The following is a 44,872-nucleotide window of genomic DNA, read 5'->3' on the forward strand; positions in this document are numbered from 1 at the left end:
TGTCCAGCACCTCCTGCGGGACGGGCCGGCCCTTGGGCAGCTGCTCCAGCAGCCAGGCGTACTCGTCCTGCATCTCGTGGACTTTCTCCATGCGCGTGGTGTCGCGCTGGACGTTGGTCGGCATCTGCTGGAGCCTGCGGTCCTCCGCGACCAGGTAGCGCATCAGGTCGGGCAGCCTGCGCAGACCGGTCGCGGTGACGAAGCCGGGCGGCATCAGGCGCGCCAGGTGGTCCCGTACGTCCGTGACGTTGTTGATCAGGACCAGGCTGTTGGTGGTCTTCAGCCGGCGTTCGCACGCCTGCCAGGCCGCCAGGATCTGCTGCACCTGGCCGATCGTGCGCACGGTCAGGTCCACCAGGTCCGCGCGCACCTTGTCGTACAGCCTCCGGAACGACGCCTCGTCCCAGGCCGGGCCGCCGTGCGCCGCGATCAGCCGGTCGGCGGCCGCCGTCGCGCAGTCGTCGAACAGGGCCTGGATCGAGCCGTGCGGATTGCGGGACAGGGCCAGCTTCTGCTGGTTCGTCAGCTTGTCCGACGCGAACTTCGCCGGGTTCACCGGGATGTTCAGCAGGATCAGCTTCCGGGTGCCGCGCCACATCGCCTGCTGCTGCTCGGCCTCCGTGTCGAAGAGGCGTACGGCGACGGTCTCTCCCTGGTCCACCAGCGCCGGGTACGCCTTGACCGGCTGGCCGGCCCTCCGCGTCTCGAAGACCTTGTCCAGCGTGCCGATCGTCCAGTCCTTCAGGCCCGAGCGTTCGATGGACTCGCCGGAGGGCCCCGCGGTGGCCGCCGCGGCCTTGGAGAGGGCCTGACGGGCCTTCGGGCGCAGCCGGAGCTTCAGCGCCTCCAGATCCTTGTCCTCGGCGACCCTGCGGCGCCGCTCGTCCACGATCCGGAAAGTGATCTTGAGGTGGTCCGGGACCCGGCTCAGGTCGAAGTCGTCGGCGGTGACGGGCACCCCGACCATCCGCTGGAGCTCACGGGCGAGCGTGGCCGGCAGCGGCTCCTGGAGGGGCACGGCCCGGTCCAGGAACTTGTCGGCGTAGTTCGGCGCGGGCACGTAGTGCCGGCGGATGGGCTTGGGCAGCGAGCGGATCAGTTCGGTGACGACCTCCTCGCGCAGGCCCGGGATCTGCCAGTCGAAGCCCTCGGACGTCACCTGGTTCAGCACCTGAAGCGGAATGTGGACGGTCACCCCGTCCGCGTCCGCGCCCGGCTCGAACTGGTAGGTCACCCGGAACTTCAGCTTCCCCTGCCGCCAGGAGTCCGGGTAGTCGTCCTTGGTGACGGCCCCGGCCTTCTCGTTGATGAGCATCGAGCGCTCGAAGTCGAGCGCGTCCGGCTCGTCGCGCCGCTTGTGCTTCCACCACGAGTCGAAGTGGGCGCCGGAGACGATGTGTTCGGGGATGCGCTGGTCGTAGAAGTCGAACAGCGTCTCGTCGTCCACGAGGATGTCGCGGCGCCGGGCGCGGTGCTCCAGCTCCTCGACCTCGCCCAGCAGTTTGCGGTTGTCGTGGAAGAACTGGTGGTGCGTGCGCCAGTCGCCCTCGACCAGGGCGTTGCGGATGAAGAGGTCCCGCGAGGTCTCCTGGTCGATCCGGCCGAAATTGATCTTGCGCTGGGCGACGATCGGCACGCCGTACAGCGTGACCCGCTCGTACGCCATCACGGCGGCCTGGTCCTTCTCCCAGTGCGGCTCGCTGTAGGTGCGCTTCAGCAGATGCTGGGCCAGCGGCTCGATCCACTCCGGTTCGACCCGGGCGTTGACCCGTGCCCAGAGCCGGGACGTCTCGACCAGCTCCGCCGACATCACGAACCGCGGCTGCTTCTTGAACAGCGCGGAGCCGGGGAAGATCGCGAACTTGGCGCTGCGGGCGCCCAGGTACTCGTTCTTCTCGGTGTCCTTCAGCCCGATGTGCGACAGCAGGCCGGCCAGCAGGGAGGTGTGCACCGACTGTTCCGGCGCGTCCTCCGTGTTCAGCTCGATGCCCATCTGTTTGGCGACCGAGCGCAGCTGTGCGTAGATGTCCTGCCACTCGCGGATGCGGAGGAAGTTCAGATACTCCTGTTTGCACATCCGGCGAAAGCTGGAGGAGCCGCGCTCCTTCTGCTGCTCGCGGATGTAGCGCCACAGGTTGAGGAAGGCCAGGAAGTCGGAGGTCTCGTCCTTGAAGCGGGCGTGCTGCTGGTCGGCCTGCGTCTGCTTGTCGGAGGGGCGCTCGCGCGGGTCCTGGATGGACAGCGCGGCGGCGATCACCATGACCTCGCGGACGCAGCCGTTGCGGTCGGCCTCGACGACCATACGGGCCAGCCGGGGGTCCACCGGGAGCTGCGAGAGCTTGCGGCCGAGCGGGGTGAGCCGCTTCTTGGGGTCCTTCTCCGCGGGGTCGAGCGCCCCCAGCTCCTGGAGGAGCTGGACACCGTCGCGGATGTTGCGGTGGTCCGGCGGGTCGATGAAGGGGAACTTCTCGATGTCGCCGAGGCCGGCGGCGGTCATCTGGAGGATGACGGACGCCAGGTTGGTCCGCAGGATCTCCGCGTCGGTGAACTCCGGACGGGTCAGGAAGTCGTCCTCGGAGTACAGCCGGATACAGATGCCGTCCGAGGTACGGCCGCAGCGGCCCTTGCGCTGGTTGGCGCTGGCCTGCGAGATCCGCTCGATCGGCAGCCGCTGCACCTTGGTGCGGTGGCTGTAGCGGGAGATGCGGGCGGTGCCCGGGTCGATCACGTACTTGATGCCGGGGACCGTCAGCGAGGTCTCGGCGACGTTGGTCGCGAGAACGATCCGGCGCCCCGTGTGGCGCTGGAACACCCGGTGCTGCTCGGCGTGCGACAGGCGTGCGTAGAGGGGGAGCACCTCGGTGTTGCGCAGGTTGCGTTTGCCGAGTGCGTCGGCGGTGTCGCGGATCTCCCGCTCGCCGGAGAGGAAGACCAGCACGTCACCGGGGCCTTCGCCCTGGAGCTCGTCCACGGCGTCGCAGATCGCGGTGATCTGGTCGCGGTCGGCGTCGTCGCCGTCCTCTTCGAGCAGCGGCCGGTACCGCACCTCGACCGGGTACGTACGCCCGCTGACCTCGATGATCGGTGCGTCGCCGAAGTGCCGCGAGAAGCGTTCCGGGTCGATGGTCGCGGAGGTGACGACGACCTTCAGGTCGGGGCGCCTGGGCAGCAGCCGGGCCAGGTAGCCCAGCAGGAAGTCGATGTTCAGCGACCGCTCGTGGGCCTCGTCGATGATGATCGTGTCGTACGCGAGCAGCTCGCGGTCCGTCTGGATCTCGGCGAGCAGGATGCCGTCCGTCATCAGCTTGACGAAGGTCGCGTCCGGGTTCACCTGGTCGGTGAAGCGGACCTTCCAGCCGACGGTCTCGCCGAGCGGCGTCTTCAGCTCGTCGGCGATCCGCTCGGCCACCGTGCGCGCGGCGATCCGGCGCGGCTGGGTGTGCCCGATCATGCCCCGGAGGCCCCGGCCCAGCTCCATGCAGATCTTGGGGATCTGGGTGGTCTTGCCGGACCCGGTCTCACCGGCGACGATCACGACCTGGTGGTCGCGTATCGCCTCCAGGATCTCGTCCTTCTTCTGGCTGACCGGAAGCTGTTCGGGGTAGGTGACAGCGGGCATCCGGCCGGCCCGCTGCTCAAGCCGCCCGGCTGCCTTGTCCGCCTGGGTGGCGATCTCGTCCAGCACGGCCCGCTGGGCCTCGGGCTTGCGGATGCGGCGGGCGCCTTCGAGGCGGCGGCCGAGCCGGTTCGCGTCGCGGAGCGAGAGCTGCGCGAGCCGGGACTGGAGATCGGCGAAGGAAGTAGACATACGGATCCCAGGATCTCACCCGGGCCGGACGAAGGGCGAACCCATTTCGGGTGCCCTTCCGGAACGACGAAGGCCCCGTCCATCGGACGGGGCCTTCGGGAAGTGGCTGGGGCCGGGATCGAACCGGCGACCTATCGCTTTTCAGGCGATCGCTCGTACCAACTGAGCTACCCAGCCACAAGGTTTCACGTGAAACCTCAGCGGTCCTGACGGGATTTGAACCCGCGGCCTCCACCTTGACAGGGTGGCGAGCACTCCTAACTGCTCCACAGGACCAAGCAATGTGCGAGACAAGTCTCGCACACGTTCAAGCGTGCCCCCAACGGGATTCGAACCCGTGCTACCGCCTTGAAAGGGCGGCGTCCTGGGCCACTAGACGATGAGGGCTAAGGGCCCGCCTGCGCGCCTTGCAGCGCGTCGGGGACGTGAGAAGCATATGGGATGCCGGCGGCGTTCGCCAAAACGGTTTACGGGGACGGGGCCGGGCCGGTCGGAGACGGGCTCGTGAGGGTCGGTTTCTGGGCCGGCAGATGGCGGCTGACCTCGGCCGTCGTCAGTCCCAGGCCGCCCAGGGTGATCTCGTCCCAGGCTTGCAGGCGGCGGGTGGAGCGGTCCAGATAGAGCACCGACGCGAGCACCTGTTCCGGCTTCTTGTTCTGGACGGCCCGCAGCCCGCCGCCGCCCGTGGAGCCCTCGATCATCAGCCGGGTGCCGCCCTTCAGGACCTCGTTCTTCCGGTGGTGCACATGGCCCGCCAGTGCCAGCGGCACCTCGCCGTCCGTCTCCTTCGCCGCCTCGGGCTCATGGGCGACGGCGATGTCGACGGGGGTCCCCGACCGCTGCTCCTCGCGCAGGGCGGCGGCGAGTGTGCGGCCGGCCACGCGCTCCACGTCCTCGGCCTGCTCGGGGCCCGTCCGGTCCGGGGTGAACTGCGGATCGCCGACCCCGGCGACCCGCAGCCCCCCGACGGTCACGGCCCGGCCCTGGTCCAGGACGTGCACGTTCGGGAAGCGCTTCTTGTCGGCGAGGTACTTCTGCGTCACCGCCGAGTCGTGGTTCCCGCGCACCCAGACATAGGGGGCGCCGAGGTCGGCGACGGGGTCCAGGAAGCTGTTCTCGACGGCGGTGCCGTGGTCCATCGTGTCGCCGGAGTCGATGATCACGTCGATGTCGTACTGCTCCACGAGGGAGCCGATGATGTGCCACGCGGCCGGGTTCAGATGGATGTCCGAGACGTGCAGGACGCGCAGCGTCGCCGGGTCCGGGCTGTAGACAGGGAGCGTCGAGGTGGCGTCGTACAGCTTGGTGACGTTGGTGACCAGGCGGGCCAGCTCCTGCTGGTAGACGTCGAAGTCGCTGACGATCGAGCGGGCGTCGCCGACGACCGAAGGGGCGCTGGAGAGCAGCCCGGAGAACCTGGGCTCCAGGACCGACTTCGGGTTCCAGGTGGCGTACGCGCCGACGCCGGACGCGGCCAGCAGCGCGAGGGCCAGCCCTCCGGCCGCCAGGGCCCGGCGTGGCCGGCGGTAGACCGCGAGGCCCAGCGCCGTCGCCCCGGTCACCACCGCCACGCAGGAGCGCAGGGCCAGCTCGCGGGTGCCCGCCGCGACGTCCGACGTGACCTCGTCCTCCAGCCCGGCGAGCCGTTCGGGGTGCCGGACCAGGGCCTGCGAGCGGACCGGGTCCAGCCGGTCCACGTCCACGTCGAGGCGGACCGGGGCGTGGTGCGAGTCCAGTTCCAGGGCGCCGAGCGGGGAGACGTTGATCTTGGTGCCGCCGCTGAGCGAGGGCCGCAGGGTCATCGTCGTGTCCATCGGCCCCACGGTCGTCCGGACGCTGCCGACCGCGAGCAGCCCGAGCCAGGCGCCGAACAGCACCACGACGACCAGTCCGAGGGCCCGGACGAACGGCCGGGGTGCCGCGAGGGGCCCGTGGGCGGCGCGGTGGGCTGTCGGGCGGCGGAGGGGGAGTCGGGCGCGGGCCATTGGGTGCCCCTGCCCCAGTCGCGGTGCGGGTATGCCCGGGCGCGGGGACGGGCGCCGCAAGGGCGCGGGGGCCTGGGCGGCCCGGGTGGCCGTACGGGACAATGGCCGGGTGCTGGAGATGACGCGGGAAGCGTTCGAGGAACTGGTCGCCGAGGCACTGGACCGGATTCCGCCGGAGCTGACCCGGCTGATGGACAACGTCGCGGTCTTCGTCGAGGACGAGCCGGAGTCCGACGACCCGGAACTGCTCGGGCTGTACGAGGGCACGCCGCTGACCGAGCGCGGTGAGTGGTACGCGGGCGTGCTGCCGGACCGGATCACGATCTACCGGGGTCCGACGCTGCGGATGTGCGAGACGCGCGAGGACGTGGTGGCCGAGACGGAGATCACCGTCGTCCACGAGATCGCCCATCATTTCGGCATCGACGACGAGAGGCTGCACGCGCTCGGCTACGGGTGATCCGGGCGCGGGGTCGGCCCGTGGTGAAGGAGCCGGCCCGGCGGGCGTGTCCCGGGTGGGGTCGCGGGAGTTGGGCACAGCGCACCCGGCTCGTTCATGTCAGGCCCCGTCCTTCCCCGTGTCCCCGGAGGTGCCCCCGTGCGCCAGTTCTCCGTTCCCGTCCGCTGGGCAGCGGTCACCGCTGTCACGCTCGCCACGTCCACCGGCTGTATGAGCGTCGGCTCCGACGGGGCCGAACCGGCGCCCTCGCGGTCCGCCGAGCCGAAGGGTGCCGCCGTCGAGCCCAACGGCTCCACGGTGACGGGGACCGGCAGGTCCCGGCTCGGAGGCGCCGGTGCGCAGTCGGAGCGCCGGGGCGTCGGGCCGAGCGCTTCCGCGTCGCCCTCCGCAAGCGCCCCGGCCGCCGACGGCCCCGGGGAAGGGCCGGACGAGGGCGGGGACCGGGCGGTCCGTCCCTCCGTACCGGCGGGCCCGGCCGCCTCCGCGCCGCCGGAGCCTTCGGTGCCGGCCGACCCCGACCCCGGCCCCGCACCCGGTCCGGAGGGTCCGGCGGAGACGCCCGCGCCGCCGGAACCGCAGGAGCCCGAGCCGGAGCCCTCGGAGCCCGCGCAGCCGGCGCCCTCGGCGTCTCCGGCCGCTCAGTCCCGTACCGATGCCCTGGGGTGGCCGGACAGGGTGGCGGAGCTGCGCACGCCGAAGGCATCACCGCAGGTGGGGCCGGCCTGAGAGGCGAGGCGAGGGGAGGCGGTTTGCGCGATGTGGGTGAGAGTGCGTATGGTGGTAGATCGTTTGATCCCATTGCCCGGCGCCGACACAGAAGAGCGCCGTGTGGCGCGTACTCTCCCCTGCCGTGGCTGGACCGCATTGAGGCGGTCGACATTGCGAAATCACGGAGTTATGGGCGCGTGCCGAGACTCCGGAAGGTTTCGCATTTCGCATGTCAATTTCCAGTTCTGACCACACCGTCATGCCCGAGAACGTCGAGAACGACGAGCTCACCGCTGTCGCCGAGGCCGCCGTCGCCGAGACCGTCGAGGCCGCCGAGCCGACCGTCACCTTCGCCGACCTGGGCCTGCCCGAGGGCATCGTCCGCAAGCTCGCGCAGAACGGTGTGACCACGCCCTTCCCGATCCAGGCGGCGACCATCCCGGACGCCCTGGCCGGCAAGGACATCCTGGGCCGCGGCCGTACCGGCTCCGGCAAGACCCTCTCCTTCGGTCTGCCGACCCTGTCGGCGCTGGCGGACGGGTACACCGAGAAGAAGAAGCCCCGCGCGATCATCCTCACCCCGACCCGTGAGCTCGCCATGCAGGTCGCGGACGCGCTCCAGCCGTACGGCGACGTGCTCGGCCTCAAGATGAAGGTCGTCTGCGGCGGTACGTCGATGGGCAACCAGATCTACGCCCTGGAGCGCGGTGTCGACATCCTCGTCGCCACTCCGGGCCGGCTGCGCGACATCATCAACCGCGGCGCCTGCTCGCTGGAGAACGTCCAGGTCGCCGTGCTCGACGAGGCCGACCAGATGTCCGACCTGGGCTTCCTGCCCGAGGTCACCGAGCTGCTGGACCAGATCCCCGAGGGCGGCCAGCGCATGCTCTTCTCCGCCACCATGGAGAACGAGATCGGCACGCTGGTCAAGCGCTACCTGAGCAACCCGGTCACCCACGAGGTCGACTCCGCCCAGGGCAACGTCTCGACCATGTCGCACCACGTCCTCGTCGTGAAGCCGAAGGACAAGGCGCCGGTCACCTCCGCGATCGCCGCCCGCAAGGGCCGCACGATCATCTTCGTCCGCACCCAGCTGGGCGCCGACCGCATCGCCGAGCAGCTCGTCGACGCGGGCGTCAAGGCGGACGCGCTGCACGGCGGCATGACGCAGGGCGCGCGCACCCGGGTCCTGGAGGACTTCAAGAAGGGGTACGTCAACGCGCTCGTCGCGACCGACGTCGCCGCGCGCGGTATCCACGTCGACGGCATCGACCTGGTCCTGAACGTGGACCCGGCCGGTGACCACAAGGACTACCTGCACCGCTCGGGCCGCACCGCCCGGGCCGGCAAGTCCGGTGTGGTCGTCTCGCTGGCCCTGCCGCACCAGCGCCGTCAGATCTTCCGCCTGATGGAGGACGCGGGCGTCGACGCCTCGCGCCACATCGTGCAGGGCGCGGGCGTCTTCGAGCCGGAGGTCGCCGAGATCACCGGCGCCCGTTCGCTCACCGAGGTCCAGGCCGACTCCGCGAACAACGCCGCGAAGCAGGCCGAGCGCGAGGCCGCCGAGCTGACCAAGCAGCTGGAGCGCGCCCAGCGCCGCGCCGTCGAGCTCCGCGAGGAGGCCGACCGCCTGGTGGCGCGTGCCGCCCGTGAGCGCGGCGACGACCCCGAGGCCGCCGTGGCCGAGGTCACCGCCGAGGCCGAGGCCGCCCTCGCGGCTGCCGCCGCCTCCGTGCCGGAGCAGCCGGCCGTGCGCGAGGACCGCCGCGACGACCGGGGCAACTACGAGCGCCGCGACAACCGCGGTGGCTACCGGGGCAACGACCGCCGCGACGACCGGGGCGACCGTCCGTTCCGCCGGGACGACCGCCCGTCGGGTGGCTACCGGGGCAACGACCGCCGGGACGAGCGCCCGTCGTTCAACCGCGACCGTCGTGACGACCGTCCCTCGGGCGGCTTCCGCTCCGGCGGCGGTGACCGTCCGTTCAACCGCGACCGTCGTGACGACCGCCCCTCCGGCGGCTTCCGCTCCGGCGGCGACCGTCCGAACGGCCGCCGCGACGACCACCGTTCGACCGGCACCAGCACCGGCTCCTTCGGCCGCCGCGACGACAAGCCGCGCTGGAAGCGCAACGGCTGATCGTCCGTAGGTCTCCGACCTGATGAAGCGGGCCCGTCCTTCGAGGACGGGCCCGCTTTCGTTTGTTCGCGGCATCGTTCTTTGAACGAGTTCGAATCTGGCTACCGGTGCATACGCGGCTGCTGTTAATGGCACCTGCATCGCATGGGGGGTAGGGGCCGGGGGGCTTTCACTTCGCACAGACCGCGGCACATGCTGCCGCGTCCTCCTCATGCTCCTGAAGCACCCAGGAGGGGCTCGCCTTGAGACGCCGTACGGCCGTGAGAAGTGCTGTCGCGATGATCGCGGCGCTGGGGATCGGGGCGGCATCCGTGCCTCCCTCCGCCGGCGCGGAGGCTCCGCCGCCCGCCGGGCTCGTCATCCCCGCGGAGCAGAACCAGAACCCCAACGCGGCCCGCCTGGTGGGCGCCGGGGCGACCGGGTATCTGTGGGGGCGGGCAGGAGAGGGCTACAACTGGACCTCGTACGCCGACGGGTCCACGCGAGCCGTCCCGGTGCCGGACAAGCAGCGGGTCGCCACAGTGGCAGGCACGGACGTCGTGACCTTCACCGGTTTGAAGTCGCCCGTCCAGCGGGACATGCGGACCGGGCAGGAGTGGTCCCTGCCGATCCCCTCGGGGTGGCGCTACGCCGGCACCTACGGCGGCACGGTCGTCACGACCGCCACCCCCGAGGGCGAGCCGGGACTGCGTCAGCTGTCCTGGCAGAACGGCCAGGTGGTGGAGACCCCGGTGGCCGGACTGCCGGACGGGGCCAGGTCGCTGTACGTCCAGGAGCACGGCAGCGCGGACGGCGTGTTCGTCGAGGCGACTGTGAACGGCCGACGGGTCGTGTACCGGCTGGACGGGTCGGGACTGCACCCGACGGCCCTCCTCGACAGCTGGGTGAAGCCCGGAGGACAGCGGGTGGTCCAGCGGTTCGGCGACACGGGCACCTACCGCGTGTGGGACCTGACGGACCTCTCGAAGCCCGCCTACGAGATCACCCTCACAGATGTGGGTGACGAGAAACTGCTCGGCGTGGTCGGCGACGAGGTCCTGTACACCCGGCAGTCCGCGACCGGCGGGGACACAGCGACCGACCACACCGTCCTCGCGGTCCCGGTGACCGGCGGCCCGGAGCGCGTGGTCCTCGACCGTGCCGCGGCGATCCCGGTGGTCGAGCCCGACGGAACGATGCTGCTGGGCAGGGCGAGCGGGAGTCAGGACGCGACCAGTTCCGTGTACGCGCTGCGGGCGGGCGCGGAAGGCAGGGTCACCACGGCGAAGGTGGCCGACGTCGCCGCGATCGCCACCGTCGTCGAAGGCATGAGCATGGCTCAGGGGCGCCTGCACACCGTCGACAGGATCCCGTTCGGCCAGGCGCGACTGCGCCGGATCGACGTCTCGACGAGCGGCAGTCCGACGGCCGGTCCGCGCGTGGACCGGGGGCTGTTCAACCAGTACGCGGGCTGTGACTGGGACTGGTGCGAGGAGGTCCAGTCCACCGGTGACGGCCGGCTGGCGTACCAGGGCATCAACGGCACGGGGCTGAGCGTGCTCGACGAGTCGGCGTCCCTGCCGGCCCGGAAGGTCAACGACGAGCCCACGTACCAGCAGCCGCACGACACGATGCAGGCTTCCGGCCGCTACACCGTGGCAAGGATTCCCGGACCGTCTTCGGAGGACTACAGCCCGCGCCTGCAGGTCATCGACCTGGACACCGGGAAGCCGGTCTATACGGGCCCCGCCCAGAACGCGTACATGCCGGCGTTCGCGATCGACGGATCCACGCTGTGGGTGGAGGGTGCCTCACCGGGCGTCGTCCAAGCGCTCGACGTACGCACCGGAGAGAACGTCCGCAGCGTCGACGTCGGCGACTGCGACCTCACGGATCTGCGCGCCAACGGCACCGACCTCTACTGGGAGTGCGCGACCGGCACTTCCGGCGTCTACGGCACCGTCACGAAGAAGTCGGTCCGCCTCCCCGCCCACGAGGACGCGATGCTCGGTGACGGCTACGTCGGATGGGTGAAGGACGGGGTCCTCTCCGTCACCGATGTGCGGGGCACGACGGGCACCCACGTCGTCGGCCGGCCAATCCCGCGCAGGGCGAGGGGTGGACCGTCGACCGGTTCGGCGGCCCGCTCGCCTTCGCCGACGCGGACGGCAGGGTGCACGTGGTCCCGTCCGGTGTGACGGCCTCCGCACTGTCCGTCCGCGACTCCGCCGCCGCGGCATCGGTGAACGTCGCGAGCGCTCCCTGGTCACCCCGCTGGTGGCTGTCGAAGCCCGCGTCGTCCTGGCAGCTGACGCTGCGGAACGCCGCGACGGGGGCCACGGTCCGCACGCTGGCCGGTGGTGAGGCGCGGGGCCTGGTGAAGACCGCATGGGACGGCAAGGACGCGGGTGGCCGGTTCGCGGCCAATGGCGCGTACAACTGGACGCTGACCGCGAAGCCCGCCGACGGCCGGGGTGCCGCCCTGACCGCTTCCGGGACGGTGAAGGTCTCCGGAGCGGCAGCCGTGGCACGGGACTTCGTGGGAAACGACGGGTTCGGGGACCTGCTCGCGTTCACCTCGGCAGGGAAGGCCGACTGGCGCGCCGGTACCGGGACCGGGGCCGGGCGGGTCGAGGACAAGGTGTCGGCCACCGGCTGGACGGGCGACGACACCGTGACCGCCGCCGTGCCGTTCGAGGACATCAGCGGCGACCGGTGCAACGACGTGCTGGTCCGTACGAAGGCGGGCGAGCTGCGCGCGTACAAGCCGGGCTGCGGGGCCGCGCTCAAGCCCAGTACGCCGTACCGGAAGATCGGCACCGGCTGGAACATGTTCGACGCCCTGACCTCGCCCGGCGACATGTCGGGCGACGGGCGGGCCGATCTGCTCGGCCGGACGCCCGCGGGGGACCTGTACTTCTACCGGGGGAAGGGCAACGGCCTCTTCGAGCCCCGGGTGAAGATCGGCTACGGCTGGCAGGGATACCTGCTGGCGGGCATGGGCGACATGAACGGTGACGGCAAGGGCGACCTGGTGGCCCGCGACCGCTCGGGCAACGTGTGGCGCTACCCGGCTACCGGCGAGGGCACACTCGGCACCCGCGCCAAGATCGGTTACGGCTGGACCATGTACGACACGATGGTCGGTTCCGGCGACCTGAACGGCGACGGCCGCGCGGACCTGCTGGCCCGCGACACGTCGGGCGTGCTGTGGAGCTACCGCGGCGACGGCAAGGGCGCGCTGGCGGCGCGTACCAAGGTCGGCGGCAGCTGGCAGATGTACAAGAATCTCTTCTGATCATTCACTCGACATCCGGGCTTCCCGGAAAGGAAACTCCTTTGACCGTGTTCATACGCGGGCGCGCCGCGCTCGTGGGCGCCGTGGCCGGGGCGACCGTCCTCGCCACGGCCGCCGTTCCGGCGAGCGCAGCCGATCCCGTCCCGGCCACCGTGGCGACGACCGGGGTCTACGGCCTCGACTTCGCGGGCGGGCGGCTGGTGACGGCGGAGCAGAGCGCTTCCGGCGACCGCATGGTGTACGACCGCCGGGTGTCCGCCGACGCCACGACCGTGGGGGCGCGCGAGAGCCTTGCCTTCGCCGGGACGTACGCCAATGGCGCGCACCTCAGGACGGTGCCGTGCGACAACGTCGGCTGCGTCGAGCTGGTCGCTTCGGGCCACGGTGACGTCGGCTCGGTGTCCGTCGACGGCGACGACGCCGGCACCGAGACGGTGAAGTTCTGGGCCCCCGGGAACTCGTACCACGGTGGTGACGTCAAGTACCCCGTGGGTACGGCCGAGGTCGTGGACCTGACCGGTCGGGCCTACGTGGTCAACGGAGGCTCCCCCGCAAAACAGCGGGCGGGAATGTACCCGAGCTACACCTCGACCGCGGCCCCCATCGTCCGCACCCCGAGCGCCGCATCCGTCTGGGGCACCACGCTCTGGGCGGCGACCACCACCGGGGCGCTCTCCGGGACCGACCTGAAGACGAAGAAGGTCGTCCTGACGGTGGCCACCGGCGCACCCTGCGTGATCAAGGAAGTGCGCACGGTCGGCCGCTGGGTCTACTGGAACTGCGGGACGACCGGTGCGGCCGGCGTGTACGACCGTACGGCGAAGAAGTCGTTCACCGTGCCGTCCGGGCCCGCCCTCGTCGGCGACGGCTACCTCGTCCGGCACGACCGGACGGCGGGCAAGCTGCTGCTCACCGACTTCCACACGGGCAAGGCGGCCGCTCCGCGCGCGATTGCGGACCTCCCGGCCGGGAAGACCGCCGACCAGCGGCGGCTGACCTGGGCGGTGGACAAGTTCGGTGGCGACATCGTGTATCTCGACGCCGCGCAGACCCTGCACATCGTGCCCAGCGGGGTGCCCGCGCAGCCTCTCGCGAGGATCGCGTCCGACCTGGGGTCCGACTACCTGGACATCAAGGGCGTCGACGGTCTGGAGAGCTGGAACAGCACCATGCAGTTCAACAAGCCCGTCTCCTGGACGTACACCGTCAAAGACTGGACGGGCCGTACGGTGCGGACCCTCAAGGGTGCTGGCGGGACCGAGGCGGACGTCACCTGGGACGGCATGACGGACGCGGGCGCGTACGCGGGCAACGGCAAGCACACCTGGACGCTGAAGGCGACGGCTGAGGACGGTGCGGGGACGTACTCCACCAGCGGGAGTCTGTCCGTGTCCGGCGGCCGGCAGGGCTTCCACGACCAGGGCCGGGACAGCAGCGGCGACCTCGTCACCCTCAACTCCTACGGCGACGTGACCATCCAGTTTGGCCAGACCTCCGGCGTCTTCAGCGGCAAGAGGTCCGGGACCGGCTGGCCGGCCGGCACCGTGGCCGTGCCCTTCGCGGACACCACCGGCGACCGCTGCTCCGAACTGCTGGTCCGGATGCCCGGCGGGGAGCTGCGCCGGTACGACGGCAGCTGCGGCACCTCCGGCTACCGGCCGACCGGCAAGCACACGGTGATCGGCGGCGGCTGGCAGCAGTACGACGTGCTGACGGCGGCCGGTGACCTGAACGGCGACGGCCGGGCCGACCTCGTGGCCCGTCAGAAGTCCACCGGCGACATCTACTTCTACGCGGGCACGGCCGCCGGGAAGTTCCTCCCGAAGACCCGGATCAACACCGACTGGCGCACGTACGCCCAGATCACCGGTGTCGGCGACATCACCGGCGACGGCATCCCCGACCTGCTCGGCCACGACCGCAACGGTGGCCTCTGGCGCTACAACGGCCTGGGCAACGGCCGCTTCGCCGCGCGCGTGAAGGTGTTCACCGACTGGGGCCGCTCGTACAACACGATGGTGGGTGTCGGCGACCTGAACGGCGACGGCCGGAACGACATCGTCGTCCGTGACTCGGCGGGCAAGCTGTTCCGGAACAACGGCAACGGCAAGGGCTCATTCGGGGCCCGTACGCAGATCGCCACCGGCTGGCAGGCGTACAAGGGCATCTTCTGAGCCCCTGAGCCTCTGAGCCCCCGGACCGGTGACGGGGCCGCGCGGCCGATACCCGATCGGCTGCGCGGCCGGGGCGGGCTATGCTCGGGGGTGATCTGCCGAGGGCCGTTAGCTCAATTGGTCAGAGCAGCGGACTTTTAATCCGTTGGTTGTGGGTTCGAGTCCCACACGGCCTACCTCATCGCCCCGGGTCCGCGCGTGCGCGGCCCGGGGCTCTGTCATGTCCGGGGGCGGGCGGTGCTGTGTGCCGTCGCCCGGGCCAGGGCTGTGCGCAGGGCGGGGAGTGCGGCGGTGCGGGAGGGCGGGAGGGCCTTCTCGGTGGCCCGTTGGGCGTCCTCGATGCGGGCCGCGAGGTGGGTGGCGGTCTGGCAGGCGGCGTCCTGGGCGGCGATCCGCAGTTCCTCGCGGCCGGTGGCGCGCAGGGCGGCCGGGTCGGTGCCGGCTTCGGCGAGTTTCCGGGAGAGCGCGCGGAGAGGGGCCCGGCGGTCTTCGTAGCGGAAGCCCTTGTCGCGCATGCAGGCGGCCCACTCGTGTTCCGCCGCCTTCACCGAGGGGCGGGCGAGAGTGTTCTTCACGATCGTGTTGCGCAGGTGCTGGACGGTGAAGAGGTCCCGGTCCCAAGTGGGTCCGTACAGCGTACGGTTCGCGAGGGTGACGCAGGAGTCCGTGGGGACCGACAGCGTGGGTCCGCCGGCGAGGGCGATCTTCTCGTGGGGGCCGTCCGGGGTGCCCTTGAGGGCCTTCTGCCAGGCGCGGCGGTCGTCGGCGGTGAGGGCCGCCAGGCGCGGGGCGTTCGGGTCGGGCGGTGGTTGCCGCAGGCGTTCCACGGTGAGGCCGTAGCCGTTCCGGGCGGCCCGGCCCGGGGTCAGCAGCCCGTACGGACTGGGGGTGGGCGTGCGCCGGGCCTCGCTGACGGGGATCTCGGCGTACCCGAATCCGCGGCCGGCCATGCAGGTCCGTACCTCGCGTTCCTCGGCGCGGTGCAGCGCGGCGGACTCGGCGGCGGTGTGGTCGAGTACGCCGCCCAGGGGGCGGGGGTCGGGTGGGTCCTCCGTCGCGGCCCCGCCGCCGGGTGCCGTGGAGCACCCGGCGGCGAGGAGCGCTGCGGCGGAGAGCCACAGCAGTCGGCGCATGGCGTCAGCAGACCCAGCGGTTGGACGCGACGTCGTCGGCGTAGTCCCCGCCGTACCAGGTGTCCAGGTTGGAGACGACCTTGCCGCGGTGCAGGATGAAGGAGTCGCCCGTGTAGTTGCGCTCGTCGTAGATGATGACGTCGCAGCTGTTGCCGTTGTTGTAGAGCGATTCGGCGTTGTTGAACTTGTTGTACTGCTCCAGGTTGGTGTTGTTCCCGGACACCTCGCCCGGGTCGCCCACGCCGTTGTCCGACAGGTAGGCGCACAGGTTCCCGGAACCGCAGTCGCTCCAGGCCGCGCTGGCCGGTGTGGCGGTGGCGGCGATGCCGAGTCCGGCGAGCGCCGCGGTGCCGAGTACGGCTGCGAGCTTCTTACGAATCATGTGAAGGTCCTCCCGTTGTCCGTGACTGGTCGAGCGGACAACACTCTGGCCGCGGGGGCGCGTCCCGGGTACCTCGAAGGTTGCAGGTTCCCCCGGGGCCCGGTCTCCCGCACGATGGGCGTACGGGGGACCGGGCCGGCCGGGCTCACGCATGCGGGGCCTTGCGCAGCGCGCGCCAGGTCGCGGGGCCGACCGAGCCGTCGGCGGTCAGGCCGGCCCGCTCCTGGAAGGTCAGGACGGCGCCGTGGGTCATCGGACCGAAGTCGCCGTCCACCTCGCCGACCTCCGTGATGCCGTGCAGATACCGGAGCAGGCACTGCAGCTCGCGCACCTGGCTGCCGCCGTCGCCGCGTTTGACGGTGAACTCCCATGTGCCGCTGTGGCCCGCCGTGTAGCCGCTGCCGTGCGAGGCGTCCTCGTAGATCACCGGCCGTTCGCAGGTCGGGGGCGTGGCGGCGGCCGGCTCCGGGTCCCAGGGCGCGGTACGGAGCAGGACCGCCGCGCCGACGACGGCCGTCGCCATGGCCGCGACGGCGGCCGGACGGACCCACCGCCTGGGGCGCAGCCTCGGCAGCCGGGCCGAGCGCGCGGTCCCGGCCGCCGTCTCCACCCGGCGCAGCAGATCGCCGGCGCGGGCCGCCCGCGTTCGGTGGTCCGGGGCGAGGCAGTCCTGCACGATCTCGCGCCAGCCGGGGGCGAGATCGGGGGACAGCCGCAGCCCGGCGTGCTCGCGCGCATAGCGCATGGCCGCGTCGGAGCGGGCCTCGCCGGTGCTGCCCGGCAGGGGGAACTCGCCGGTCAGGACCACATGGGCGAGGACGCCGAAGGCCCAGACGTCGGCGGAGGGGCGGATGCGTGTGCCGCGTTCGTCGACGGTGGGCCAGAGCAGTTCGGGCGGGGTGTAGTCGGGCGTGGCGAAGGCCGGGGTGTAGGCGTGGGTGCCGTGCATCTCCGCGGCCATGTTGAAGTCGGCGAGCCTCGCCGAACCGTCGGCCATCAGCAGCACGTTCGCCGGCTTCAGGTCGCCGTGCACCCAGCCCGCGTGGTGCAGCTGGTGCAGGCCCTCGCAGACCTGGGCCAGCAGTGCGGGTCCTGCCTCGGGGGCCGGGGCACGGGCCAGCAGGGCGTCCAGGGAGCCCGCGGCCCGTTCCAGTACGAGGACGGTCGCCCCGTCGAGTTCCGGGTGGTCCGGGTCGTCCACCGTCAGCGTGTCGTACATCCGGATGAGCCGGGGCGAGCGGAGCCGGCGCAGCAGCCGTACCTCGCGCTCCGCCAGGTCGCGCAGGTGCTCCAGCTGGCGGGGGGTGCGGGTGCCGGTGGGCAGGAACTTCAGCGCCGCCCGGTCGGGCAGTCCGTCGCTCCCGGCCCGGACGAGCGCGGCGTCGTAGACCGTGGCGAAGGCCCCCGACGCGAGGGGTTCGCGCACCTCCCACGCCCCGATCCGGTACCCCTTCGGCACCGGCACCGCGTTCGGCCGCCCGGTCACCGCGCGGCCTCGGCGCGAGCGGGGCCGAGCACCACGAGGTCGTCCTCGCGGACCAGGTCGAAGCGGAGGGCGAGGGCGGCCAGGGACTCCTTCTTCCCGTTGGTACGGCGCCCGGGTTCCGCCGCGTCCGCCCCGGGTCTGAGCCGCAGTTTCAGGGCGAGGTAGTCGATGTTCCAGTAGACCGCCGAGCGGCTGGCCCTGGGCCAGCCGGGGCGCAGCCGCTCGACGATCTCCTCCACGGCGGGCAGCGGGGCGCTGGGCTCGCCGCGCAGCCGCCGTTCGCACAGGGCGACCAGGACGGCGAAGTACCGCTTGGTGCGGTCCAGGGCGAACGCCGGTACGGTGCCCGTGCCTTGCAGGTCCTGCCGGCGCACGCTGCGGAAGGCGTGCCGCGGTGCCCAGACGTCGAAGGTGAGCAGGTCGCCCGAGGCGGGCAGGGTGACCCGTGACAGCTCGAACGGAATGGGCGCGTCCAGGCGGCCGGGCGCCACCTTGACGTGTTCCCCGGCGCCCTCCGGGTTCTCGACCACGTAGGTCTGGTCCTCGCTCAGGTTGCTCAGCAGCCAGAACGTCCGGTGTGCGGCGATCTCCCCCGCGACGCGCGGTACGCCCGCGTGGCCGATGAGGAGCCCGCCGGGCTCGGCCGGTGCCCTGCCGAATGCGAGGCGTTCCCCCGTGCCGATCCTCAGCTGTTCGGTGACGCCGCCGTACGAGGGCGGCACGATGATGACGCTGTACATGGAGTCGTCCCCCTTCCCCGGTCGCCCGGGGTCGTTCTCTCCAGTCAACTTCCCGGCAGGGTAAGGGAGTCGGTCGCGGGCGGACGAGGCATTCGAGTGACGCGGCGGGTCTCACGCCCGGCGCGCGCCGGGCGTGAGACACCGGGGGCCACGGGCGCCGGACGCGCGCCGGCGCCGGTGCCGCCCGTCGGGGGCCGGCACCGGCGCCGTGGACGTGTCAGACCAGGAGCTTCGACTTCGCCCGCTGGTACTCCTCCTCGGTGATCGCGCCCCTGTCCTTGAGGTCGGCGAGCTTCGACAGGTCCTCGACGTGGCCGCCCTTGTGGCTGCCGCCGTCCGTACCCGCCGCGTCCCTGATGTACGCCTTGAAGGCGGCGTCGCGCTCCTTCGCCTCCTGGACGTCGCGCTTGCCCATGGATTTGCCGCGGGCGATCACGTAGACCAGTACGCCCACATAGGGCAGTACCAGCGCCAGGATCAGCCAGCCGGCCTTGGCCCAGCCGCTCAGGTCGTGGCTGCGAAAGATGTCCATGATGACCCGGAAGAGGAGGAAGAGCCACATGATCCAGAGGAAGAACCAGAGCATCGTCCAGAACAGGTTGAGCAGGGGATAGTCGTCCATCGTCCACTCCCGGTCAGCGTCGTACTGGCTGAATCTGAAAACAGTCATATCACCACATTCACTCCGTTGCCCGTCGGTGCGGGCGGGGGGAGGAGAGGTGCGCGGGCCGGGGCGCGCGGTCCGTGGTCATGAGGGCCCCGGACATGACGTAGAGTTGGGTTCACCGACGCGGGGTGGAGCAGCTCGGTAGCTCGCTGGGCTCATAACCCAGAGGTCGCAGGTTCAAATCCTGTCCCCGCTACTGAAGGATCAGGCCCGGCACGCAAGCAGCGTGCCGGGCCTGATGCGTTGTCGGCGCCCCGTCCCTCGTCCCTTCGGCTGCCGAGGAGTCGCCCGTCGGGCGGGCAGCGGCGAGGCTGAGGGAGGTGCGCGGTACGGGCCGCGGCCGCACCGGGCAGGAGACCGCAGGTGGGGAAGTGGGTACGACGGTGGCGCGGGCCGGACGGCGCGGCGAGCCGCCGGTTCGTCCGGGTGCTGCCGGTGGCGATGATCGTCATCGGAGTGCTGTTCGACCTGTTCACGCCGCCCTCCTACACGGCCGTCCCGATGTTCGCGGCCGCCCCGCTGATCGCCGCGCCCTTCTTCGGTATGGGCACCACGATCCGGATCGGGATCGCCTCGGTGCTCGCCGTCGCCGGAATCCGGCTCTTCACCGGCGATCTGGTCGAGGTGGTCTCGTTCATCGAGATGCTCACCGTGCTCACCGTCGCCGTGCAGGCGTGCGTGATCAACCGGGTCGTGCGGCGCGGCAGCGACCGGCTGGCGTCCGCCCGGATCATCGCCGAGACGGCCATGCGGGCCGTACTGCCCGCACCGCCCGAGCGGATCGGCGGACTCCAGGTGGCCGCGCGGTACGAGGCGGCGCAGGCGGACGAGTTCGTCGGGGGCGACCTCTTCGCGGCCGCTGACACTCCGTACGGCGTACGGCTGGTGCTGGGGGACGTGCGTGGCAAGGGGCTGCAGGCGGTCGGCGCGGTGGCGGTGGTGATCGGCGCGTTCCGGGAGGCGGCGGAGCAGGAGAAATCGCTGGAGGGCGTGGCGCAGCGGCTGGAGCGCGCGCTGGCGCGTGAGTCGGTGCGGCGGAGCAATCTGGACGCGTTCGAGGGGTTCGTGACCGCGGTGCTCGCGGAGATCCCGCCGGGTGCGCAGGGCGTACGGATGGTGAACCGCGGCCACCCGGACCCGCTGCTGCTGCACGGGGACGGGGCGGTGGAGGCGCTGACGCCCTCGGAGCCCGCGCTTCCGCTGGGCATGGACCTGGGGGTGCGGCCGGACCGCTCGGACCACTGGGAGCTGCCGGCCGGCGGGACGCTGCTGTTCTACACGGACGGCCTGTCGGAGGCGCGGGACGCCGACGGTGTCTTCTACGACCCGGCGGAGCGGCTGCGCGGGCGCCTCTTCCCCGGCCCCGAGGAGCTGTTGTCCGCGCTGACCGACGACGTGCGGCTGCATACGGGAGGCGAGTCGACCGACGACATGGCGCTGCTCGCGGTGGCCCGGCCGGCGAAGGGGCAGCCGGACCGGCGCAGGACGGTCAAGATCGTCAAGAGGGATGCCACGCTGCGTGACTGAGAAGCGCCGCTCCGCATAACATTTGACACAACGTCAGAAAACGTGCGGTGGCCGAACGGTGATCAGCTCGCCCGATTCCACCCGGTTGTGTCCCGTAAAGTCTGGGCCGAGCACGTGAACGATCAGTGGGAACGGCTTGGAATCGGACCCGTCTGTCTATTAACGTTCGATAACGCAGCGCGGTTGTCCCAGCCGTCGTCAGGGACGGCGCCGCGCGCGTGCGCCGAATCCCGCAAGGGAACCGGGGAACCACCTACATGGGGTGAATCGGGCATCTTCGTCTTCACGAGAGGCGGAAAGGCCCGTAGGAGACCTTCCTGCTCCGAACCCGTCAGCTAACCCGGTAGGCGAGAAGGAAGGAAAGGAGTGCGCCCGCGTGGCGTCCAACAAGCCTGCCCCCGAATCACCTTCCCGGTTCGTGCCCGAGTACGGCCCCGACTTCGCGTCCGGCCCCGGCACCGCGTACATCCCGGAACAGGGAAGCGACCACATGACCGATCGGGGCAACGGCTTCGGCACCGGCGCCGGTTTCGGCAGCGGCTTCCGCGCCGACGACGCCGACTCCGAGCGGACCTGGGAGGAATGGAACCCCACCGAGGAGTCCGTCCGTCCCGTCCGCGGCAAGCACCGTGTCGCCAAGCAGCGCAATGGTCTGGCCCGTAGCTCCACCGTCCTCGGCGTCGGTGTCATCGCGGCCGTCGGCGCGGGCGGCATGGCCACCGCACAGAGCAAACCGCCGGTCTCCATCTCCCTTCCCGATTCCATCGCGGACAATCTTCCCGACGCCAAGTCCCTCCCCGGCGTCGGCGCGTTGTTCGCCGGCGAGAGCGAGGCCGAAGCCCCCGCCACGGCCACCGCCGCCGCCCCCCTGACCACCGCCGGCATCACCACCGCCGAGGCCGAGCAGGGCACCACGGACGCCGGCGAGGCGCTGCGCGCCCGCATCCTCCAGCAGGCCGAGCAGCAGCAGGGCGCCGCCGACGCCGAGGCGAAGGCGGCCGAGGAGAAGGCCGCCGCCGAGAAGGCCGCCGCCGAGGCGAAGAAGCAGCAGGACGAGGCCGAGGCCAAGGCCGCCGCCGAGAAGAAGAAGGCGGAGGAGGAGGCGAAGAAGAAGGCCGAGGCCCTGCGCCTGGCCAAGCTCGCCGCCAGCTACGCCATCCCCACCTCCTCGTACACGATCACCTCGACGTTCGGCGAGGCCGGTTCGATGTGGTCCTCCGGCTACCACACGGGCCTCGACTTCGCGGCCCCGACCGGTACGCCGATCAAGGCCGTCCACACCGGCACCATCAAGTCGGCCGGCTGGTCCGGCGCCTACGGCTACCGCACGGTGCTGGAGCTGGAGGACGGCACCGAGCTGTGGTTCTGCCACCAGTCCTCGATCGGCGTCACGGTCGGCCAGAAGGTCACCACCGGCGACACCATCGGCCGCGTCGGCGCGACCGGGAACGTGACCGGCCCGCACCTCCACCTGGAGGTCCACACCCCGGACGGCACCGGCATCGACCCGATGGCCTGGCTGCGCGCCCGCGGTCTGACCGTCTGAGGTCCGTCCTCCCCCAAGCCGTGGCCCTTCCCGGTACGCGGCCGTCCGAACCCCGGCAGCCCTGACGCACACCCCCCGACGTCAGGGCTGCCGGTCCGCGTGGCCGCGGCCTGCCGGATGTATGCGGCACGGAATAGCCGGGTGGCCGGAATCCGTTGTTCCCTCCATGACTTCACTGCGCGATCTCGGCCCGTCCGGCCTCCAGGTCTTCCCGCTCTGCCTCGGTGGAAACGTCTTCGGCTGGACCGCGGACGAGGAACGGTCCTTCGCCGTCCTCGACGCGTACGCGGCGGCCGGCGGCAACTTCGTGGACACCGCCGACGCCTACTCGCACTGGGTCCCCGGCAACGAGGGCGGCGAGTCGGAGACGGTCATCGGCCAGTGGCTCGCGTCGCGCGGCAACCGGTCCGACGTCGTGGTGGCCACCAAGGTCGGTGCCCTCCCCGGTTACCAGGGCCTCTCGGCGCCCACGATCAAGTCGGCCGCCGAGGAGTCGCTGCGCCGGCTCGGCACGGACCACATCGACCTGTACTACACGCACTTCGACGACGAGACCGTCCCCGTCGAGGAGATCATCACCGCCCTCGACGAGCTGGTGAAGGAGGGCAAGGTCCGTGAGATCGCCGCCTCCAACATCAGCCCCGCCCGGCTGCGCGCCTCGCTCGCCTTCTCCGAACGCGAGGGCCTGGCCCGCTATGTGGCGCTGCAGCCGCACTACAACCTCGTCTCGCGGGACACCTACGAGGGCGAACTCCAGGACACCGCCGCCGACGCCGGGCTCGCCGCCGTCCCGTACTTCGCGCTGGCCGCCGGCTTCCTCACCGGCAAGTACCGCCCGGGGACGACCGTGGACAGCGCCCGCGCCGGGAGCGCGGCCGGCCATCTGGAGTCGGAGCGCGGCCGGCGGGTGCTCGCCGCACTCGACACGGTGGCGCGGGACCGGGACGCCGAGATCGCGACGGTGGCCCTGGCCTGGCTCGCATCCCGCCCGACGGTCGCCGCGCCGATCGCCTCGGCCCGTACGGTCGACCAGCTGCCCGCCCTGCTGGCGGTCGCCGGTCTCCGGCTGACGGACGAGGAACTGTCGACGCTGACGGCGGCCTCGGCCTAGGGCGCGTCCCGCCCCACGGGAGACCGTCGGCCCGGCCTGCGTCCGGATCAGGTCGGCGGCTTCCCGGGGTAGGGCGGTGCGGTGTAGGGCTGCCGGCCATGGGGCTGCGCAGGGTACGGGGCCGGGCCGAGGTACGGGTTCGGGGAGCCGTGGTACGGGGAGGGGCTGCCGGTGTACGGGGGCGGGGCGCCGTACGCGTACGGCGTGGGGGCGCCCGCGCGGGGCGGCCAGGCGGCCGTGTAGCCGGGCGGCCGGCGGTGGGTGGCCCGGGCCGCGTACGCGAGGGCGGGGCCCGCGATCTCACGGCGCTGCCACAGGTGGTGCAGCAGCTCCAGCTCGCGCGCGGCGAAGTCCGGGTCCGCCCGGCCCCGGCCGGCCTGCCGGCGCAGGGAGGCGAGGGACGTCGCGAACGCCTCGTACTCGGCGACCGCACGAGCCGCCGCCCTGCCGCGCTCCTTCGCCTCCTTGGCGCGGACCGTCGCGTACGCCGGGTGGTACGGATGGCCGGAGACGCTCGCCGCGTACCGCCTGCGCGCCGCGTTCCTGGCGAGGGCGCGGGCCCGCATGGAGGCGAGGGCCCGGGGCTCGTCCGGGGTGAGCCAGCCGGCTTCGGCGTACGCGGGGAGCTCGACGGCCAGGGAGCGCAGCTCCTTGCGGCGGGCCCGGACCACCTGCCAGGTCACCAGGCCGAAGACCGGGACCATGAACGCCCCGTACACGATGTAGAAGCCGTACCGGCCGAAGGTCGCCGAGCCGTTCCACAGGGCGTGCATGCCCATCGCGAGGACCAGGCCGAGCAGCGGAACGGCGATGCGCCGCGTCCGCCGGCCGGGTGCGCCGCTCGCGGCGATGCCGAGACCGATGCCGGTCAGGACGGTGAAGAGCGGGTGGGCGAAGGGGGTCATCACGGCCCGGACCAGGAACGTCACCACGGTCATCGACGCGAAGCCGGAGTCCGCCTGCTGGTCCTCACCGAAGGCGTTGCCCAGGTAGAGGATGTTCTCGGTGAAGGCGAACCCGGTCGCCGTGAAACCGGCGGCGACGACACCGTCCACGACCCCGGTGAACTCCCGCCTGCGGAACAGGAAGAGCAGCAGGACGGCCGCCGCCTTGGCGCTCTCCTCGACCACCGGTGCGATGACCGTGGCGCCGAGGGTGTCCGCGTTCCCCGGATCGCTGTCGGCTATCCACCGGGTCGCGAACGAGTTGGCGAGGATGGCGATCAGGGCCGCCGCGCACGCGCCCCACGCAAAGGCGAACAGCAGGTTCCGCCACGGCGTCGGCTCGACCCGGTCCAGCCAGCGGAAGGCGGTCATCAGCACCGGGACCGGCAGGACGGCCAGGCACAGGCCGACGAGGAACCCCTCGGTGCCGGTCTGGTCGCGGACCAGGGCGAGGATCACCACCCCGCAGAGCGCGAGCAGTGTGAAGACGGCGACCACTCGGAACGTCCGGTGCCGCCGGAGCAGGCCGACGCGGCGCGGGCGGTAGCGCCACTGGCCCCGCGCCGGCACGGCGGCCAGGATCTCGCCGACCCGCTGCTCCTGGAGCACCGGGACGGCCGGCTGATCCTGCCGTTGTCGCTGAACAGACCCGTCGGACACCCCTCGACCCTAACGAGCGGGTCCGACAACGGCCATGGTGTCCGTCCGGCTCAGACGCGCGCGAAGAGCAGGTCGTGCACCACGTGGCCCTTCCCCAGGCCCTGGCCCTCGAACCGGGTCCGCGGGCGGAACGCGGGACGCGGGGCGTAACCGCCGTCGGCCACCGTGTTCTCGAAGAGGGGGTGGGCGGTCAGGACGTCGAGCATCTGCTCGGCGTACGGCTCCCAGTCGGTCGCGCAGTGCACGATCGCGCCGGGCTTCAGCGGGCCCGCCACCAGGTCCAGGAACTCCGGCTGGATCAGGCGCCGCTTGTGGTGGCGGGACTTGGGCCACGGGTCGGGGAAGTAGACCCGCAGCCCGTCCAGCGAGTCCGGCTCCAGCATCTCGCGCAGCAGGATGATCGCGTCGCCGTTGGCGACCCGGATGTTGGTCGAGCCGTTCCGGTCGGCGAGACCGAGCAGGTTGCCCTGGCCGGGCGTGTGCACGTCGACGGCGAGGATGCCGGTGCCCGGGTCGTCGGCCGCCATCCGCGCGGTGGCCTCGCCCATGCCGAAGCCGATCTCCAGCACCACCGGGAGCCCGTCGAACAGGGCGGGCAGGTCGAGGACGCTCAGCCCGTCGATGTCCAGGCCCCACTTGGGCCAGAGCCGTTCCAGGGCGTTCTGCTGGCCGGGCGTGACCCGGCTGCGGCGCGGCTGGAAGCTGCGGATGCGGCGTTCGTGGTGCGAGCCGGCCGGGTCCGCCGCGGGGCCGCCGGGGAAGCGGGGCTGCTGACGCATCCGGCGCGCGCGCTCCAGGGACGCGGCCCGTACGTCGTCCGGGATTCCGGCGGTGGTGGGCACGGTGCCGTCGGGCGCTGCGGACGCGGCGCCGTCCGCCTCGGCGGGGTCGCCGGGCGTCGGCCGGGAGGGGTTCATGGGCTCAGACACAATGCCCTGATTCTACGGGGCCGGGCGTCCGGGGGCGTCCGGCGCCGACGGGCGCGCGGTCACCCCGCCGTCGCGCGCTCCGGCGGCTTCCAGCCGGCCGCCCGGGCTCGCAGCAGGGCGCGGCGGGCCACCTCGCGGCCGATGGGCAGTGAGGCGGTGGCGGCGGGCGACGGGGCGTTCAGCACGTGCACCGTGTGCGGGGCCTCGCGGATCAGGAAGTCGTCCACCAGTGTGCCGTCGCGGAGCACGGCCTGGGCGCGGACCCCGGCCGGCGAGGGGCGCAGGTCCTCCTCCGTGACCTCGGGCAGGAGACGGCGGACCGCCTCCGTGAACGCGCGCTTCGAGAGGGAGCGGTGCACCTCGCCCGCCCCGTACCGCCAGTGTCTGCGGGCGATGCGCCACGACCCCGGCCAGCTGAGCGTGTCCACCAGCTCGCGGGGGCGGACGACGGGCCAGCCGTAGCCCTCGCGGGCGGCGGCGGGCACCGCGTTGGGGCCCACGTGGACGGAGCCGTCGAAGCCCCGGGTCAGGTGGACGCCGAGGAACGGGAACGCCGGGTCGGGCACCGGATAGACGAGCCCGCGCACCAGCTCGGGCCGCGCCAGCTCGAAGTACTCCCCCCGGAACGGCACGATCCGCATGCCCGGGTCGTCGCCGGCCAGCCGGGCGATCCGGTCGCAGTGCAGCCCCGCGCAGTTGACCAGCACCCTGGCCCGGACCACGAGACCGTCGGCCGTGCGCACGGCCACGCCCCAGGGGCGGCGGTCGATCGCCGTGACCTCGGCGCCGAAGCGGATCACGCCGCCCGCGCCGCGTACCTCGTCGGCGAGGCGCCCGGCGACCGCCCGGAAGTCGCACACGCCCGTCGTGCCGACCCGGATCGCGGCGAGGCCCCGCACCTTCGGCTCGTACTCGGCGATCTGCGCGGGCCCCAGCTCGCGCACCGGCAGTCCGTGCTCACGGCCGCGCTGGACCAGGGCGTGCAGCCGGGGCAGCTCGGCGCGGTCCGTGGCGACGATCAGCTTGCCGGTCACCGCGTGGGTGATGGAGTGCTCCCGGCAGAAGTCGGTCATCTCGGCGCTGCCGCGCAGCGCGTACCGCGCCTTGAGCGAGCCCGGCGGGTAGTAGATCCCGCTGTGGATCACTCCGCTGTTGCGCCCCGTCTGGTGGCGCGCCGGGCCCCGCTCCTTCTCCAGCACGGTCACGCGGGTGCCCGGCGCGGTGCGCGTGAGCGCGTACGCCGCCGACAGGCCGACGATCCCGCCGCCGATCACCAGCACATCGCAGTCGTACGCCGCGTGCGTCATCATCACGCCACCTCCCACCCCGATAGTGCACCGACCCACTGACAACGCACTCGAACCCCGGCGGCCAGCGTGGCGCTTCCCGGGACCGGGACCTCTATGCCGGGGCGACCAGAAGAGGGCGGGCGCGCTCGCGCAGCTCCACGACGCGCGGCTCGTCCCCGTACGGTTCCAGGCGGTGCAACAGGTCGCGTACGTACTCCGTGGTCCGCGCCGACGAGATGCGGCCCGCCACCTCCACGGCCCGGGTGCCCGCCGCGCAGGCGGCGTCCAGATTCCCCGACTCCAGCTCGGCGACGGCCGACACGACGAGCCGCAGCCCGTGCGAGCGGACGAACTCCTCGGTGGGCCGGGACAGCGCCTGCTCGGTGAAGCGCCGGACCTGGCGGGGTGCCTTCAGATCGAGGTGGCACTCGGCGGCGTCGGCCGCGAATCTGTCGTACGAGTAGAAGCCGAGCCACGCCGGGTCGGCGTCGCCCTCCCGGGAGCGTTCGAGCCAGCTCTCGGACGCCTTGAGCGCGGCCCCCGCGGCCGGCGCGTCGTTCGCCTTCGCGTGCGCGCGGGCCTCGACCAGGCGGAAGAAGCTCATCGTGCGGGCGGTGGCGAGGCCCCGGTTGCGCTCGACGGCGGCCTGCGCGAGGTCGACGCCCTCGTCGGCGAAGCCCCGGTAGGTCGCCTGGAGGGACATCGACGCCAGGACATAGCCGCCGAGCGGCACGTCGGCCGCCGCCCGCGCGAGGCGCAGCGCCTGGATGTAGTACCGCTGGGCCGCCTCCTGCTGGCCGGTGTCGAAGGCCATCCAGCCGGCCAGCCGGGTCAGCTCGGCCGCCGCGCCGAACAGCGCACGGCCGACCTCGTCGCTGTACGAGCCGAGCAGGAGCGGGGCGGCGTCCACGCGTAAACACTCCGGGACCATCGAGGAGCGCCAGTCACCGCCGCCGTACTTGGAGTCCCAGCGCCGCGCGTCCTGGGCGGCCTCCCGCAGTTTGGAGACGTCGCTGTGGCCGACGCGCAGTGCGGAGGCGTCGGCTCCGGATTCGGGGCCGGGCTGCGCCGGGATCAGCAGGCTGTGGCCGGTGGCCGTGCCGGTCGCCTGGGCGGGCGATGCGGGGGTGCCCGGCTGTGCGGGTGCCCCGGCGGGACTGTGCGCCCCCGGTGCGCCGTGCGCGCCGGGCGGCTGCCCCCCGACCGTGGCCGGTGTCCGTGCGACCGACGGGTCGGCGGGGGATATCAGCCAGCGGGACGCGGGAGTGGCGTACGCGCTCACCGAGAACGAGCCCGCGAGCGACTGCCAGATCCCGCCGCTGCCGGCGCGCCGCCCGGCCAGATCCAGCCGGTAGAGCTCCGTCGCCGACCGGACGGCCGCGTCCACGTCACGCGGGAAGGCCAGGCCGACCTCCGGCGCCGGATCGGCGTCGGCGAGACCGATCTCGTGCAGCGGCACGGGCCGGCCCAGCTTGGCGCCGATCGCCGCGGCGATGAGATGGGGCGCGGCGCCCTGGGGCACCATGCCCTTGGAGACCCACCGGGCGACGGACGTCTTGTCGTAGCGGAGGGTCAGTCCGCGCTGCGCCCCGAGGTCGTTGACCCGCCGCGCGAGCCCGGCGTTACTGATTCCCGCGAGGGCGAGAACGGTGCCGAGCTTCTCGTTCGGTCCTCGTTGCTCCCTGGACATGGCCACCCCTCGACACACAGACGGCAGCCGCGTCACCGTCTCGGCGCGCGGCATTCGTACCGTGTTCTCCCCAGGGACGAACCCTGTCACTCCGCCCGCACACGCATTTGGCCGTGCCCCGGGGAATATGCCGCCCTGCAGAGAACATCAGTACACCCAGCGTAGTTCGTCGCATCCCTACCGTTAAGGGCCGGACGTCCGTATGGCGGGATTGTTGTCCGTCCCGGCCACGCGCGGCGTGCGGTGGGGCGGGAAGTGACGTGAGGGTCCTCTGGGGCAGGGGAGGCGAACACGTGGCGGAGGAAGGGAAAAGGAAGAGCGGGGGAACGGCGGGGGCGTGGGGGAGGAGGAGTGGAGATCGTCGGGACGGGGTGCGGGCCGGCCGGTGCGGGTGTGTGATTCCGCTTCGCCGCGGCGGTGCACGGGCTTCTCCCGGTCGCCGCCGGCGCCCGCCGACCAGCGCGGACCGGCGCGCGGGGCATACGTGTCCGCCGTCGTCCCGCGCGTCCCCGGTCGGGTCGGCCGGGGTCCGTCGAGGGCCCGGTGCGTGCACCCCGGTGTGTGGCCGTGCGCCCGCACGTGCGCTCTGGCCCGGCCCCGGACGCGGCGCTTGCATGGGTGCTGCGTGGATCGGCCCGCTGCGTCGGAAGCAGGGGGCTGGGGGATATCGCCGCCTCATTCCCCGCAGGCGGTGGACCGGTCCGGGGGGCGAGGCCCGCCCCCCGGACCGTGTGTTCCGGGGGCGGGCCGGCGGCGCGGCGGGGGCGTGGCCGAGCGGATGCGTCGACCGGTGCGGCGCCTGCCGAATGCGGGTGAACGCATACCAATCGGTCAATGATTCGTGCGGCCAACGGTTCCCTTCCGCGCCGAAATTGGCCGGATGTCGACGGTCGGACGAGGCCGGAGCGGGGGAGGCGCGGGTCCTTCCGCCACCGCGTGACCCGCGCGCACGGCCTGGCCGGAAGCGGGCCGTTCACGCGGGGCCGGACCGGGGAACGCGACGCCCGGAACCCGTGATTCCGTTGCCCTTCGGGGCGACGCGCGCGGGCCCTGCGCGGAACGCGCGTCCCGGTGTCCGCCGCGCGGCCTTTGCCAGGGGCGCATGCGCTCACGACGTGCGCCGTCCGTAGCCACTCCTGCGCGCCGTTGTCGTGGCAGCATGTCCGCAACGGCGCCGATCGTCACCGGAGTTCTCCGGGTGCTTGCCTGCCGCGCCGTTTTGTCCACAGCCTGTGGAGGCGGCGATGCGTTGGTTGGTGGGTTGGAGCAGTATCGCCGCGAGCTTCGGCACGGCCGGGGCGGTCGGCGGCGGCGACGACGGGCGCACGATGCATCCCGTGGGCTCCCAACTCCTGTGGGGCGACCCCGATCCGCTGTGGGCGGTCGGCGACTGGCGGCCCGACGAGATCCGCACCGTCCGGGTGGATGCCGCCGAGGGCGCGCCCATGGTCCGGCTCGCCGTTCTCGGCTGCTGCGGGGCCACCGACGAACAGCTGCGCGTCGGCCTGCTCGCCGCCCGGGGAGGCGCCCTGCGCCACCTCACCGCATGGACCGGCAGCTACACGGTCGTCGTCCAGATCGGCCGCCGGATCACCGTCGTCGGCGACCTCGCCGGAGCCCGCCCCGTCTTCTACACGCCCTGGGCCGGCGGCACGGCGTACGCCACCGCCGCGCTGCCGCTCGCCGACCTCATCGAGGCCCAGCTCGACATCGGCCACCTGGCCGCCCTGCTGGCCTGCCCCGAGACCCCGGAGGCGCTGCGGGACGGCACCCCCTACGCGGGCGTGAAGCGCATCCCGCCCGGCCACGCCCTGATCCTCCGGGAGGGCTCGCGGGAGATCACCGGATACGAGGCGGTGGCCTCCCTCGCCGTGGCCGCCCCCGAGCTCGACCCGGTGAGCGCCGTCGACGGGGTGCGCGACGCCCTCGTCGAAGCGGTACGCGCCCGGCTGCTGGCGCCGCGCCACGCGCCGGAGACCCTGCCGCCCGACCCCGGCCCGGTCCCCGGCATGGGCCCGGCCGAACGCCGGGCCGCCCGGGGCGCCCCCGTGCCCGGCATCGGCGCCGACCTCTCAGGAGGCAGCGCGTCGGCGACCCTCGCCCTGCTCGCCGCCGGTCTCCCCGGGCTGCCCGGCACGATCCTGGGCCACGGCACCGGAGCGGGGGAGCGGCTGCTCGCCGTCACCTTCAACGACCTGACGACCCGCGTCCACGAACCCGAACTGGAGCGCGCCCGCGCCATCGCGGCGAACCCCCGGCTCCACCACGTCGTCGTCGCGGCGGGCGAAGAGGCCCTGCCGTACGCCGAGCTGGGGGCCGGACCGCTCACCGACGAGCCGGCCCCGTCCCTCGTCCTCGCCGAACGCCACCGCCGCCGGCTCTCCGCGGGCAGCGCCGACCACTTCGTGGGCGCCGGCGCCCGGCAGGTGCTCGACGCCCACCCGGCCCGCCTCGCCGACCTGCTGATGGACCGGCGCCGCCGCCACCTGCTGCGCCCGGTCGCCGCCCTCGCCAAGGCCGAAGGGCCCTCCGCGCACTCGCTGTTCGTGCCGCTGACCGTGTACCGGGCGGCCCGCAAGCTGGCCCGTACGTCCTACCGCACCGGCCTCGAAACGGCCGCCGGCCGGCTGCCCGACGCCAACCGCCTCGCGCCCGGCCTCGACACCCCCGCCGACGCCTCGCTCGCCGCGCTCGCCTGGTCGAGACCGGGGCCGGCCGCACGGTGGCTGACCGGAGAGGCGCTGGCAGAAGTATCGGTTCGCCTTCAGGAGGCGGCGATCCGCCCCTCCTCGGTCCAGCGGCCCGGCGAGGCACGGGCGAGGGCCGCCCTCGCCCGCAGCGCCGCCGACCACCGCATCCTGGAGCAGGCCGCCGAGATCCGCAGCCAGCGGCTGCACGCGCCCTTCCTGGACAACCAGGTCGTACGGGCGGCCCGCGCGCTGCCCGAGTCGCTGCGGGTCCAGCCGGGCGCCCGCGCGGCGATCCTGCGCCGCGTGCTGGCCGGCGCGGGCATCCACGAACTGCCCCCCGGCTGGGGCGCCCCCTCGCAGCACACCTCGACCGCGGTGACCCGGACCGGGCTGCGCGCCGCCCTGCCCGAGCTGATCGCGCTCTTCGACGCCCCGCTGCTCGCCGACGCCGGACTGGTGGAGGCCCGCGTCGTCCGCAAGGCCCTGCGCGCGGCCTCCGAGGGGGAGCCGCTGCCCCTGGACGGCCTCGCCGAGCTCGCCTCCACGGAACTGTGGCTGCGCCGCCTCGTCTCCCGGCGCGGCACCTGCTGGACCGGCACGGCGGCCCCCCGCCAGCGCGCGGTGGCGGGAGGTGTGGTCCCGGCCCGGCGCTCGCTTCAGGGGTGAGAGAGCGGGGGCCGCGTCGGGCGGGCGTCCTCAGGCGTTGCGGCGTCGGGGCGCGGCGGGGTGGGTTCGTCCTCAGGTGTCGCGGCGGCGGGGCCGCGTCGGGGTGGGTTCGTCCTCAGGCGTCCCGGTCCGTCCGACCGCTGCTCACCGGCGGTTCCGCCGGGACACAATGGTGCCGTGCGGTATCTGATCCTGGGCGCCACCGAGGCGCGAGACGAGCATGGTGGCGCGCTGCCCCTCGGCGGCAGCAGGCTGCGTGCCCTTCTCGCCGCCCTCGCTCTGCGGCCGGGACGCCCCGTGCCGGTGGCCGACCTCGTGGACGACGTCTGGGCGGACGATCCCCCCGCCGACGCGCCCGCCGCGCTCCAGGCCCTCGTCGGGCGGCTGCGCCGGGTGCTGGGCCGGGAGGCGCTGGCCAGTACGCCGGGTGGTTACCGCCTCACGGCGGGCCCGGACGACGTCGACCTCTATGTCTTCGAGCGGCTCGTCCGGCAGGGCGGGGCCGAACTGGAGGCGGGCGCGCCGGACGAGGCCGCTCGGACCCTGCGGAGCGCACTCGCCCTCTGGCGCGGCCCGGCCCTGGCCGACCTGCCCGACGGGGACCAGGGCCATGCGCTCCGCCCCGAGGCCCACCGTCTCGCCGCCCTGGAACGCCGCATCGAGGCGGACCTGCGCCGTGCGACGGGCGGTGCCCGGGGCGCGGGTTTCGGTGCCTCGTACCCGGCTCCGCAGGCGGGGCACGCCGCGGTCGCCGCTGCGGGCGGCGGCTCGGGGACCCGCGCCGGGGACGTCTCCGGCTTCGCGCGAGGCACGAGGTCCGGGGATGCCACGGGGCCCGGGGACGCCATGGAGCCCGGGGATGCCCCGAGGCCCGGGGACGCCATGAGGCCCGAAGGCGCCCAGAGGCCCGGGGGCGTCACGGGGCCCGCTTCCGGGACACCCGCCGTTGCCGAGCCCCTCGCCGCCGAGCACGGCGAGGCCCTCGCTCCGTCCGCCGCCGGCCTGGTCGCCGAGCTGACCGAGCTGACCGCCGCCCATCCGTACGACGAACGCTTCCGGGCCCAGTTGATACGGGCCCTGCGCGCCGACGGCCGGCAGGCCGACGCACTCGCCGCGTACGAGGACGCGCGCCGGGCCCTCGCCGACGGGCTCGGCACCGATCCCGGGCCCGAACTGGCAGCCCTGCACCGCGAACTCCTCGCCCCGGCGCCCGCCCCCGCCGAAACCGGGTTGTTTCACGTGAAACCCGGCCGGAGCAATCTGCGTCCCCGGCTGACCTCCTTCGTGGGGCGCGAGCCCGAACTGCGCGCCATCCGCGACGACCTGACCCGGTCGAGACTGGTCACCCTCACCGGCCCCGGCGGCTCCGGGAAGACCCGCCTCGCCGAGGAGTCCGCCGCGCACCTGGCCGCCGCCTCCGGCGCCGCTCCGCCGGACATCTGGATCGCCGAACTGGCCCCCGTCGAGGACCCCGAGGCTGTCCCCGGCGCCGTGCTCTCCGCGCTCGGGCTGCGTGAGACCGCCCTGCTGCGGGACACCGCCCTCGATGCCGCGCCCTCGCGCACCGACCCGCTCGACCTGCTGGTCGACCGTCTGGGACAAGGCGGCCGTCCCGCGCCCGTTCTCCTCGTCCTCGACAACTGCGAGCACGTCATCGGCGCCGCTGCCGCACTGGCCGAGACCTTGCTGACCCGCTGCCCGCATCTGCGCGTCCTCGCCACCAGCCGGGAACCGCTCGCGGTCCCCGGCGAGTCCGTACGACCCGTCGGCCCCCTCCCCGCCGACCCCGCGCACCGCCTGTTCACGGAGCGTGCCAGGGCGGTGCGACCCGGCTTCGACCCCGCTCAGGGGCCGGCGCACGACGCGGACGCCGTCGCGGAGATCTGCCGTCGGCTGGACGGGCTGCCGCTCGCGATCGAACTGGCCGCCGCCCGGCTCCGTCTGCTCGGGCCGCGTCAGATCGCGGACCGGCTCGACGACAGGTTCCGTCTGCTGACGGGCGGCAGCCGGACCGTACTGCCCCGCCAGCAGACGCTGCGAGCGGTGGTCGACTGGTCCTGGGACCTCCTGGACGAGGACGAGCGCACCGCCCTGCGGCAGGTCTCGGTCTTCGCGGGCGGCTGGGACCTGGCCGCCGCCGAGGCGGTCATCAGGACACCGGCCGTCTCCGGCGGGCCCGCCGCCGATACCGCCGACCTGCTCGGCGCGCTGGTCGACAAGTCCCTGGTGGTCGCCGCCCCGGGCGCGGACGGTGCGATGCGGTACCGCCTGCTGGAGACGATCCACGAGTACGCCACCGAGCGGTGCGCCGAGGACCCGGAGGTGCGCGCGACCGCGGAGCGCGCGCACACCGCGTACTTCCTCGCCCTGGTCGAGGAGGCCGATCCGCTCCTGCGCTCCGGTGACCAGCTGCCCTGGATACAGCGGCTGGAGACCGATCTCGACAACATCCGGGCCGTCCTCCAGCGCACCACCTCACCCGCGGCCTCCTCCGAGGCGGAGGCGACCCGCCTGGTGCTGGGCATGGGCTGGTTCTGGTGGCTTCGCAACTACCGTTCGGAGGGCCTGTCCTGGACCCGGAAGGCCAGGGCCCTGGGCTCCGAGCCCACCGACGAGTCGGACCCCCGTTACTGGCCCCGGATGAACCTGCACATGCTGTGGTTCTTCTTCGCGGCGGAGAGCGGGCAGTCGGCGATGGCGCAGGGCGACACCGCGCTCCACGCGATGGTGGTCCGGGTGGCCGACGCGTTCGCCGGCTCCCTCACCCACAGCGTCCGCTTCCCCGGACTGCTCTGGCCGATGACCGCGTATCTCACCGGTACGCCGGAGGACGCCAGGGAGAAGATCGACGCGGTGGTCGACAACGCCCGCGTCCACGGCGGCCCGTGGGAGTACGGCGTCATCCTGATGTTCCGCGCGCACATGGTGGTCGACATGCCGGGCGGCATGCCCGGGATCGACGACGATCTCGACGAGCTGCGGACCCTGAGCCGCCGCGTCGGCGACCGCTGGATGCGCGCCCAGGTGGCGAGCGCGGCGGCCGAGGCGGGCATGATGCGCGGACGCTACGCCGAGGCACGCACCGCGTACGAGGAGGCGCTGCTGCTCGCCCGCGAGGTCGGCGCCCATGCCGAGGCCCCGTTCCTCCTGGCCCGGCTCGCCGAACTCTCCTACCGCACCGGCGACCTGGCGGACGCCCACCAGCGGCTGGACAGGTCGGAGGCCGAGGCCGAACGCCACCAGGCCCATGACGCCACCGCGTACGTCCACTTCCTGCGCGCCACGATGGCGTTCTACCGGGGTGACATCGCGGACGCCCGGCGGCTGCTCACGGTCGCCCTCGACGAGGCAGGGCGCGGCGGCCCGCCGTCCCACTTCACCGTGGCGCTGGCCGGCCTGTCGGCCCGGATCGCGGTGTACGAGCCGGAGCCCGACGGCGGCCTCGTCGCCGGGGCGCGCGGGCTGACCGCATCCCTCGTCGCGGCCAAGGAGGCCCGGTGCGCCGAGATCGTCACGGGGCATCTGGCGGACGGCGCGGTGTCGGTCATGGCGAAGCTCGGCCACCACGCGGTGGCCGTCCGGGTGTCCGCCGCCGCCACCGGCTGGCGGAAAGCGTCGATCCCTCGGACCGAGGGGGAGCAGGCCGAAAGCGATGCGGCCGAGCGCCTGTGCCGCGAGGCGCTGGGCTCCGCACGCTACGCGGAGGAGTGGGCAGCCGGGCACGGCCTCTCACTGGACGACGTCATCGCCCTGCTCCAGGAGGTCATCGCGGACCTGCCGTGACGACGGGCCCGCGTGCCGGACGGCGGGGCCGGGCACCGGCGACCCTCCTCAGCGGCAGCTGATGCGTGATTCGGCCCAGTCCGCCAGGGCGACCCCGCCGAACGGCCGCTCCGGCTCGACCACCAGCCGAATGCGCTGCTGGCCCGCCACCTCCACGCCGACCGGCACGGCCGGGTCGTCTCCCCGGACCACGGGGGACTGCCACAGCCGCCTCCCGTCCCCGCCGAACACCGAGAACCGCACCGCGCCGAGGCCCTGGGTGAGGTCGTCCACCCCGACCATGGCCTCGTACCGGGTGCACTGGCGGTTCAGCTGGATGACCACCGAGGAACGGCTGCCGACGGTCACCCCGTGCGCGTACCGCGTGCCGCCGACGGACATGCCGGAGCGCTGCCAGACCCAGCTGCTTTCCCCGAGCACCACCTCGGGCACGGTGTGGTCGCCCGAGAGCGTGTAGCCCAGCTCGCTGACCTGGTAGACGTCCGGCGCCGGTGCGGGAGGCGGCGGAGTCCGGGTGGGCGTGGGGGTGGGGGGCGGTTCCGGCGGCGGAGTGGGCGTCGGGGTGGGACTCGGCGGCGGAGTCGGCGTCGGTGTCGGTTCGGGTGTGGGCGTGGGCGTGGGCTTCGGCGGCGCGGGGGCCGGCGGTGCGGGCTTCGGGGGCGTCGGCTCGGGCGGGACCGGCTTCGGCGGTGCGGGCGACGGCTCGGCGGGTGCCACGGCCGGGGGCTTGGGGACCGGCTTCGCCTCGGGCCGGGGGCTGTCGTCGCCCACCAGGGCCCAGACCAGCCCGGCCGCCGCCGCGACGGCCACCGCCGCCGCGATGCCGGCCTTGGCCGGTGCGCCGAGCCCTTCGGAGGCTGCCGCACCGCCCGCCGCACCCGTGGTCGAACCCCCTCCCGTCGCCGCCGCCGCGGCACTCGCACCGGCGGCGCCGACCGCGCCTCCCGCCACGATGCCGGCGGCCTTGAGGGTGTACCCGGCGGCGAACCAGCCGATGACCGCGATCGGGAGCAGCGCGGGGATACCGGCGTTGACGTGGGCCAGTTCGCCCGCCGCCAGCCGGCACTTCGCGCACTCGTCCAGATGCCCCCGCAGCCCGCGCTCCGCCCGCATCCGCAGCCCGCCCCGGGCGTACGCGCCGAGCCGGTCGGCGTACCGCGCGCAGTCGCCGCCGGAGGTGAGCGCCTGGCTCACATGGGCCTGCAGATACGCCTGCTTGAGCCCTTCCCGTGCCCGGCTGGCCAGCACCGACGTGGCGTTGGCGGTCAGCCCGAACAGGGGCGCGATGTCGCTGGGCGACTCCTCCTCGACGGTGGTGTGCCACAGGACCGCCTGCCAGCGCTCCGGGAGGCTGCGGAACGCCTGCATGGCCATCGACTGCTCGGCCTCGTGCATCGCGAGCACGTCCGCACCGAGATCGAGCGTGTCGTCGTCGGACACCTCCGACGACCGGGCGGCCTGGGCGGCGAACGCGGCGAAGTCGTCCACCAGTTGCTCGCGCTTCGCGGTCTTCGTCCAGGCGGCGGCCACATGCCGGACGGCCGTCATCAGATAGGCGCGCACCGCCTCCTCGGGCCCCTTGCCGCCCCGTACCGCCTGCAGGGTCCGGGCGAAGACCTCGGCGGTCAGGTCGTCCGCGGTGTGTGCGTCCCTGCAGCAGGTGCGGGCGTAGCGGCGTACGGCCTGGGAGTGGCGCCGGAACAGCTCGTCGTAGGCGAGGCTGTCGCCCTCCCGCATGCGCTGGACCAACTGCGCGTCCGAAGGCCCCGTCGCCGCACCGTCCGCTCCGCCGGAACCCCGCCCCGCCCGCTGCATCGGAACGGCGGGAACCGTCTGGGCGTGGCCCGCGCCGGTGCTCTCGGCGCCGCCGTCCTGGGCCGGGGCGGGCGGCCAGGGCCCCGGCAGGACCGTTCCTCCTGGGGCGTCCGCCTCCGCGTCGACGTCCTGACGGCCGGGGGCGGCCTGGCTCGGCACCTGGTGCCCGGGTGAGCCGGCCGGCTCCGTACCGCCGCCGGCGGCGGACATCCCGTCGTGCGACTCTTCCCTCTGCCCGTCACCGCTCATCGCGGACGCCCCCGTATGCGCCATCGGACCCGAATACCGGGCAAGCGTGCCACAGAGCGCCGATACGGCGGGCCCTCAGCCCCACCAACCACTCATCCGGGGCGTCCTCCGCGAATGTGCGCACCAGCGGGCACCCATTCGGGGAAGGAGCGAGGGGCAGGGTTGACGTGACGGCGGGCGCGAGACAGAGCACCACGGCCCCGCCCCGCACCCCGCCCGGGTCACTCGGGCCGCGAGCGCAGTCCCTCCAGCAGGATGTCCAGCAGCCGGGAAGAGGCCGCCGCCTGCTGGGCCGCGTCCGGCAGCGAGGGGGCGGCCGTCGCGATGACCAGCAGGACGTCCGCGACCGTCACGTCGTGGCGCAGCTCGCCCGAGGTCCGCGCCCGGTCGACCAGCCGCCCCACGACCTCCAGCAGCTCGGCCGCACCGGCGCCCAGATCCTCGCCGCCGGTCTCCGGACCGGGCCGCTGCTGCCGGGAGACCACCCGGGGCGCGGCCGTGCCCGCCTCCTGCCGCTGCTGGGGCACGCGGGGCTCGTCCTCCGCCGCCTCGCCGGTCTCCCCGACCACGGTCGAGTCCTCGGCCTCCACACCGACCCGCAGTATCTGCGGGGGCAGGAGCCGCCCCGCTCCCGAGGCCACGGACGTCCGCAGGAAGCGCGAGAGCGCCGACCACGGCTCGTCCTCCTGCCCGAGCGCGGTGCGTGCCTGGTCGGTCAGCCGCGAGGTCTCCTCCTCGGCTATCCGGCGCACCAGCACGTCCTTGCTGGGGAAACGCCGGTAGACCGTGCCGACACCGACCCTGGCCCGGCGGGCCACGTCCTCCATCGGAGCCCCGTACCCCAGCTCCCCGAACACCTCGCGCGCGGCGCGCAGCACGTGTTCGAGGTTGCGCTGTGCGTCCACCCGCAGGGGCGCCGACCGTGCGTGCGCCGACGCGCCGCCGGGCTGGGCTCCGAGTCCGGTGCCCAGCCCGTTCACCGCCGCCGGAGGGGCGGCCGTCGTGGTGCCGCCCGTTCCGTTGAGGGTGCCAACTGCCCCGATGTGTCCGCTTCCTTCAGGCGTGACAGCAGTGGCCGGCCAATGCGATTCCTGAATGTCCATCACTGTTCCCCCGGTTATGACGTCTCCCCCCGGAGACTCCCGCCGTGTCCGTCGAGGGGGGACCGATCGTCACCGTCCGACACCCCGACGACATACGAACATAGTTGAGCCCGGGTCAATTCAGAAGGGGGCAGTTCCGCCCGGAGCGCCCCCCGATCGGCGCAAGGACCGGTTGGTCACCACTTGATCCCCGCCCCGGCCCCGTACCCCGATGCCTGACCTGCGGAGCTTGCGTGCCGACGGGCCGTCCGGCACCGACGGCGCGCCCACGCCCTCCGGTCACACAATTTGCCGGGGCTGTGGACAAACTCCGGTGCACGTTGCGTCATGGGGTGGTGATGGCTTCAACTTCCGGGGGCACACCCCCCGGCCCCCCGCCGGGTGCGCGCGTTCTCGTCGTCGGCGGAGGCTACGTCGGGATGTACACAGCGCTGCGTCTCCAGCGGAAGCTGAAGCAGAGACTGAGAAGCGGCGAGACCGAGATCGTGGTGGTCGCGCCCGAGCCCTACATGACGTACCAGCCCTTCCTCCCCGAGGCCGCCGCCGGTTCGATCTCACCGCGCCACGTCGTCGTACCGCTGCGCCGGGTCCTGCCGCACTGCACGATCGTCATCGGCGAGGCCCGCGCCATCGACCACACCAAGCGCACCGCCACCGTCACCACCCTCGCCAGCGGTGAGGACGGCACCGGCGCACTGGAGATCGAGTACGACGAGCTCGTCCTCGCCCCCGGGTCCGTCTCGCGCACGCTCCCCGTCCCCGGCCTCGCCGACCACGGTGTGGGTTTCAAGACGATCGAGGAGGCCATCGGGCTGCGCAACCACGTCATCGAACAGATGGACATCGCGTCCGCCACCCGCGACCCCGCCGTCCGTGACGCCGCCCTGACCTTCGTCTTCGTCGGCGGCGGCTACGCGGGCGTGGAGGCACTCGCTGAGTTGGAGGACATGGCCCGCTACACCTCGCGGTACTACCACAACATCAAGGCCGAGGACCTGAAGTGGATTCTCGTGGAGGCCACCGGCCGCATCCTGCCCGAGGTCGGTGAATCCCTCGGACGGTACGCCGTACGGGAACTGAGGGGACGCAACATCGACGTACGCCTCGACACCCGGCTGGACTCCTGCGAGGACCGCGTCGCCGTGCTCAGCGACGGCTCCCGCTTCCCCACCCGCACCCTGGTGTGGACGGCCGGCGTCAAACCGGCCCCCCTCCTCGCCGCCACCGGCCTCCCCTTGGACGAACGCGGCAGGCTCCTCTGCACCGCGAAGCTGACCGTCGAGGGCACCGAGCACGCCTGGTCGGCGGGTGACGCCGCCGCCGTGCCCGACCTCACCGCCGCCGAACCCGGCCGCACGACCGCCCCCAACGCCCAGCACGCCGTCCGCCAGGCGAAGGTCCTCGCGGACAACGTCGCCGCCGTGCTCGACGGGGGACCGCTCACCGAGTACCGGCACAGTTACGCGGGCTCCGTCGCCTCGCTCGGACTCCACAAGGGCGTCGCGCACATCTACGGGCGCCGGCTGAAGGGCTATCCGGCCTGGCTGATACACCGCATGTACCACCTGAGCCGGGTCCCGACCTTCAACCGGAAGGCACGCGTCCTGGCCGAATGGACGCTCGCGGGCCTCTTCAAACGCGAAATCGTCTCCCTGGGCTCGCTGGAGCATCCCCGGGCCGAGTTCGAACTCGCCGCCGGACGCCGGCCACGGCCCGACGGCGACGACTGTCAGTAGGGTCCGACACACTGGACGTGTGACCATGGGTGGGCCCACATCTGCACAGAGTGACCCGGCCGGCAGCAACCGACAGTGACCAGCGAAGACCGTTCCAGGAGCGACGAACGCGCCCGACGCCCTGGCAGAGAAGCACCCGCCCGAGCGGACCAGACCGACACACGAGGCCAGAAATTCCGTGAACTTCACGCGTTGGAGCGCCCGCCTCCCCGGTACGCAGCGTCGCGCCGCCCGGGAGGACCACAGCTCCGTACCGGCGGCCCGCGCCGAGTACGCCCGGGCCGAACCGGGCGCCGCCCCGCCGCAGGGCGGGTCCCTCGGCGCCCCCCTGCCCTCGGCGCCCGATCTGGAGGACCTCTCCGCCCGCGACATCCTGGGCAGGCTGCCCGCCCTCGTCGCCCTGGTGCACGGCACGGACCACCGCGTCGCCTACGTCAACGACGCGTACACCGCCGCCTTCGGCCCCCGCCCCTGCGGCGCCCCGGCCGCCGAGGTGATGCCCGAACTGACCGAGATCGGCCTGGTCCCCCTCATGGACCAGGTCCTGCGCAGCGGCACCCCGCGCACGGTCAAGTCCCGCAAGGCCGCCGACGGCCGTTCGTACACCGTGACCTGCACACCCGTGCGCCCGGACGAGGAGAAGGGCCGCGACGGCGGAGTCCTCGTGTACGCGGCCGACGTCACCGATCACGCCGAGGCCGCCGAGCGGCTGCGCGCCAGCGAGGGCCGGCACCGCGAGACCGCCGTCACGCTCCAGCGCTCCCTGCTCCCGCAGGAGCTGGAACAGCCCGACGACCTGCGGATCGCCGCCACCTACCAGCCCGGCGGCACGGACGCCGCGGTCGGCGGCGACTGGTACGACGTCATCACCCTGGGCGCGGGTCGCACCGCGCTGGTCATCGGGGACGTGATGGGGCGCGGGGTCCGCGCCGCCGCCGTCATGGGCCAGCTCCGCACCGCCGTACGGGCCTATGCCCGGCTGGACCTCCCGCCGCACGAGGTCCTTCAGCTGCTCGACGGGCTCGCCGCCGAGATCGACGCCAGTCAGATCGCCACCTGCGCCTACGCCGTGCACGATCCCAACGAGGGGCTGCTCGTCTTCTCGTCGGCGGGCCATCTGCCGATCCTGGTGCGCGACGAGGACGGCACGGTCCGCCGGGCGGAGGACCCGATCGGTCCGCCGCTCGGCACCGGCGGCTGGATTCACACCTCGGGCACGATCCCGCTGCCGCCCGGTTCCACCGCCGTCCTCTACACGGACGGGCTGGTCGAGCGTCGCAGCGAGGACATCGACGAGGGGGTGGGCGCGCTGGAGCGGGCGCTGTCCGGAGCGACGGGCGCGCCGCAGGTCGTCTGCGACCGGCTGATCCGCTCCCTCAACGTGACCGCCGAGCACGACGACGACGTAGCGGTGCTGGTGGTGCAGCATCCGGCGCGCACGGGCGCCGCCGCCGAGCTGTTCCACAACGCCTCGCTCGATCTGCTCGGCGGCATCGAGGCGGCTCCCCGCGCCCGTGCCTTCGCGACGGGGGTGCTGGCCTCGTGGCGTTTCCCGGTGGAGCTGTGCGACCTCGGGGTCCTGGCCGCCGGGGAGCTGGTCGCGAACTCCCTCCAGCACGGCACCCCGCCGATGCGCCTCGGCCTGCGCCGCACCGACCGCCGCCTGATCATCGAGGTCACCGACGGCGACGACCACCTGCCGCGCCGCCGCCGCGCCGAACCGGCGGACGAGGCGGGTCGGGGCATCTCGATCGTGGCCTCGATCGCCACGTCGTGGGGGAGCCGCCGCACGCCGGGCGGCGGCAAGGCGGTGTGGTGCGAGTTCGTCCTGCCGCAGTAGCGTCTGCGCTCAGCGCGCGGCGGCCACGGGCGCCGGCGCGCTCTCCGGCACGGAGACGGCCACCACCCGCGACGGCGCGTGCGCGAGCGAGGGCTGGTCCTGTACGGGGGTGAGCCGTCGGCCGAGCCGCAGCGCGAGCGCGGTGATGCCCAGCGAGAACAGGACGAACGTCACGATGTACGGGCCGTGCAGCGAGGCCCCCATCGGACCGCCCACGGCCGGGCCGACGGCCAGCGCGAGCTGCTTGCAGAGCGCGAACGCCGAGTTGTACTGGCCCACCATCGACTCCGGCGCCAGGTCCGCGACCAGCGGCGCGACGGTCGGCGACAGCATGGACTCGCCGAGACCGAACAACGCGTACGTGGAGATCATCGCGGCCGTCGCCATGGTCTGGCTGCCGTGCCCCAGGCCCGCGTAACCGGCCACGATCCAGGCGAAGGCCCAGATCAGGCCGACGGCCGCGATGACCCGGGTGCGCCGCCGGCGCTCCACGAGGCGCAGCACCACGAACTGGGCGACGACGATCACGGCCGTGTTGGCGGCCAGCGCCACCCCGAGCGTGGAGGGCTCGATGCCGGCGGCCTCGGTGCCGTACGCCGCGAGCCCGGACTCGAACTGTCCGTAGCAGGCGAAGAACAGCACGAAGCCCAGGACGCACAGCTGCACCATCGCGCGGTGCGAGACCAGCGCCCGCAGCCCGCCGCGCGGAGCCGGTGCCCCGGCCGCCGTCTCCGGCGCACTCACGGGAGCCTTCGGCATCCGCACGGTGGCCGCGATGACGCCGAGCACCAGGAACATCACCGCTTCGATCAGGAACAGCAGCGTGAACGACGCCGGGCTGCTCGTGTCGACGATCTGCCCGCCGACCAGGCCGCCGATGCCTAGGCCCAGGTTCTGCAGGAAGAACTGCATGGCGAAGGCCCGTGTGCGGGTGGCGGCGCCGGTGCACCGGACGAGCATGGTGGCGAGCGCGGGCTGCATGACGGCGGTACCCGCGCCGAGCACGGCCGCTGCCAGGACGGCGGTGGTGACCTGCGAGGACACGCCGAGCGCGATGGCACCCAGGGAGGCGACACCGGAGGCGGCGACCAGCACGGGCAGCGGCCCGCGACGGTCGATCGCGCGGCCGGTGAACGGCAGGACGGCGAGCGCCGCCATGGCGAAGACCGCCAGCACGATCCCCGCCGTACCGGCGCCCAGATCCCGCACCTGCGCCACATAGACGTACAGGTACGGAACGGTGAACCCGAGCCCGAACGCACTCAGCGCGCTCCCCAGCTGGATCCGCCGCAGTGCTGCGCCCATTTCCCTGGTCACACTCACCTACCTCAAGTCTCGAAACCCCTGAGTCGTACCGATCGAACGACTCGAACCCGAAGACTTTATCACTAAAGTTAGACGTCGAACACTACGACTCGAAGGACTTCGACGGCTATGGGCGGCATGCCATACTGCGCGCCATGTCCGACACCACCGAGCCCGGACTCGATGAGCCGAGCCTCGACGAACAGATCGCCGCCTACCAGCGCGAGTACCGCGACCTGGACCCCCAGGTCGAACAGGTCGTCTCCGCGCTCGGCCGGCTGAACCGCCGGATGAACGTCGCGTACGGGAGACAACTCGCCGCGCTCGGCATCAGCAACGCGGAGTGGGAGGTCCTGAAGACGCTCGTCCTGGGAGGGGAGCCCTACCGCCTCGGTCCCGGCGAACTCGCCAAGCGGCTCGGGCTCACTCCGGCCGCGATGACGCACCGGATCGACCGCATGGCCGGTGAGGGTCTGGTGACCCGCGACCGCGACGAGAACAACCGCGTCCGCGTGATCGTGGAACTGACGGACGAGGGTCGTACGAAGTGGCTGGAGGCGATGCGGATGGCCACGGACTTCGAGGCGGACCTGCTCCAGGACCTCGACGGCGAGGAGCGCGGGGTGCTCGGTGCGATGCTGACCCGCCTGCTGCGGAGGGTGGAGCACGCCCAGCCGGACGCCGGGGGTCGGCTCACCGACCTGGACTGAGCGGCCCTGCCGGACGGGCGGGGAGGGGGTTGACACGCCCCTCGGCGGTCCGTAAGGTTCTTCGGGTTGCCACGGAGCCTGAACGGTTCTGCGGCGATCGATCCCGCCGCAGACGCGGCACACCAATCTCAGCACGATCTCCCGTTCGGGGAAATTTCGGCATGCCGAAATTCATTTCGAAGGCTCGATTATGAGCCGCCGGGAAAATCCGCTAGAGTTTTGGACGTCGGAAGGGCCCAACAGCCCGGAGGACAAGCCCCGCTGACTGGGAATCAGGCCCGAAAGGATCTGATAGAGTCGGACTCGCCGGAAAGGGAAA

The 44,872-nt window shown here is 72.9% G+C and carries 28 protein-coding genes, 5 tRNA genes and 1 riboswitch (1 of these 34 only partly in view); of the genes, 16 read left to right on the forward strand and 17 right to left on the reverse strand.

The features are described from left to right. The 5 genes from hrpA to ACFUJY_RS03530 all read right to left on the reverse strand — a co-directional run. Positions 1-3,808 carry the 5' portion of an ATP-dependent RNA helicase HrpA gene (hrpA, locus tag ACFUJY_RS03510; RefSeq protein WP_383293758.1) on the reverse strand. It extends 113 nt beyond the left edge of the window, so the window shows 3,808 of its 3,921 coding nt (coding positions 1-3,808); the start codon lies at positions 3,806-3,808; the stop codon falls past the left edge of the window. Between the two features lie 103 nt (positions 3,809-3,911). Then, positions 3,912-3,985 (reverse strand) — tRNA-Phe (locus tag ACFUJY_RS03515). A 24-nt stretch (positions 3,986-4,009) separates the two neighbouring features. Continuing rightward, positions 4,010-4,084 (reverse strand) — tRNA-Asp (locus ACFUJY_RS03520). Positions 4,085-4,122: 38 nt separating this feature from the next. Then, positions 4,123-4,195, reverse strand: a tRNA-Glu gene (locus tag ACFUJY_RS03525). Positions 4,196-4,275: 80 nt separating this feature from the next. Then, the gene (locus tag ACFUJY_RS03530) at positions 4,276-5,793 is read right to left on the reverse strand and encodes a metallophosphoesterase (RefSeq protein WP_383293760.1); all 1,518 of its coding nucleotides are present in this window, start codon (positions 5,791-5,793) and stop codon (positions 4,276-4,278) included. Between the two features lie 109 nt (positions 5,794-5,902). Between ACFUJY_RS03530 and ACFUJY_RS03535 the strand changes: the two genes are divergently transcribed. The 7 genes from ACFUJY_RS03535 (at position 5,903) to ACFUJY_RS03565 (ending at position 14,728) form a co-directional block, all read left to right on the forward strand. After that, positions 5,903-6,253, forward strand: a complete 351-nt coding sequence (locus ACFUJY_RS03535; protein ID WP_018101725.1) for a metallopeptidase family protein — start codon at positions 5,903-5,905, stop codon at positions 6,251-6,253. Between the two features lie 138 nt (positions 6,254-6,391). Further along, a complete protein-coding gene (locus tag ACFUJY_RS03540) occupies positions 6,392-6,979 on the forward strand; it encodes a hypothetical protein (protein ID WP_383293763.1) in 588 nt (195 codons plus the stop codon). Between the two features lie 241 nt (positions 6,980-7,220). Next, positions 7,221-9,101, forward strand: a complete 1,881-nt coding sequence (locus tag ACFUJY_RS03545; RefSeq protein WP_383293766.1) for a DEAD/DEAH box helicase — start codon at positions 7,221-7,223, stop codon at positions 9,099-9,101. A gap of 260 nt (positions 9,102-9,361) precedes the next feature. Further along, positions 9,362-11,278, forward strand: a complete 1,917-nt coding sequence (locus ACFUJY_RS03550) for a hypothetical protein (RefSeq protein WP_383293769.1) — start codon at positions 9,362-9,364, stop codon at positions 11,276-11,278. After that, a complete protein-coding gene (locus tag ACFUJY_RS03555; RefSeq protein WP_383293772.1) occupies positions 11,275-12,378 on the forward strand; it encodes an FG-GAP-like repeat-containing protein in 1,104 nt (367 codons plus the stop codon). The genes ACFUJY_RS03550 and ACFUJY_RS03555 overlap by 4 nt, the downstream gene beginning before the upstream one ends. 47 nt (positions 12,379-12,425) lie before the next feature. Beyond that, a complete protein-coding gene (locus ACFUJY_RS03560; RefSeq protein WP_383293911.1) occupies positions 12,426-14,552 on the forward strand; it encodes an FG-GAP-like repeat-containing protein in 2,127 nt (708 codons plus the stop codon). Between the two features lie 102 nt (positions 14,553-14,654). After that, positions 14,655-14,728: transfer RNA gene (locus ACFUJY_RS03565), tRNA-Lys, on the forward strand. Positions 14,729-14,770: 42 nt separating this feature from the next. Here ACFUJY_RS03565 and ACFUJY_RS03570 read toward each other — a convergent pair. From ACFUJY_RS03570 to ACFUJY_RS03590, 5 genes are all read right to left on the reverse strand, one after another. Continuing rightward, complete coding sequence (locus tag ACFUJY_RS03570; protein WP_383293775.1) at positions 14,771-15,685, reverse strand: hypothetical protein; 915 nt, start codon at positions 15,683-15,685, stop codon at positions 14,771-14,773. 4 nt (positions 15,686-15,689) lie between these two features. After that, positions 15,690-16,067, reverse strand: a complete 378-nt coding sequence (locus tag ACFUJY_RS03575; RefSeq protein ID WP_383293778.1) for a peptidase inhibitor family I36 protein — start codon at positions 16,065-16,067, stop codon at positions 15,690-15,692. Positions 16,068-16,212: 145 nt separating this feature from the next. Beyond that, positions 16,213-17,553, reverse strand: coding sequence for a protein kinase (locus ACFUJY_RS03580; RefSeq protein WP_383293781.1), 1,341 nt, complete (start codon positions 17,551-17,553; stop codon positions 16,213-16,215). Beyond that, complete coding sequence (locus ACFUJY_RS03585; protein ID WP_383293784.1) at positions 17,550-18,293, reverse strand: FHA domain-containing protein; 744 nt, start codon at positions 18,291-18,293, stop codon at positions 17,550-17,552. The genes ACFUJY_RS03580 and ACFUJY_RS03585 overlap by 4 nt, the downstream gene beginning before the upstream one ends. Positions 18,294-18,510: 217 nt before the next feature. Next, positions 18,511-18,915, reverse strand: a complete 405-nt coding sequence (locus ACFUJY_RS03590; protein WP_383293914.1) for an SHOCT domain-containing protein — start codon at positions 18,913-18,915, stop codon at positions 18,511-18,513. A 167-nt stretch (positions 18,916-19,082) separates the two neighbouring features. On the opposite strand from ACFUJY_RS03590, the gene ACFUJY_RS03595 reads away from it, so the two are divergent. From ACFUJY_RS03595 to ACFUJY_RS03610, 4 genes are all read left to right on the forward strand, one after another. After that, a tRNA-Met gene (locus ACFUJY_RS03595) sits at positions 19,083-19,156 on the forward strand. A 167-nt stretch (positions 19,157-19,323) separates the two neighbouring features. Further along, positions 19,324-20,487: a PP2C family protein-serine/threonine phosphatase gene (locus ACFUJY_RS03600; RefSeq protein WP_383293787.1), complete on the forward strand. Its 1,164-nt coding sequence runs from the start codon at positions 19,324-19,326 to the stop codon at positions 20,485-20,487. 211 nt (positions 20,488-20,698) lie between these two features. Then, a riboswitch (cyclic di-AMP (ydaO/yuaA leader) is annotated at positions 20,699-20,852 on the forward strand. Between the two features lie 11 nt (positions 20,853-20,863). Continuing rightward, a complete protein-coding gene (locus tag ACFUJY_RS03605) occupies positions 20,864-22,033 on the forward strand; it encodes a M23 family metallopeptidase (RefSeq protein ID WP_383293789.1) in 1,170 nt (389 codons plus the stop codon). 166 nt (positions 22,034-22,199) lie between these two features. Beyond that, positions 22,200-23,144 (forward strand): aldo/keto reductase, encoded by a 945-nt coding sequence (locus tag ACFUJY_RS03610; RefSeq protein ID WP_383293791.1) that lies wholly within the window; start codon positions 22,200-22,202, stop codon positions 23,142-23,144. A gap of 47 nt (positions 23,145-23,191) precedes the next feature. On the opposite strand, the gene ACFUJY_RS03615 is transcribed toward ACFUJY_RS03610, so the two are convergent. The 4 genes from ACFUJY_RS03615 to ACFUJY_RS03630 all read right to left on the reverse strand — a co-directional run bounded on the left by ACFUJY_RS03615 (position 23,192) and on the right by ACFUJY_RS03630 (position 28,656). Then, positions 23,192-24,748 carry a PrsW family glutamic-type intramembrane protease gene (locus tag ACFUJY_RS03615; RefSeq protein WP_383293794.1) on the reverse strand — a complete coding sequence of 519 codons (1,557 nt, stop codon included), beginning with the start codon at positions 24,746-24,748 and terminating at the stop codon, positions 23,192-23,194. A gap of 50 nt (positions 24,749-24,798) precedes the next feature. Further along, a complete protein-coding gene (gene trmB / locus ACFUJY_RS03620; protein WP_383293917.1) occupies positions 24,799-25,665 on the reverse strand; it encodes a tRNA (guanosine(46)-N7)-methyltransferase TrmB in 867 nt (288 codons plus the stop codon). Positions 25,666-25,736: 71 nt separating this feature from the next. After that, on the reverse strand, positions 25,737-26,987 hold the full coding sequence (gene lhgO / locus ACFUJY_RS03625) for an L-2-hydroxyglutarate oxidase (RefSeq protein WP_383293797.1): 1,251 nt from the start codon (positions 26,985-26,987) through the stop codon (positions 25,737-25,739). Between the two features lie 91 nt (positions 26,988-27,078). Continuing rightward, positions 27,079-28,656 (reverse strand): sporulation protein, encoded by a 1,578-nt coding sequence (locus ACFUJY_RS03630; protein WP_383293799.1) that lies wholly within the window; start codon positions 28,654-28,656, stop codon positions 27,079-27,081. A gap of 1,244 nt (positions 28,657-29,900) precedes the next feature. Here ACFUJY_RS03630 and ACFUJY_RS03635 point away from each other — a divergent pair. Together ACFUJY_RS03635 and ACFUJY_RS03640 are read left to right on the forward strand one after the other, a co-directional pair. After that, positions 29,901-32,012, forward strand: a complete 2,112-nt coding sequence (locus ACFUJY_RS03635) for an asparagine synthase-related protein (RefSeq protein WP_383293801.1) — start codon at positions 29,901-29,903, stop codon at positions 32,010-32,012. Between the two features lie 177 nt (positions 32,013-32,189). Continuing rightward, positions 32,190-35,795 carry a BTAD domain-containing putative transcriptional regulator gene (locus tag ACFUJY_RS03640; protein ID WP_383293803.1) on the forward strand — a complete coding sequence of 1,202 codons (3,606 nt, stop codon included), beginning with the start codon at positions 32,190-32,192 and terminating at the stop codon, positions 35,793-35,795. 48 nt (positions 35,796-35,843) lie between these two features. Here the strand turns inward: ACFUJY_RS03640 and ACFUJY_RS03645 are convergent, their stop codons facing one another. Then, positions 35,844-37,859, reverse strand: coding sequence for a sigma-70 family RNA polymerase sigma factor (locus ACFUJY_RS03645; protein WP_383293918.1), 2,016 nt, complete (start codon positions 37,857-37,859; stop codon positions 35,844-35,846). Between the two features lie 221 nt (positions 37,860-38,080). Further along, positions 38,081-38,962: a TetR/AcrR family transcriptional regulator gene (locus ACFUJY_RS03650; RefSeq protein WP_383293805.1), complete on the reverse strand. Its 882-nt coding sequence runs from the start codon at positions 38,960-38,962 to the stop codon at positions 38,081-38,083. A gap of 419 nt (positions 38,963-39,381) precedes the next feature. Between ACFUJY_RS03650 and ACFUJY_RS03655 the strand changes: the two genes are divergently transcribed. After that, positions 39,382-40,698, forward strand: a complete 1,317-nt coding sequence (locus ACFUJY_RS03655) for an NAD(P)/FAD-dependent oxidoreductase (protein WP_383293806.1) — start codon at positions 39,382-39,384, stop codon at positions 40,696-40,698. Between the two features lie 178 nt (positions 40,699-40,876). Then, positions 40,877-42,538, forward strand: a complete 1,662-nt coding sequence (locus tag ACFUJY_RS03660) for a SpoIIE family protein phosphatase (protein ID WP_383293809.1) — start codon at positions 40,877-40,879, stop codon at positions 42,536-42,538. A 9-nt stretch (positions 42,539-42,547) separates the two neighbouring features. Here the strand turns inward: ACFUJY_RS03660 and ACFUJY_RS03665 are convergent, their stop codons facing one another. Further along, entirely contained in the window at positions 42,548-43,843 is a 1,296-nt protein-coding gene (locus tag ACFUJY_RS03665; protein ID WP_383293921.1) for an MFS transporter, read from the reverse strand. A gap of 155 nt (positions 43,844-43,998) precedes the next feature. On the opposite strand from ACFUJY_RS03665, the gene ACFUJY_RS03670 reads away from it, so the two are divergent. After that, positions 43,999-44,553, forward strand: a complete 555-nt coding sequence (locus ACFUJY_RS03670) for a MarR family winged helix-turn-helix transcriptional regulator (RefSeq protein ID WP_018101704.1) — start codon at positions 43,999-44,001, stop codon at positions 44,551-44,553. Positions 44,554-44,872: the final 319 nt, after the last annotated feature.

It is taken from the genome of Streptomyces sp. NPDC057249 (genome assembly GCF_042669245.1).
Lineage (GTDB): Bacteria > Actinomycetota > Actinomycetes > Streptomycetales > Streptomycetaceae > Streptomyces.

Bases quoted from the DNA above. Each gene is read 5' to 3' on its own strand.
- ACFUJY_RS03570 (WP_383293775.1), bottom strand. From the start codon at position 15,685: ATGCGCCGACTGCTGTGGCTCTCCGCCGCAGCGCTCCTCGCCGCCGGG.
- ACFUJY_RS03530 (WP_383293760.1), bottom strand. From the start codon at position 5,793: ATGGCCCGCGCCCGACTCCCCCTCCGCCGCCCGACAGCCCACCGCGCC.
- ACFUJY_RS03650 (WP_383293805.1), bottom strand. From the start codon at position 38,962: ATGGACATTCAGGAATCGCATTGGCCGGCCACTGCTGTCACGCCTGAA.
- ACFUJY_RS03670 (WP_018101704.1), top strand. From the start codon at position 43,999: ATGTCCGACACCACCGAGCCCGGACTCGATGAGCCGAGCCTCGACGAA.
- ACFUJY_RS03590 (WP_383293914.1), bottom strand. From the start codon at position 18,915: ATGGACGACTATCCCCTGCTCAACCTGTTCTGGACGATGCTCTGGTTC.
- ACFUJY_RS03575 (WP_383293778.1), bottom strand. From the start codon at position 16,067: ATGATTCGTAAGAAGCTCGCAGCCGTACTCGGCACCGCGGCGCTCGCC.
- ACFUJY_RS03545 (WP_383293766.1), top strand. From the start codon at position 7,221: ATGCCCGAGAACGTCGAGAACGACGAGCTCACCGCTGTCGCCGAGGCC.
- ACFUJY_RS03665 (WP_383293921.1), bottom strand. From the start codon at position 43,843: ATGGGCGCAGCACTGCGGCGGATCCAGCTGGGGAGCGCGCTGAGTGCG.
- trmB (WP_383293917.1), bottom strand. From the start codon at position 25,665: ATGAACCCCTCCCGGCCGACGCCCGGCGACCCCGCCGAGGCGGACGGC.
- ACFUJY_RS03630 (WP_383293799.1), bottom strand. From the start codon at position 28,656: ATGTCCAGGGAGCAACGAGGACCGAACGAGAAGCTCGGCACCGTTCTC.
- lhgO (WP_383293797.1), bottom strand. From the start codon at position 26,987: ATGATGACGCACGCGGCGTACGACTGCGATGTGCTGGTGATCGGCGGC.
- ACFUJY_RS03645 (WP_383293918.1), bottom strand. From the start codon at position 37,859: ATGAGCGGTGACGGGCAGAGGGAAGAGTCGCACGACGGGATGTCCGCC.
- ACFUJY_RS03610 (WP_383293791.1), top strand. From the start codon at position 22,200: ATGACTTCACTGCGCGATCTCGGCCCGTCCGGCCTCCAGGTCTTCCCG.
- ACFUJY_RS03635 (WP_383293801.1), top strand. From the start codon at position 29,901: ATGCGTTGGTTGGTGGGTTGGAGCAGTATCGCCGCGAGCTTCGGCACG.
- ACFUJY_RS03585 (WP_383293784.1), bottom strand. From the start codon at position 18,293: ATGTACAGCGTCATCATCGTGCCGCCCTCGTACGGCGGCGTCACCGAA.
- ACFUJY_RS03655 (WP_383293806.1), top strand. From the start codon at position 39,382: ATGTACACAGCGCTGCGTCTCCAGCGGAAGCTGAAGCAGAGACTGAGA.